Annotated in this window: 58 protein-coding genes and 3 pseudogenes; 34 read left to right on the top strand and 27 right to left on the bottom strand. The window is 42.0% G+C overall.

Annotation, left to right across the window (positions count from 1 at the left end):
* Positions 1-119 precede the first annotated feature (119 nt).
* Entirely contained in the window at positions 120-2,129 is a 2,010-nt protein-coding gene (locus V7783_RS17925) for an alpha-amylase (protein ID WP_335679879.1), read from the top strand.
* 184 nt (positions 2,130-2,313) lie between these two features.
* On the opposite strand, the gene V7783_RS17920 is transcribed toward V7783_RS17925, so the two are convergent.
* Together V7783_RS17920 and srmB are read right to left on the bottom strand one after the other, a co-directional pair.
* Positions 2,314-2,637 (bottom strand): BON domain-containing protein, encoded by a 324-nt coding sequence (locus V7783_RS17920; protein ID WP_192542597.1) that lies wholly within the window; start codon positions 2,635-2,637, stop codon positions 2,314-2,316.
* 355 nt (positions 2,638-2,992) lie between these two features.
* The gene (srmB, locus tag V7783_RS17915; RefSeq protein ID WP_064666361.1) at positions 2,993-4,225 is read right to left on the bottom strand and encodes an ATP-dependent RNA helicase SrmB; all 1,233 of its coding nucleotides are present in this window, start codon (positions 4,223-4,225) and stop codon (positions 2,993-2,995) included.
* Positions 4,226-4,301: 76 nt separating this feature from the next.
* Between srmB and V7783_RS17910 the strand changes: the two genes are divergently transcribed.
* On the top strand, positions 4,302-5,000 hold the full coding sequence (locus tag V7783_RS17910) for a tRNA1(Val) (adenine(37)-N6)-methyltransferase (protein ID WP_283710230.1): 699 nt from the start codon (positions 4,302-4,304) through the stop codon (positions 4,998-5,000).
* 43 nt (positions 5,001-5,043) lie between these two features.
* Here the strand turns inward: V7783_RS17910 and V7783_RS17905 are convergent, their stop codons facing one another.
* Positions 5,044-6,924: an AMP-binding protein gene (locus V7783_RS17905; protein WP_192542599.1), complete on the bottom strand. Its 1,881-nt coding sequence runs from the start codon at positions 6,922-6,924 to the stop codon at positions 5,044-5,046.
* Between the two features lie 191 nt (positions 6,925-7,115).
* On the opposite strand from V7783_RS17905, the gene V7783_RS17900 reads away from it, so the two are divergent.
* Positions 7,116-7,589, top strand: coding sequence for a VOC family protein (locus V7783_RS17900; RefSeq protein ID WP_192542600.1), 474 nt, complete (start codon positions 7,116-7,118; stop codon positions 7,587-7,589).
* 299 nt (positions 7,590-7,888) lie between these two features.
* On the opposite strand, the gene V7783_RS17895 is transcribed toward V7783_RS17900, so the two are convergent.
* The 4 genes and pseudogenes from V7783_RS17895 to V7783_RS17885 form a co-directional block, all read right to left on the bottom strand.
* On the bottom strand, positions 7,889-8,344 hold the full coding sequence (locus tag V7783_RS17895) for a PaaI family thioesterase (RefSeq protein ID WP_008464865.1): 456 nt from the start codon (positions 8,342-8,344) through the stop codon (positions 7,889-7,891).
* Positions 8,345-8,371: 27 nt separating this feature from the next.
* Positions 8,372-8,647, bottom strand: a complete 276-nt coding sequence (locus V7783_RS21215) for a GNAT family N-acetyltransferase (protein ID WP_442961393.1) — start codon at positions 8,645-8,647, stop codon at positions 8,372-8,374.
* Between the two features lie 229 nt (positions 8,648-8,876).
* Positions 8,877-9,302 (bottom strand): annotated as a pseudogene (locus V7783_RS17890) (transposase); the annotation flags it as partial.
* 180 nt (positions 9,303-9,482) lie between these two features.
* Positions 9,483-10,415, bottom strand: a pseudogene (locus V7783_RS17885) (zinc-dependent alcohol dehydrogenase family protein); the annotation flags it as partial.
* A 68-nt stretch (positions 10,416-10,483) separates the two neighbouring features.
* Here V7783_RS17885 and V7783_RS17880 point away from each other — a divergent pair.
* Positions 10,484-11,458, top strand: coding sequence for a transposase (locus V7783_RS17880; RefSeq protein WP_193039213.1), 975 nt, complete (start codon positions 10,484-10,486; stop codon positions 11,456-11,458).
* Between the two features lie 201 nt (positions 11,459-11,659).
* On the opposite strand, the gene V7783_RS17875 is transcribed toward V7783_RS17880, so the two are convergent.
* A complete protein-coding gene (locus V7783_RS17875) occupies positions 11,660-12,664 on the bottom strand; it encodes a LysR family transcriptional regulator (protein WP_335679877.1) in 1,005 nt (334 codons plus the stop codon).
* Between the two features lie 39 nt (positions 12,665-12,703).
* Here V7783_RS17875 and V7783_RS17870 point away from each other — a divergent pair, with 39 nt between their 5' ends.
* The 4 genes and pseudogenes from V7783_RS17870 (at position 12,704) to V7783_RS17855 (ending at position 16,521) form a co-directional block, all read left to right on the top strand.
* On the top strand, positions 12,704-14,113 hold the full coding sequence (locus tag V7783_RS17870) for an amidohydrolase family protein (protein WP_335679876.1): 1,410 nt from the start codon (positions 12,704-12,706) through the stop codon (positions 14,111-14,113).
* 13 nt (positions 14,114-14,126) lie between these two features.
* On the top strand, positions 14,127-14,603 hold the full coding sequence (locus V7783_RS17865) for a DMT family transporter (protein ID WP_149983436.1): 477 nt from the start codon (positions 14,127-14,129) through the stop codon (positions 14,601-14,603).
* A 17-nt stretch (positions 14,604-14,620) separates the two neighbouring features.
* Positions 14,621-15,531, top strand: a pseudogene (locus V7783_RS17860) (SMP-30/gluconolactonase/LRE family protein).
* A gap of 495 nt (positions 15,532-16,026) precedes the next feature.
* Entirely contained in the window at positions 16,027-16,521 is a 495-nt protein-coding gene (locus V7783_RS17855; RefSeq protein ID WP_335679875.1) for a YceI family protein, read from the top strand.
* Positions 16,522-16,877: 356 nt separating this feature from the next.
* Here the strand turns inward: V7783_RS17855 and V7783_RS17850 are convergent, their stop codons facing one another.
* The 5 genes from V7783_RS17850 to V7783_RS17830 all read right to left on the bottom strand — a co-directional run bounded on the left by V7783_RS17850 (position 16,878) and on the right by V7783_RS17830 (position 19,203).
* Entirely contained in the window at positions 16,878-17,129 is a 252-nt protein-coding gene (locus V7783_RS17850; RefSeq protein WP_157586710.1) for a hypothetical protein, read from the bottom strand.
* A 13-nt stretch (positions 17,130-17,142) separates the two neighbouring features.
* Complete coding sequence (locus tag V7783_RS17845; RefSeq protein ID WP_064666369.1) at positions 17,143-17,523, bottom strand: hypothetical protein; 381 nt, start codon at positions 17,521-17,523, stop codon at positions 17,143-17,145.
* Positions 17,520-17,888: a hypothetical protein gene (locus V7783_RS17840; protein WP_335679874.1), complete on the bottom strand. Its 369-nt coding sequence runs from the start codon at positions 17,886-17,888 to the stop codon at positions 17,520-17,522. The genes V7783_RS17845 and V7783_RS17840 overlap by 4 nt, the downstream gene beginning before the upstream one ends.
* 85 nt (positions 17,889-17,973) lie before the next feature.
* A complete protein-coding gene (locus V7783_RS17835) occupies positions 17,974-18,864 on the bottom strand; it encodes a dienelactone hydrolase family protein (protein WP_335679873.1) in 891 nt (296 codons plus the stop codon).
* A 120-nt stretch (positions 18,865-18,984) separates the two neighbouring features.
* Positions 18,985-19,203 carry a hypothetical protein gene (locus V7783_RS17830; RefSeq protein ID WP_064666371.1) on the bottom strand — a complete coding sequence of 73 codons (219 nt, stop codon included), beginning with the start codon at positions 19,201-19,203 and terminating at the stop codon, positions 18,985-18,987.
* 212 nt (positions 19,204-19,415) lie between these two features.
* On the opposite strand from V7783_RS17830, the gene V7783_RS17825 reads away from it, so the two are divergent.
* From V7783_RS17825 to V7783_RS17810, 4 genes are all read left to right on the top strand, one after another.
* Positions 19,416-20,279, top strand: a complete 864-nt coding sequence (locus V7783_RS17825) for a PA4780 family RIO1-like protein kinase (RefSeq protein ID WP_335679872.1) — start codon at positions 19,416-19,418, stop codon at positions 20,277-20,279.
* A gap of 118 nt (positions 20,280-20,397) precedes the next feature.
* Positions 20,398-20,730, top strand: a complete 333-nt coding sequence (locus V7783_RS17820) for a PBPRA1643 family SWIM/SEC-C metal-binding motif protein (RefSeq protein ID WP_064666373.1) — start codon at positions 20,398-20,400, stop codon at positions 20,728-20,730.
* A gap of 199 nt (positions 20,731-20,929) precedes the next feature.
* Positions 20,930-21,823, top strand: coding sequence for a GGDEF domain-containing protein (locus V7783_RS17815; protein WP_335679871.1), 894 nt, complete (start codon positions 20,930-20,932; stop codon positions 21,821-21,823).
* 193 nt (positions 21,824-22,016) lie between these two features.
* Positions 22,017-22,601 carry a YqaA family protein gene (locus V7783_RS17810; RefSeq protein WP_335679870.1) on the top strand — a complete coding sequence of 195 codons (585 nt, stop codon included), beginning with the start codon at positions 22,017-22,019 and terminating at the stop codon, positions 22,599-22,601.
* A 37-nt stretch (positions 22,602-22,638) separates the two neighbouring features.
* Here V7783_RS17810 and V7783_RS17805 read toward each other — a convergent pair whose 3' ends face one another.
* Positions 22,639-24,609, bottom strand: coding sequence for a phytase (locus V7783_RS17805; protein ID WP_335679869.1), 1,971 nt, complete (start codon positions 24,607-24,609; stop codon positions 22,639-22,641).
* A gap of 230 nt (positions 24,610-24,839) precedes the next feature.
* Positions 24,840-26,006, bottom strand: coding sequence for a hypothetical protein (locus V7783_RS17800; RefSeq protein WP_335679868.1), 1,167 nt, complete (start codon positions 26,004-26,006; stop codon positions 24,840-24,842).
* A 130-nt stretch (positions 26,007-26,136) separates the two neighbouring features.
* Here V7783_RS17800 and V7783_RS17795 point away from each other — a divergent pair, with 130 nt between their 5' ends.
* Positions 26,137-26,601, top strand: a complete 465-nt coding sequence (locus V7783_RS17795) for a MarR family winged helix-turn-helix transcriptional regulator (RefSeq protein ID WP_335679867.1) — start codon at positions 26,137-26,139, stop codon at positions 26,599-26,601.
* A gap of 87 nt (positions 26,602-26,688) precedes the next feature.
* The gene (locus V7783_RS17790) at positions 26,689-27,426 is read left to right on the top strand and encodes an RIO1 family regulatory kinase/ATPase domain-containing protein (protein ID WP_335679866.1); all 738 of its coding nucleotides are present in this window, start codon (positions 26,689-26,691) and stop codon (positions 27,424-27,426) included.
* A gap of 39 nt (positions 27,427-27,465) precedes the next feature.
* On the opposite strand, the gene V7783_RS17785 is transcribed toward V7783_RS17790, so the two are convergent.
* The 7 genes from V7783_RS17785 to V7783_RS17755 form a co-directional block, all read right to left on the bottom strand.
* A complete protein-coding gene (locus V7783_RS17785) occupies positions 27,466-28,878 on the bottom strand; it encodes a family 43 glycosylhydrolase (protein ID WP_335679865.1) in 1,413 nt (470 codons plus the stop codon).
* A gap of 230 nt (positions 28,879-29,108) precedes the next feature.
* Positions 29,109-29,579 (bottom strand): hypothetical protein, encoded by a 471-nt coding sequence (locus V7783_RS17780; protein WP_335679864.1) that lies wholly within the window; start codon positions 29,577-29,579, stop codon positions 29,109-29,111.
* Positions 29,579-30,721 (bottom strand): PepSY-associated TM helix domain-containing protein, encoded by a 1,143-nt coding sequence (locus V7783_RS17775; protein WP_335679863.1) that lies wholly within the window; start codon positions 30,719-30,721, stop codon positions 29,579-29,581. The genes V7783_RS17780 and V7783_RS17775 overlap by 1 nt, the downstream gene beginning before the upstream one ends.
* 207 nt (positions 30,722-30,928) lie before the next feature.
* The gene (locus V7783_RS17770) at positions 30,929-31,765 is read right to left on the bottom strand and encodes a mechanosensitive ion channel family protein (protein ID WP_335679862.1); all 837 of its coding nucleotides are present in this window, start codon (positions 31,763-31,765) and stop codon (positions 30,929-30,931) included.
* A 40-nt stretch (positions 31,766-31,805) separates the two neighbouring features.
* Positions 31,806-32,513, bottom strand: coding sequence for an LrgB family protein (locus V7783_RS17765; protein WP_335679861.1), 708 nt, complete (start codon positions 32,511-32,513; stop codon positions 31,806-31,808).
* Positions 32,506-32,892, bottom strand: coding sequence for a CidA/LrgA family protein (locus tag V7783_RS17760; RefSeq protein ID WP_335679860.1), 387 nt, complete (start codon positions 32,890-32,892; stop codon positions 32,506-32,508). Before V7783_RS17760 ends, V7783_RS17765 begins: the two co-directional genes overlap by 8 nt.
* 106 nt (positions 32,893-32,998) lie before the next feature.
* On the bottom strand, positions 32,999-33,790 hold the full coding sequence (locus V7783_RS17755; protein WP_335679859.1) for a crotonase/enoyl-CoA hydratase family protein: 792 nt from the start codon (positions 33,788-33,790) through the stop codon (positions 32,999-33,001).
* A gap of 301 nt (positions 33,791-34,091) precedes the next feature.
* Here V7783_RS17755 and V7783_RS17750 point away from each other — a divergent pair, with 301 nt between their 5' ends.
* The 5 genes from V7783_RS17750 to V7783_RS17730 all read left to right on the top strand — a co-directional run bounded on the left by V7783_RS17750 (position 34,092) and on the right by V7783_RS17730 (position 40,157).
* A complete protein-coding gene (locus V7783_RS17750; protein ID WP_335679858.1) occupies positions 34,092-35,258 on the top strand; it encodes an efflux RND transporter periplasmic adaptor subunit in 1,167 nt (388 codons plus the stop codon).
* An 11-nt stretch (positions 35,259-35,269) separates the two neighbouring features.
* Entirely contained in the window at positions 35,270-38,386 is a 3,117-nt protein-coding gene (locus V7783_RS17745; RefSeq protein ID WP_335679857.1) for an efflux RND transporter permease subunit, read from the top strand.
* Between the two features lie 107 nt (positions 38,387-38,493).
* Positions 38,494-38,814: an HI1450 family dsDNA-mimic protein gene (locus tag V7783_RS17740; RefSeq protein WP_335679856.1), complete on the top strand. Its 321-nt coding sequence runs from the start codon at positions 38,494-38,496 to the stop codon at positions 38,812-38,814.
* A 61-nt stretch (positions 38,815-38,875) separates the two neighbouring features.
* Positions 38,876-39,691 carry a DUF481 domain-containing protein gene (locus V7783_RS17735; RefSeq protein ID WP_335679855.1) on the top strand — a complete coding sequence of 272 codons (816 nt, stop codon included), beginning with the start codon at positions 38,876-38,878 and terminating at the stop codon, positions 39,689-39,691.
* Between the two features lie 13 nt (positions 39,692-39,704).
* The gene (locus tag V7783_RS17730; RefSeq protein ID WP_335679854.1) at positions 39,705-40,157 is read left to right on the top strand and encodes a hypothetical protein; all 453 of its coding nucleotides are present in this window, start codon (positions 39,705-39,707) and stop codon (positions 40,155-40,157) included.
* Between the two features lie 65 nt (positions 40,158-40,222).
* Here V7783_RS17730 and V7783_RS17725 read toward each other — a convergent pair whose 3' ends face one another.
* Positions 40,223-40,708 (bottom strand): FKBP-type peptidyl-prolyl cis-trans isomerase, encoded by a 486-nt coding sequence (locus tag V7783_RS17725; protein ID WP_335679853.1) that lies wholly within the window; start codon positions 40,706-40,708, stop codon positions 40,223-40,225.
* A 12-nt stretch (positions 40,709-40,720) separates the two neighbouring features.
* Positions 40,721-41,632 carry a tRNA-modifying protein YgfZ gene (gene ygfZ, locus V7783_RS17720; RefSeq protein WP_335679852.1) on the bottom strand — a complete coding sequence of 304 codons (912 nt, stop codon included), beginning with the start codon at positions 41,630-41,632 and terminating at the stop codon, positions 40,721-40,723.
* A 130-nt stretch (positions 41,633-41,762) separates the two neighbouring features.
* Here ygfZ and V7783_RS17715 point away from each other — a divergent pair, with 130 nt between their 5' ends.
* On the top strand, positions 41,763-42,014 hold the full coding sequence (locus tag V7783_RS17715) for an FAD assembly factor SdhE (RefSeq protein WP_054205400.1): 252 nt from the start codon (positions 41,763-41,765) through the stop codon (positions 42,012-42,014).
* A 371-nt stretch (positions 42,015-42,385) separates the two neighbouring features.
* On the opposite strand, the gene nadB is transcribed toward V7783_RS17715, so the two are convergent.
* Positions 42,386-44,011 (bottom strand): L-aspartate oxidase, encoded by a 1,626-nt coding sequence (gene nadB, locus V7783_RS17710; RefSeq protein ID WP_335679851.1) that lies wholly within the window; start codon positions 44,009-44,011, stop codon positions 42,386-42,388.
* 259 nt (positions 44,012-44,270) lie between these two features.
* On the opposite strand from nadB, the gene rpoE reads away from it, so the two are divergent.
* From rpoE to pdxJ, 10 genes are all read left to right on the top strand, one after another.
* Positions 44,271-44,852, top strand: a complete 582-nt coding sequence (rpoE, locus tag V7783_RS17705; RefSeq protein WP_064666393.1) for an RNA polymerase sigma factor RpoE — start codon at positions 44,271-44,273, stop codon at positions 44,850-44,852.
* A 1-nt stretch (position 44,853) separates the two neighbouring features.
* A complete protein-coding gene (locus V7783_RS17700) occupies positions 44,854-45,465 on the top strand; it encodes a sigma-E factor negative regulatory protein (RefSeq protein WP_335679850.1) in 612 nt (203 codons plus the stop codon).
* Positions 45,466-45,469: 4 nt separating this feature from the next.
* On the top strand, positions 45,470-46,426 hold the full coding sequence (locus V7783_RS17695; protein ID WP_335679849.1) for a MucB/RseB C-terminal domain-containing protein: 957 nt from the start codon (positions 45,470-45,472) through the stop codon (positions 46,424-46,426).
* A 12-nt stretch (positions 46,427-46,438) separates the two neighbouring features.
* On the top strand, positions 46,439-46,888 hold the full coding sequence (locus V7783_RS17690) for a SoxR reducing system RseC family protein (RefSeq protein WP_335679848.1): 450 nt from the start codon (positions 46,439-46,441) through the stop codon (positions 46,886-46,888).
* 69 nt (positions 46,889-46,957) lie between these two features.
* Positions 46,958-48,745, top strand: coding sequence for a translation elongation factor 4 (gene lepA, locus V7783_RS17685; RefSeq protein ID WP_335679847.1), 1,788 nt, complete (start codon positions 46,958-46,960; stop codon positions 48,743-48,745).
* A gap of 39 nt (positions 48,746-48,784) precedes the next feature.
* Positions 48,785-49,720, top strand: a complete 936-nt coding sequence (lepB, locus tag V7783_RS17680) for a signal peptidase I (protein ID WP_335679846.1) — start codon at positions 48,785-48,787, stop codon at positions 49,718-49,720.
* A 2-nt stretch (positions 49,721-49,722) separates the two neighbouring features.
* Positions 49,723-50,400 (top strand): ribonuclease III, encoded by a 678-nt coding sequence (gene rnc, locus V7783_RS17675; protein WP_335679845.1) that lies wholly within the window; start codon positions 49,723-49,725, stop codon positions 50,398-50,400.
* Positions 50,390-51,322, top strand: a complete 933-nt coding sequence (era, locus tag V7783_RS17670) for a GTPase Era (RefSeq protein ID WP_335679844.1) — start codon at positions 50,390-50,392, stop codon at positions 51,320-51,322. Before rnc ends, era begins: the two co-directional genes overlap by 11 nt.
* A 17-nt stretch (positions 51,323-51,339) precedes the next feature.
* Positions 51,340-52,032: a DNA repair protein RecO gene (gene recO, locus V7783_RS17665; RefSeq protein WP_335679843.1), complete on the top strand. Its 693-nt coding sequence runs from the start codon at positions 51,340-51,342 to the stop codon at positions 52,030-52,032.
* Between the two features lie 37 nt (positions 52,033-52,069).
* Positions 52,070-52,801: a pyridoxine 5'-phosphate synthase gene (gene pdxJ / locus V7783_RS17660; protein WP_335679842.1), complete on the top strand. Its 732-nt coding sequence runs from the start codon at positions 52,070-52,072 to the stop codon at positions 52,799-52,801.
* A 71-nt stretch (positions 52,802-52,872) separates the two neighbouring features.
* On the opposite strand, the gene V7783_RS17655 is transcribed toward pdxJ, so the two are convergent.
* Both V7783_RS17655 and V7783_RS17650 read right to left on the bottom strand, forming a co-directional pair.
* Complete coding sequence (locus tag V7783_RS17655; protein WP_064666403.1) at positions 52,873-53,064, bottom strand: hypothetical protein; 192 nt, start codon at positions 53,062-53,064, stop codon at positions 52,873-52,875.
* A 57-nt stretch (positions 53,065-53,121) separates the two neighbouring features.
* Entirely contained in the window at positions 53,122-53,295 is a 174-nt protein-coding gene (locus tag V7783_RS17650) for a DUF1328 family protein (RefSeq protein ID WP_016709848.1), read from the bottom strand.
* 522 nt (positions 53,296-53,817) lie between these two features.
* Between V7783_RS17650 and V7783_RS17645 the strand changes: the two genes are divergently transcribed.
* The 4 genes from V7783_RS17645 (at position 53,818) to V7783_RS17630 (ending at position 57,330) form a co-directional block, all read left to right on the top strand.
* Complete coding sequence (locus tag V7783_RS17645; protein WP_335679841.1) at positions 53,818-54,063, top strand: OadG family protein; 246 nt, start codon at positions 53,818-53,820, stop codon at positions 54,061-54,063.
* Positions 54,064-54,073: 10 nt separating this feature from the next.
* The gene (oadA, locus tag V7783_RS17640) at positions 54,074-55,858 is read left to right on the top strand and encodes a sodium-extruding oxaloacetate decarboxylase subunit alpha (RefSeq protein ID WP_335679840.1); all 1,785 of its coding nucleotides are present in this window, start codon (positions 54,074-54,076) and stop codon (positions 55,856-55,858) included.
* An 11-nt stretch (positions 55,859-55,869) separates the two neighbouring features.
* Positions 55,870-57,000 carry a sodium ion-translocating decarboxylase subunit beta gene (locus V7783_RS17635; RefSeq protein ID WP_335679839.1) on the top strand — a complete coding sequence of 377 codons (1,131 nt, stop codon included), beginning with the start codon at positions 55,870-55,872 and terminating at the stop codon, positions 56,998-57,000.
* A 153-nt stretch (positions 57,001-57,153) separates the two neighbouring features.
* The gene (locus V7783_RS17630) at positions 57,154-57,330 is read left to right on the top strand and encodes a hypothetical protein (protein ID WP_335679838.1); all 177 of its coding nucleotides are present in this window, start codon (positions 57,154-57,156) and stop codon (positions 57,328-57,330) included.
* The last annotated feature ends 341 nt before the right edge of the window (positions 57,331-57,671 follow it).

Genomic DNA, 57,671 nt, shown 5'->3' with positions numbered 1-57,671 from the left:
TAACGTAATCAATTGTATTTTGATTGCATACGTATTCAATTTTTATTCTGTTAGAACTATTCTATTGTTAATCGCTTGTAAATGTAAAAGCACCTAAATGACAACATAAGGAAAACACAATGGAAATGAAAAAAATAGCAACCACGATAGGGCTAAGCGTTGGCCTAAGTACTGCATCGATTGCAAATGCAGCACCCACCACATTCGTCCATTTATTTGAATGGAATTGGCAAGATGTCGCCCTAGAATGTGAACAATACCTAGGACCTAAAGGCTATGCCGCGGTTCAGGTCTCACCACCCAATGAGCATATCATTGGCAGTCAATGGTGGACGCGTTATCAACCTGTCAGTTACCTGTTACAAAGCCGAGGCGGTAGCCGTGAGCAGTTTATTGATATGGTTAATCGTTGTGATGCCGCTGGCGTTGATATTTATGTAGATACCTTGATCAATCATATGGCGGCAGGCAGTGGAACAGGCACCGCTGGTAATACCTATGGTAATAAACAATACCCAATTTATAGCCCACAAGACTTTCATGCTAGTTGCACTATTAATGACTCTGATTATGGAAACGATCGTTACCGAGTACAAAACTGTGAGCTAGTCGGCTTGGCCGACTTAGACACAGCTGCAACGTATGTTCAAAACACATTAGCGGCTTACATTAATGAATTACAAGCCATTGGTGTTAAGGGATTTCGGTTTGATGCAGCTAAACACGTTGCTGCCAGCGATATTCAAAGTTTAATGGCGAAAATAAATGGTTCGCCAGTAGTGTTTCAAGAAGTGATAGATCAAGGTGGCGAAGCAGTAACAGCTTCAGAATACTTAGCCACTGGTTTAGTCACTGAGTTTAAATACAGCACAGAGCTTGGCAATACCTTTAGAAATGGCTCGCTTGCATGGTTAAGTAATTTTGGTGAAGGCTGGGGATTTATGCCAAGTGCATCAGCTGTGGTATTTGTAGATAATCACGATAATCAACGTGGTCATGGTGGCGCTGGCAATGTAGTTACCTTTGCCGATGGCCGTTTGTACGACTTAGCAAATGTATTTATGTTGGCTTACCCGTATGGTTATCCAAAAGTAATGTCTAGTTATGACTTTCATGGTGATACAGATGCCGGTGGCCCTAGCGTGCCAGTGCATAACAATGGGAACTTAGAATGCTTTGCAAGTAATTGGAAATGTGAACATCGTTGGTCATACATTGCCGGTGGCGTAGATTTTAGAAATAACACGACAGATAACTGGGCAACAACCAATTGGTGGGATAATACACATAACCAAATTGCGTTTGGTCGAGGAAGTTCAGGCCATGTTGCAATTAATAAAGAAGATTCAACACTTAATGCTACAGTACAAACAGATATGGCTCCAGGGCAGTACTGCAATGTGTTAAAGGGAGAATTAGCGAATGATGCAACAAGTTGTACTGGTGAAGTTATAACGGTTAATGCAAATGGCACTATTAACTTAAATGTAGCAGCGTGGGATGCAATGGCTATTCATAAAAATGCCAAGTTAACCTCAATCACCCCCCCCAATCCTAAGAGTGATTGGCAGCGCACTGTGGTATTCATTAGCGCACAAACGCAAAGTGGCCAAGATATGTTTATCCGCGGCGGGATTGACCATGTTTATGCAAACACAAACCTTGGGCGTAACTGCCAAACAAGTAATTTTGAATGTGCGATGCCAATTCGCCACAATAATTTAAAAAATGCCACTACCAGTCCTTGGAAAGCAAACGACAACTACCTAGATTGGTACGGTGTTGAAAGTGGCCAAAGTAGTGAAGCGCAAGGCACGGCAACCGATTGGACCACTAATATTTGGCCCGCAGCTTGGGGAGCAGAAAAAACCGTTGCTAACGATGGCTTTGGTGTTACACCGCTAAATATTTGGGGAGAGCATTATTGGCTGCTCGATGTTGATATGGATTGCAGCAAAGCGGTTAATGGCTGGTTTGAAGTAAAAGCCTTTATTAAAAATGGCCAAGGTTGGGAAGGGGATATAACTCAAGAAAACGCTCCTTACGCCACTACTAATCATCTGGCGCAATGCGGCAAAATTAATATGTTCGAGTTTAGTAATTCAACTGTAGAAATACGCAACTTCTAATTTTATTACAGGAACACCCCAGCTAAATCATAATCATGTGTTTAGCTGGGTTTCACTTTGTAAGTCATGTTCTGGAGATTAGCTTTTTTTGTGTTTTAATACACCTTAGTTGAACTATTAGTAAATCAGTTGCTTTAGTGCTTTAATTCTACAATCTTTAGCCTAGCGCCTCTAACCTAATTTCCTAATCCCTTATCTGCATTTTATTTTCAATAATTGCCACACCTTGAGTATTTTCTAAAAACTTTTGTGCCAACGCGCGTTCAAAGCCGGTTTCTGCTTGGCCGTATAAGGCTACTTTGTTGCCATCAACGTGGACTTGCAGTTGTGATAAGTTGAGGTTTGGATTGCTGCGCAGTTTATTAACAAGTGTTTGCTGTAGCGTTGGTTGAGGGGAAACGCTACTGATCATAATTGTGCTGGTGGCTGCACTGACTTGTGTTGCACAGGCGAGTAAAAATACACAGCAAAGTGATACCAAAGATATGGTTAATTTAAAGCGGTTCATGTTTCCCTCACAACGTTTATTGTATTTGCTTAGTAAATAGTAATCCTACTCTCTCAAAAACTGTTCCAATAACAACTTATTGAAATTAAAAGTTATTAATTTTATAAAAACATGCAGCTGAGAATTTTTTACATTCCACTGGGTAAAAAAGTAAGGTGCTATGTAATCTGCTGCTTCGGAGTCACAGTCGATTACTAAGATTGGGGCTGTTGTGAAGCTTATCAGAGGTATCTCAATGAATTGGCTGGTATGAAAGGTTTAAAAGTTATTAGTATAAGGCAGCACAAAAACTAAAAAGCCGAGCTTAGGTAGTTGCTCGGCTTTGTTAATTATCCAGAATTTAGGTTAATTACTGTTATTTTTTCTTTTTGACTTTCGTTTTTGCTTTTTTACGGGCTTTTATTTTAGCCGGATCTTTAAGCTTTTTGATCGGTAATTTAGCTTCTTTATGTTGTGGCTCAAGACCTTTGATAACACGACGTTTCAGCTTTTGCTCAGTGTAACGCTCAACTTTGGCAACAATTGCAATATCGTGGGCTTCCACTAATGAAATCGCGATGCCTTTTTTACCGGCGCGGCCAGTACGGCCAATACGATGCACATACACATCTGCGGTGCGCGGCATATCAAAGTTAATTACATGGCTGATGTCTGCAACATCAATACCACGGGCGGCAACATCGGTTGCGACTAAAATTTTAGTCCGACCAGAATGGAAGTTTTCCATCGCTTTCATGCGCTTGTCTTGCGGCATTTCACCACGCAGCCATGCCGCTTTAACACCGTTGTTAGTTAACTCACCAATTAAGGTTTCAAGGCGCTCACGGGTTTTTACAAACACAATCGCTTTGCTAACATCTGGGCCATTCAGGGTATTAACGAGTAACTCCAGTTTATGATGATAGTCATCGGCTAAATGGATCCACTGGTGAATTTTGGCTTTTTCTTTACGTGATGACTCAGCTTCAAGCAGTGCAGGGTCATTTAATATTTGCTCTGCAAAACGTTCAACACTGTCGCCTTCAAGAGTGGCTGAGAACAAAAAGCACTGACGACGGTTTTTAGCTTCTTCACAAATGCGCATCATCTCTTTACGAAAGCCCATGTCTAGCATGCGGTCGGCTTCGTCTAAAATAAGCATTTCGACATTTTCAGCGTGGAAGTTTTCGGTTTCTAGGTATTCCATTAATCGCCCTGGCGTGGCAATTAAAATGTCGTTATTTTTTTCAAAAATTTCTTTGTGCGTACCGTAGTTAATACCGCCAGTTACTACGCCTATTTTAAGGTGAGTGCCTTTGGCAAGTAGTTCACACTGTTCATGAATTTGATAAGCTAACTCGCGCGTTGGTGTCATTATTAACACGCGGGCAAAACCAGGTTCACGACGCGGAAAATCAAGTAAGTATTGAATCGCTGGGATCAAAAATGCCGCTGTTTTACCAGTACCTGTTGGTGCAGAGGCTAAAATATCACGCCCTTGTAGCGCTTCAGGAATTGCTTGTTGTTGAATGCTGGTAGGGGTTTCATAACCCATTTTAGCGACGGCTTGTAGTAGCTTGTTATCAATATCAAAATCAGAAAATTGCATAGAGTGTCAAAAATAGAGGACAATTGCCGTTAATTATACGCGCTATCCGCCAGTTGGTGAATGAAAAGGTGAAAAAATGTCAGGCTTTGTGTTTAAACAATTTAAAGTAGCGCAAACCCGCAGCGCGATGAAAGTCTCAACGGATGGGATTTTACTGGGGGCATGGGCTGACTTAGCCACCGCACAGCGGTTGCTTGATATTGGTACGGGAACTGGCTTGTTGGCACTAATGTGCAAGCAACGTAAGTCCAGTATGGCCGTTAGCGCCGTTGAAATTGATGCCAATGCATGTGCTGATGCACAGCAAAATTTTGCTAATAGCCCATGGCCAGATATTAGGTTGATGCAAAAAGCTATTCAGCAAGTAACCAGTGAGATTAAATTTGATGTGCTGATCAGCAACCCACCGTATTTTAACGCCAGTTTAAAAGGGGAGGACTTAGCCCGTAATACCGCACGTCATACAGATAGCTTAAGTTTTAGTGAGTTACTCAGCGCATTTAAAAATTTGAGTCATCGAAATAGTTTTTTGAACGTTATTTTGCCGTGTCCTGAGGCGCAGTTATTTATCGCTCAAGCACAACGACAAGGGCTGTATTTAGTGCGCCATTGTTTGGTGAACACGACGAAAGCAAAAGTGCCGAGTCGCAGCTTAATGTGTTTTGCCTATCAGGCAGAGTCATGCGAGCAAACTAGTTTAACGATTCATGCTGAAGGTGGGCAATATAGCGATGAGTATATTGCCCTATGTAAGGATTTTTATTTAAAGATGTAGTTACTAGGCTATAACGTTGGGTTACAGCCTTGTTTTGATGCGATTAACGATCGTTTAACTGTTGGCTTATTTCGTTAAAAATACTGGCATCATCAATGGTTGATGGGATCTGCAGTTCATCCCCATCAATGAGCTGACGGAGGTTTTTACGTAAAATTTTACCTGAGCGTGTTTTTGGTAAACGTTCAACACTGACGATATTTTTTAAACAGGCGATAGCACCAATTTGATTACGAACGGCGAGGATCAATTGTTGCTCAACGTCAGTGGGGTTACCAATAAAATCGTTTTTTAATACGATCATCGCCATTGGCAATTGCCCTTTGAGTGAGTCATTTACGCCAAATACAGCACACTCTGCTACTGCGGGATGGGCGGCCACAATCTCTTCCATTTCACCGGTTGAAAGCCGATGACCTGCCACATTGATCACATCGTCGGTTCTACCCATAATAAACAGGTAACCGTCGTCATCTAAGTAACCGCCGTCACCCGTTAAATAATACCCAGGATATTCGCTTAAATAGCCTGCTTTATAGCGTTTTGTGTTTTGCCAAATAGTTGGTAAACACCCAGGTGGTAATGGCAATTTGATCACTACCGCGCCTTGTTCGTTTGCTGCACATTGGCTGCCATCGACATTTAGAATTTGTACATCAAAACCTGGAGTGGGGACAGTTGCACTACCGGGCTTTGTATTTAGTTGCTCAATGCCGATAGGGTTGCATGCAATTGCCCAGCCTGTTTCTGTTTGCCACCAATGGTCAAGAACAGGTAACTGAGTGTGTTCGGTTAACCATGCATAGGTTGCGGGATCTAACCGCTCACCAGCTAAAAATAATCGTTTTAAACTCGTGGTATCGTACTTTTTAAAGCCCTCAGCGGTGGGATCTTCTTTTTTGATCGCTCTAAAAGCGGTTGGCGCACTGAATAAAGCGTTTACTTGATACTCTTCAACTACTCGCCAAAATGCGCTGGCATCAGGTGTGCGTACGGGTTTTCCTTCATAAAGTACTGTGGTGCATCGAAACATTAATGGCGCATAGACAATATAAGAATGGCCCACCACCCAGCCAATATCAGACGCAGCCCAAAATACTTCTCCAGGTTGCATGCCATAGACTGTTTCCATACTGTAATGCATAGCAACAGCATGGCCTGCGTTTTCGCGTATTACGCCTTTTGGCGTGCCGGTTGTGCCTGATGTATATAGAATATAAAGCGGGTGATCACCTGCAACGGGAACTACATCGGCGGGTTCAGCTGTTTGCATAGCCTGCTCCCAATCGATGTCCGTAGCATTGAGCTTTGCTGTACTATGTTTGCGTTGATAAATAATACTGTGCGCAACTTTATGCTCGGCAAGCTTTTTTGCATTATCAATAAGTGGTTTGTAAGCAATGACTGAATTCACCTCAACCCCACATGAGGCGCTGAGGATTAATTTGGGTTTAGCATCATCAATGCGTACCGCTAATTCATGGGCGGCAAATCCACCAAATACCACAGAATGAATCGCTCCTAAGCGAGCGCATGCCAACATACCAATAACAGCCTGCGGGATCATTGGCATATAAATGACGACACGATCCCCTTTTACAACACCTAATGATTGCATTACACCGGCAAATTTAGCGACTTCTTGTTGGAGTTGTAAATAGCTATATGTGCACTTACTGTCAGTGACAGGGGAGTCATAAATTAGCGCTGTTTGCTCACCAAACCCAGCTGCAACATGTTGATCTAATGCCAGGTAACAGCTATTGAGTTGGCTATCTGCATACCAATGATAAAGGCCGTCATTATCTTGTGTGTAAGCGTGTTGCGGGGCTTTGAACCAAGGGATGCGTTTTGCTTGTGTTAACCAAAATTCGCCTGGATCGTGAATAAACGACTGATATTGTTGTTGATAGTTGCCTTGCATAGCAGGATCCTGTGTATAAATGTGTGAGAGACCCTACAAAATGTAAGCCCTTTTCTATAAACCCGATATGCGACCATAGTCTGTTAGCCGTTTAGCAGTAATATTCACAGGGTTAAATACTACTGCCGTTAGCTGACATTCTCAGGCTTTATACTACGCTTTTAAAGCAGCTATATATTAGGAGAACAATAATGACAGTTTCAGCAATTCCAAAGGGGTATCATGCAATTACTCCTTACTTGATAATTAACGGTGCAGCAAAAGCAATAGACTATTACTGCAAGGTATTTAACGCGCAGCTTATTATGCAAATGCCTTTACCTGATGGTGGTATTGCCCATGCGGAGATTAAAATTGGTGATTCGCATATTGTGCTTTCAGATATGTGCCCCGAAGTGCATTTTAAAAGCCCCGATGAGCTAGGTGGTACACCGGTTAGTTTAATGCTGTACGTTGCGGATGTGGATGCTGTATTTGCTCAAGCAATTGCAGAAGGTGCAACAGAAGTTCGCCCAGTGCACGACCAATTTTACGGTGATCGAGCAGGTACTTTACAAGACCCATTTGGCCATGTTTGGACAATCGGCACTCATAAGGAAGATCTCAACGATGATGAAATTAGTCAACGTATGGCCGATTTAATAAGCAAAGAAGAAGACGCATAAATTATTAACACGCATAAATTATGGGGCTCATATCTGATCTTACAGTTTAAAATAGGTTTATATTTCATCTGACAGACAGCTATGAGCGATTAGCCTTTTGCGCAAGTCCGCTTCAGACAAGGGGCGAACGTTCTACGCCCAAAGCAGCGACAGCGTTAGCTGTCCGACGGACTTTGTTTGTTAGCCTCGAATTGCTTCAATGCCTCCGCTGCAGGCCTGAAGTAGGCGTTTATATAAGATTGCAATTGGTAACCACTAATCTTCCCCTCAAATAACTGCCTTTTTTCTTTTAAACGGAGTCAAGCTTTCAGAGAGTTAATTGTTTTAATATTCTCACTTCGTTTCGATGTATAGGGCGGTATAGAGTATGTACCCACAACATGTGCTACTAAATCACTCACCCCCTCAGAGTACAGAGAAACCTCCCCAACCACGAGAGTACGGCCGACTTTTATCAGAGAACATTCCGCAATGATTCGCTCATTTGCCGATGGCTTACGTAAGAAGTTGATGTTAAGGCTAGTTGTTACTGCCAATGGCACGATGCCAATTTTACCAAGTATCGCCACATAAAGTGCCACATCAGCCACACTCATTAAAACAGGCCCCGAAACCGTTCCGCCAGGACGTAATTCATCCTGACCTACATGATGAGATACAGTCGCTCTACCGTTGCTCACTGCTTCCACAACGCATTTACTTTGTGGAAACTCCGATTTCATGAAAGCGATAACTTCTTCTTTTGTAGCTGTCATTGAGACTCCTTAAATATTTATTCACGTTTATATGCACCTGGTGAAGCGTTGCTCCAAGACTTCTATACCCCATTTTGAGCCTAGTTTCTCTTCCACCAATGCAAAGCCCTGACTTTCGTAAAGATATCGAGCTGCATTAAGCCCTGAGAAAGCCCATAAGTTGATTTGGACGAAACCCTGAGCATCGGCAAAAGCTAATGCAGAATTGAGAAGCTGTTTACCTAGTCCGAAACCTCTCAAAGAGTCGTCCGCAATGAACCATCGTAAATGTGCTCGATTATGCCCAAGATCTTCACCATCAATGGCAACAGATGGATTTTATCGTCCCGTTTGATCGTCCAAATCTCATTGCTTGGGTTATCTAGCCTTCCAATAAATTCCGCCATGCTACTCGCCACTGAACATGCAAATTCCCGACCAAAATCAGCCACTGTCGTGTAATAATGGGCATGCATCTCCGTAACACGTGCAATCAACCGGCTTTGTTGCGGAATTCAACTTGAGAGCGAATACTAGCAAAATCGTTTGCATTTTAAACGATATACTGAGTTTCGGGCATACCTATCCCTGTTAGCTTGTTGAGTGCTTTGATCATGGCGTATGTCTCCCCAACTTGTGCATTGCAATTTCGAAGCGTGAGTGAAGCGCCTAGTAGTTGTTTTGCGCGATACTTAGCGGTCTCCGACAATGAACGCCTGTGGTAACCATATTTTCGTTTCCACTTTTTGTTCGAACCATAGAGCTTTTGGCAACCAACCGCCAGATTACGTGGATGACCTTTTTCCCAGAAGGCGGCTCCTTCACGTGGAGGGATTAGAGGTATCGCTTTCTTAACCCTAATCGCCCTGTGGCACTCCCTTGTATCGTATGCGCCATCTCTCGAAATTTCCTTGATGGATCGGCGTGTTTGTTTGAGTAAATTTGGGAGTACTTCCGCATCTGTCACGCCTGAAATATTGTACTTGCGCCAGTTAGTGGTTTTGTAGCGAGGCTTCGGCATGTAATCAAAGTCAGTGAATGAATGTCCCTGATCTGATCGTAAGATTCTGATTTAGTTCATTCGATTTCCGCAACAAAGCCCACGCTAATTATTATCAGTCACTGACTGAGTTGAGAGACTAGCGGAAGCCACGAACTGTTAATCAAGTTCGACCACTATTTTACCAATCTGCTGATTTGACTCCAGATAATGATGCGCTGCCACTATCTCTTCAAATTTAAAGCTTCGATCAATGACAGGCTTGAGTGTTCCTTCGGATAAACCCGAGTGGATAAATTGCTTTGCTCTGCGAAAACGCTCGATGTCTTTTATAACTTCAGTAAACACATATCCCCTAACTGTCAGACTTTTACGAAGTGCTATTTTTAAGGGAAAAGGGGTTGTTTCGGGACTTAATGCTCCGTGCACTATTATTGTTCCTTCAGGGCTCATTGCTTCAGCAATTTCAGCTATTTGCGGCCCACAGACAGCATCAAATGCGATTTTTAAATTGTTTTCTCCCAAGATGCTTATCAAGCTATCCAGCAGCGGTTCTTCTTGGGTTGCAATCACATGGGCCGCGCCAGCCTTGAGCACAGCAGCCTTTTTAGCTCCTGTTTGAGTTGTAGCGATAGGGATACCCCCTAGAGCATTCACAATTTGAATCGCAGCCAATCCAACACTGCTCGATGCGGCGGTTATCAGTACTGCATCGCCTTTTTGCACGTTAGCAATTTCGATCAAAGCGCCATAAGCTGTCAGGTACTGCATCCAAGCTGCAGCACCTTCAGCAAAGGTTAGCCCTGCTGGTTTGAGTGCCACATATTCACTTGGTACGACAATCTCTTCTGCGTAGCAGCCGTTCTGAGAAAGCCCCATCTGAGGGACAATACAAACCTCGTCCCCAAGGCGTAAATGATTTACCTCTTCCCCGACTTCAATGACTATCCCGGATGCTTCATAGCCGATTCGCGAAGGGAAGTCAGCCTTTTCTATATAGCTGCCTCGCCTAAACATGGCATCAGCACGATTGAGCCCAACAACTTTGACCGCAATGCGTACATCAGTAGCCTGCAAACTTGGAAATAAAAGGGGTCAAATCTTGACTTCAGACATCAAAGGTCTAGATTTATAGTTTACTATTCATTGAGTGAATTACTATGTCTAGGCCGCTGCGAATAGAGTATGAAAATGCGTTTTATCATGTAATGAATCGAGGGAGAGGGCGCGAAAATATCTTTTTAAGTGATAACGACTTTAAGTATTTTTTACATTGTATTGAGCAAGCAAGTTTTCGCTTTAATATTGAAGTGCATTCATATTGTTTAATGACCAATCATTACCACCTGCTAATCAAAACCCCTGATGCAAATTTAGGCCGAGCCATGAAGCATATTAATGGCCTTTACACCCAATACTTTAATAGAGTACATAACACCGATGGTGCGCTGTTTAGAGGGCGCTACAAAGCGGTGCTGGTGGATGCTGATAACTATTTATTGCATGTTAGTCGGTATATTCATCGTAACCCAATTGAAACGAACATACCGTTGGTAGAAGAGCTTGCTAAGTATAAATGGTCTAGTTATCCAGCTTTCATTAAAAGGGGATCGACGCCTAAATGGCTCGTTCGAGACTTTATATTTTCGCTGCAAGGCAAAAAGCGTAAATATGCTGCTTATAAGCAATTTGTTGAATATGAAAACAATAAAGAAATAAGCGCTTTTTATAGTGCTAAAAAGTTATTGTCGGTTTTGGGTTGTGAGGACTTTATTGAAAACATAAAAGACTATATTGCTAAATCAGATAGCGAAAGAAAGCTTGTTAGTAAAAAACGCTCAGCAGATGATGTTATAGCTTACTTAGCTAAACACTTTAATGTTGAAGTTGATGAGATTATAACGGTTAAAAAGGGGCGAAAAGAGAAAAATTTACCACGCTGGTTTGCTATAAAATTATGCCAAGATTTAACGGGATTAAATTTGCAGGCATTAGCAGATGTTTTTAATGTTAAACACTATTCGGCGATATCAAAAACTGTCGGTAGATTAAATGCATTAATGATTGAAGATAAGAAGGTTGAATTACAATTAGAAAAACTTCGAGATTGTTTGATGTCTGAAGTCAAGATTTGACCCCTTTTGGTTCCTTTTGGTTCTTTGGCATGATGGCTGGGCGAAACGTCCATCTTGAACCGGCTCAATCGATGCGTTAACCCCGTATTTATGATCTACGGGAGAGAGCCATTTACCGCATTAGAAAACTCTGGTTAAGGCTGCACAGAACAATACTGCATCGGAGTCCGATGCAGTAAAAATTACGTCTGCTGCCGTCAATCAGATGGACGAATTATCGTTTCTGATAAGCTCGGTTGCCCAATCGGCAAATGCCCGTACGGCTGGCGATAGAAAACGTTGATGTGGATAGAGCAAATTAACCGGTACGGACGCAGGTTGCCAGTCCGCCAAAACTTCAACGAGTCGGCCTTCTTCTAGGTGTTCAGATACCACCTTCTCAGCAAGCTGCACCAACCCTAACCCTTCAAGACACATTTTTATGTAGAGCCCCGTCTCATTGGCGGCCACGGTCCCACTAACCGGGATTGACATTTTTTCAGAGCCGCTAACAAAGCTCATTTCATTCGCTCGCTTAGCATGCCCTGAAAAATAATGAACGGCTCGGTGGTCAGATAAATCTTCTGGCGTCTGTGGAATCCCTTTCTCTTTAAGATAAGCCGGAGAAGCACATGTCACCCAGCGAAACCGGCCAAGCGGTCGTGCAACGAGGGTTGAGTCATTAAGCTCACCAGTTCGAATAACACAATCTACACCTTCCTGAACAAGATCTACCTGCCGGTCATTAACCCCTATCATTAGATAGATATCCGGATAGCGTCTGTAAAAGTCTTGCAGATTTGGCATGATGACAAAATGGGCGATACCGCCAGGCATATCAACACGTAGGCGTCCTTGTGGTCGTTTAACGGAATCGGTCAGGCTAGACTCTGTATGCTCAATTAATTTAAGTATTTCCAAACACTGAGCCAAATACTGGGCGCCCTCTGTGGTCAAGCTGACGCGCCGTGTTGTTCTGTTCAGCAGGCGCACCTGCAAATATTTTTCAAGACTTTTAATCGTGCTGGTGACTGTCGAGGCCGGTAAGGAAAGCGTTTCCGCTGCATAGATAAAACTCCCAGCCTCCGCCACACGAACAAAAACCTGCATTGCCTGAATACGATCCATATTCTTTTTCCTTGAGCCACAACAGAAGCCACCGGAGGGTGATTGTTCGTGATTGCTGAATAATGAAAACAGTTTAACCATCTTTTTCGAAAGTGTCACCTTACGTATCCTTGCTTCACACTATTTCAACAAGATGAAATGAAAATGACTGATTATACTCGTAACATAGTACAAAACACTGAATCACTGACCACTCGGACGCTTATCCAAGGAGCTACTGTTCTAAGCATGGATAATGATGTCGGTAATTTGGTTAACGCTGATATTCTTATCGAAGGCAGCACCATCAAGGCCATAGGTGAGAACCTTGATGCCAATGACGCCGTCATTATCGATGCGGCTGGCATGATTGCCATGCCGGGGATGGTGGATTCTCATCGTCACTCATGGGAAGGCCAATTACGCCGCATCAACCCTAATGCCACCTGTTTGGAAGATTATAGTAACGCCACGCACTTTTCTTTCGCTAAATACTATCGTCCAGCGGATAATTATATCGGCAACTTGCTGACGGCTCTGGGCTGCATTGACGCGGGTATCACCACCGTCATTGATAATTCCCATAACAGCCGCACCGCTGAACATTCAGATGCCGCCGTTGAGGCCCTACTTGATTCGGGCATTCGCGCCATACATGCCTCGGGTGCGCCCGTTGCTGGTGAATGGGATAAAGCGCACTGGCCAGGTAACTGGCAACGCTTGCAGGAAAAATACTTTACGAATAACCCTGACAGCCTTGTTTCTCTTGGCGTCATGGCTCAGTTGGAGCCAGAGTTATGGGCCGAAGCTCGTCGATTAGGGCTCCCCATTGTGACTGAGTTCTTTGGCTCTTTGATGGCGGATGAGCTTGAACCATTGCATCAGCAAGGCCTTCTTGGCCCAGATAATATTTTCAATCACTGCACGTCATTGCCTGATGAAGGGTGGAGAATCCTGCGTGAAGCGGGTGTTCGAGTAAACGTCTGCCCACGCTCTGATTCACACTATGGCATCGAAGACGGTATGTTCGCTATGCCAGCTGCGCAGCGTCATGGCATTAGCCCAGGACTAAGTGTCGATAATGAAACCTCTTATAGTACTGACATGTTTATGGAAATGCGTGTGGCATTTTATCTACAACGAGTCATGGGCATGCATCAGCAGAAGCACTGTGGTTCTGATCATGATCATATACAGACAACGCTTCCAGCCGCTCAGCTTCTTAAATCCGCCACCGTTGATGGTGCCGCTTGTGCCGGTTTGCAGGACAAAATTGGCAGTTTGACGCCGGGGAAACAAGCAGACCTGATCTTGATTAACGCCAATGACATCAACCTTTACCCGTCCGGTAATGCTTTTGGCACCGTGGTGCATGCAACGGAACGTAGCAACATTGATACCGTGATGATCGCTGGTCGTATCGTCAAACAGAAGGGTCAAGTTTTGGGTGTCGACAGTGAGCGTCTTCGTGCTGCCATTGATGAATCCCTAGAGCATCTGTTTGCTGCGTCTGGCTATCAGCCTGATGTATTTGCTGACGTTTTTCTGCCGTTAGAGCAGGCTAACTAATAGGGGAATACCGATGAGCATGATCTATTACTTAATTGCTTTTGCTGCCGGTCTGGGTATCACGTTGCAAACAACCCTGAACAGTCAGTTGGCAAAAGGGTTGGGGGGAGACTCTGTCACCGCGGCACTGTTTTCTTTCTCGGCTGGCGCGTTCTGCCTTGGTATTTATTCACTGCTGCGAGGTGGGTTATTCTCCTCGCTTGCTGCTATTCCGTCGCAACCATTGTGGACTTTAGTGGGTGGTGTTATCGGTGCATGTGCATTATTTAGTTATGTCGTACTCGCCCCAAAAATTGGTTTTTCAGCCTTGCTCGGGTTGGCTATTGTCGGGCAGCTGCTGTCATCACAGGTCATAGATCACTTTGGTTTGCTGGGCTCTATCCGCCGCTCCGTTTCGGGGCTGAAGCTTGGTGGAATGCTGGTAATGTTAATCGGACTCGCCATTATGTTGTTCGGCGACAAATTATCCGAGCGTTTTCTACACGGATAGAAGTGAACGGCTTGTGGATGTCTGCAAGCATCGGTTCACTATATGTCGCCTTCTGGAGAATTAAAATGTTTTTAATCGTCACTGATGTCAATAATGCGTTGGGAGAATGTCCGCTCTGGTGTGAAAAAACGCGCAGAGTATTCTGGACAGATATTGAGTGTAGTGAGCTGCTTGCCTTTGAAGAAGAAAGCGGTATCGTCAAACGCTGGTCTTTGCCTGAACGTGCTGGGTCGTTTGCACTAACTGGGAAAGCGGATGTTTTGCTGATAGGGCTAGCCTCACAGCTCGCGTTTTATGACCTGAATACGGAGGTGTTAACCCCTGTAGCATCATCACCCGGTATGACGGGACGCGTATCGGGGATGGACGGTGCGACCGCGCTGGCAACTTTGTCTTTAGCTCCATGCTTGAAGGTGACTATGTTCAAAAATGCGGACAATTTCATCGACTGAACGCCACTACTCTGGAAACAGAAACGCTGGCATTATCTGCCGTCGTCATTCCAAACAGTATCTGTTTCAGCCCGGACGGCAGCACCATGTACTACAGCGATTCTATGCAGGGTCAGATTTTCTGCTGCGACTATCCGTCTCTCGATAATCAGCGCATTTTTGTAAAAGTCGAAGGCGGTGGTGTACCAGATGGCTCCTGCATTGATGCGCAAGGCTATCTATGGAACGCCGAATGGGGCGGTAGCCGAGTGGTACGTTACACTAATACCGGAAACGTTGACCGAGTGATCGAGTCTCCCAGTGTTCAAACCACTTGCCCAGTATTAGCGGGACCCAGTTATGAAACGCTTTATTGTACCAGTGCTCGGGTGGGCCTAGATAAACCGACAGGCAGTGATGGTAAGCTTATAAAAGCCGAAACAGTTGTGTCTGCGGGACTTGCTGAAACCAGGTTTGCAGGGCGAATTAGTCGTTAGTTTTTGCCTGTGGTGCCGTTCATAAAGAGCAGGTGTAAACAGCGATTGCACCAGAATATTCCGCGTATGCAAATATCTCCTGATAGCGGATGCGGATTATTCCATGTCTGTTGTAGCAATTAGTGTATTGTCAGATTCGCGCTAAATCATATAGGAACTGCAGTGTTGTTGGCTGCCCTAAATTTCATCCGCTCTGACTACGGCTGACCCCGCAGTTCAAATTATATAAAAACGGTCAATTAATAGACTGGAATAGCCGGCTTTCACTCCATCAGGGATATAAAAGAGAGGTGAAAATGAAAAATATGAGTCATCATATATTTTAATTTAATGAAAAATGACGTTTTATTTTACCTATACTCTAATGCCTTAATTACTATGAACTCAGCATCAAAGAATACAATGCGAACATTTATACATTCGGTCTCAGCTATGTGCGCTGCGCTGTTACTGACAAGTTGTGTGAGTTGAATTGCACAAACTGTTAAATCTGAGTTGATAGCGCTGCAAGCGGGCGAATATCAGCTAGACAGTCAACATGCTGTATTAATATTTAAAATCCAACATTTAGGATTATCAACCTATGTAGGGCGTTTTAATAAATTTGACGCACAACTCAACTTTGATCCTAATAATATGACTGCCGCGTCATTAAACGCAGTGGTGGATATTAGCTCTATTGATATTAATAATGCTGACTTAGCAGAAACCTTACAAAATGACACTTGGTTTAACAGTGAGTGCTTTACGCAAGCATCATTTATTAGCCACAGCGTTACGGTTATATCCGATACCAGTTTTAATTTCTCAGGCGATTTAACGCTTAGAGGCGTTACCAAACCTGTGACGTTTAAAGCCACATTTCACGGTGGAACAGATAACTGGATGACGGGAAAATACACCATTGGTTTTAGTGCGGTAGGTCAAATCAAACGTTCTGACTTTGGAATGGACAGTTATATACCGATTGTTGGGGGTTGGGGAGGCTGACGATATTGGTAAAGCCGTTGCAATGTTGCTGAGTGAAGACAGCGGCTGGATTACGGGACAGCGTATAGAAGCGTCTGGCGGTATGTTTCTTTAATTTACCGCTAATCTTAGTGCTCTGCCGCATTATTTTCATAAGGATTCAAAGCCCTCTTCGTGAGGGCTTTCATCACTACTATAAAGCTCTTAATATATTGTCAGAATTAGTTAAACTCGAGCAGTGTTTACTGGCTCAGACTTGCTTTGACAGTTCAAGTTAAGATTTATTCACATAAATTACAGTGGTTTTTTTAACCTGAATTTTGCTTTAGCTTTTTGCATTAACCCAGCCCTATGATTACAGGCTGGGCAGAAGATAATTAAGGAAAGGTAATTTCAACTGTTGAGGTTTTATTCAATAGTGGTAATAAGGACTTTTCGCGTCTTAAGTCCTTTAACTCTCGTTCTAATTGGCGTTGCTGTGTATTTAACTCTTTGCGCTGCGTTTGCGTGATGTTATTGCTGTTTAACTGCTGATTAATTTCAGAGAGTTGTTGTTTTAGCTCGGTTATACGGTTATCAACTGCTATGCGACGTTGTTGGATTTGTCCTTCATTAAGTTTAATTGCCAAGAGCGCATCTTAACTAGTGGTGCTTTTTACTGCGCGGAGCGCCAAGTATAATCGCCACTTGGCAAATACATACCGATAAGAATGCACTCACGCCCAAGGCGCCCCCAAAATTATTAAAGTAAGGGATTAAATTTTCAAACATTACAGCAAATATAATACTGGATGAAAATAGCGTATAGATACCAAAGCGTTTTGGCGCACTCATGCCAATAAAGGAGCCACCAAAAAAAATGCTGCTGTATAGCTCTGCGTTAAATTCAGTGGGGAGTAAAATAAGATAAGCAAGGATAGATAAAATAGCAGAGGCCCGAATAGCATCAAGACGATGGTGCTTAGCTAAATAAAAGGTCGAGAATGCGCCCAGTAACGCCAATAAGATTGATACTATGCTCATAATACAATCCCTTTAGCTAAGACAAATAAAGCCACGCTGATGAAGGCAATACTGCCTAACTTCCCGCCAAAACCAGTAAACATCTTCGCAGTCAGCACATATAACAAAGCACCAATGAAAGAAATAATGGCAAGTTCCCAATAACTAGTGATCAAACCTTCAGAGCACATACCAGCAAAACTACCTGCATAAATAGCTGCGCAAGGGTGGTTGTCATACTGCTTAGGAAAAGGAATAAAACTACCCACCAGTCCGGTGATACATGACGCGATAACAGCGGGAATGGCAAATTGAGTATGCAAAATAAAACAACTCATACAACCGATAAAAAATGTGACGTACTTTAGGAGAAAAAATTTGCTCATGAGGGCAGCGGTTTCTTTAATGAGTTTAGTAATTGAGAGTGTGGCAGTGCTTAGCTATGTTATGTTACTAAACACTGCGCTGAAGTTATACGAGTTTTTCGTTAAAAAATGCGACCGTGCGTTGCCAAGCAAGCTCAGCATTTTCTTTATCATAGCGTCCGGTTGAATCGTTATGAAAGCCATGATTGGTTTTCGGATACATATGCATTTTATAGTCAACACCGAGGCTTTTTAAGTCACGCTCATAATCGGGCCATGTTGCATTGACGCGCTCATCAAGCTCGGCAAGTTGGATAACTAAGGGGGCTTTAATATTTTTACGCAGTGCTTCGCTGGCAGGAGTGCCGTAAAAGGGCACGCCAGCATTTAACAATGTTGAGTCAACAGCTGCTAAATAATTAACAATGTAGCCGCCAAAACAAAAGCCGACAGCGCCAAGTTTACCGTTACTCTGCGGGTGTGATTTTAAGTAATGTGCAGCAGCGACAAAGTCATTTTGAATTTTTTCTCGATCCATAGAACTTTGCATTGCCCGTCCTTGGTCATCGTTGCCAGGGTAGCCGCCCAGTGGAAATAGCGCATCGGGCGCAAACGCAATAAAGCCTGCTTTAGCTAAACGACGGGCAACATCTTTAATATACGGATTTAAGCCCCGGTTTTCATGGATCACTAAGACCACGGGACGCTTGCCAGTTAACCCTGTAGGCACGACCAAATAACCTTGGCCTTTACCGTGGCCAGCAGGTGAATCAAAGGTTTGGTAAGTGGCTTTAATTGCCTCGTCATTGAACGAGACTTGCTCGGCGAGGGCATAATTTGGTAATAATGCTGATGTTAAAAAGGCCATTGAATAACCAAGCGCGACTAAGCCACCCAGTTTTTTCATAAAGGTACGTCGGTCCATTTTTCCATGGGCGTATTCATCGTACCAATCAAACGCTTCTTGAGGAATGTGATCTGAGTGTGGGTTTTGCATGCCAGCGCCTATATGTTTATGAGAAACTGTTCATAACATAGCTGAGAGAATTTAAAATGTATATTATTGTCTGCTTAGTAACCAATATTGAGCGGGGACAATTTATTTTGCAAAAAATAATTAGCTCACTTCTTGGCCTTGATGCTTTGCGGCTAATTCATCAAGTTCTGCGCAGGTGTAGTCAAATCCTTCGCCATCAAATTGATAGCTTACTTTTACATCAAAACCACCATTAAGTAGTTTTGTTTTTACGCGAGCGATAGGCCAGTGTTTTAATTCGTTTAAAAAACGATTAGCTATTTGAGCCGATTGAAAGTGATAGCGTATTTCTGAATTCATAATAAAGTAAGTATAATTTAGATTATTAACCTCGCAGTTTGTGGATTTAGCTGATTTAGTCAAGTTTTTTGTGCTTTTTACTGTTTGAATAACTCGATTGTGCGGTTATTAGCATTGGTTTTCGTGTGCTTTTGCTTTAACGTAAGGGCCTGTCAAATAAAATAGTTTGCGAGAAGATTAAAAGGTATGCCTAAGTACGGTATAAACGTGTTATGAAAACGCCAAAACAGATTTTACCGTTGATCGAAGACGGTATCGTTGATGAAGTCATCAGCCAGTTAATGAGTGGAAAAGAAGCTTCGGTTTATGTCGTTCGTTGCGGCAATGATATTCGTTGTGCGAAAGTCTATAAAGATGTGCAGCACCGAAGTTTTAAACAAGCTGTAAAATACCAAGAAGGACGCAAAGTACGTAATAGTCGTCGTGGTCGCGCGATGGAGAAAGGTTCTAAGTTTGGCCGTAAAGAACAAGAAAACGTGTGGCAAAATGCAGAAGTGGACGCACTGTTTACATTATCGCGAGTAGGTGTGAAAGTGCCACAGCCTCATGGTTGTTACGATGGTGTGCTGATCATGGATTTAGTCACTGATAATGAAGGCGATGTTGCGCCGCGTTTAAACGATGTTAGTTTAACCGCTGAGCAGGCGATTGAAGATCACGCCACTATGGTGCATTACATTCGTTTAATGTTATGTGCGGGGATTGTGCATGGCGATTTATCTGAATTTAATGTGTTAGTCGACAGCTACGGCCCTGTTGTTATTGATTTACCGCAAGCGGTGAACGCTGCGGCGAATAATAATGCCCAAGAAATGTTTTTACGCGACGTACGCAATATGCGCTTGTATTACGGGCAGTATGCTCCAGAAATACTCGACACCCGTTTTGGTGAAGAGATGTGGGCTTTGTACCAAGCGGGTGAATTAACTCCTGAAACGGTGCTTTACGGTGAGGTTGCTGATGATCATGCTTCAGCTGATGTAGATTCAGTACTTGATGAAATTAAAGCTGCGTTTGAACAAATGCAGGAGAATCAAGAGCGAATAAAGGCCGCACAAGCGCCTGACGAAGATTAGACCTACACTGTAGTCGTGAGATATTAAAGTGGGCGCGCTAACAGCTTAAAACTCTGTTAGACTGCGCAGCCTTTAGCGACTCGCAGTGAGTTGCTTTAAACGACAGTTAGGAACGCCGGTGTCAAAATTTTTCTATCGTGGTAAGCCCGATATCATGGGCAAGCACAATCAAGGTACGTATCAACCTAAACCAAAAGTAAAGCCAGGCAGTGAAGAAAACCCACTGCAATTGTGCGTACCAAGCCATGAACGTGAAAGTGAAATTATCGCTATCTTAACTGCCAATGAGCTGTTCGCAGAGATCACTATTGATAGTGAGCTTGCTGAAAACATCGCGCCATTAGAGATAGTGTTGAATAAACCCGTTACCCAAGTTTTTGCAAAAACGCCACAACGTAACGATCCTTGTCTATGTGGTAGCAATAAAAAATACAAAAAATGTTGTGGCTAAGCTACTACACCCAAATCACCTCAAGATGCAGAATTCAGGGTTTCACAGGGGGTTACTGTTGAGCATTACTATTGCAAGAATAGCAGCCCCTTTTAAGAAGTAACAACGATTTTTGGGTATAACACCGTGCAGCATATGTTCATATGTTTGTGCTAAGGTTAGCCATTATAGATGATAATTTAAGCACTGATAATTGCGTATGGCATACTGTGAAAGTGATTTTAATCAACAACTTGAAAGAAAGTGGTTACAGCGGGCGTTTTCGTCGATGTTTATACTTTCACTGATGTTGATTGTTGTTTTGTATTGTACTTTTTTACCTGATCTTGATGAGCATATATTTTTAAATGGTGTACTCACCGACGCTATAAACTTTTTAATTGTTGTGGCTATTTTCGTGATCGTGCAAAAAGCCAATCTGTCGACGACGGCTTATGTCTACTTAAGTATCGGCTTGACGTTTTGGACCGCAGGATTAACCTTTGATCTACTCGATGAAATTTTAACTCAGCCGTTATTTATCGGTATTTATGTTGAAGATATTTTGCGTACTGCGGGAATGTTGCTTACCTGCTATGGTCTCAAATTAACAATGGCCGACTTACGGAACACTCAGCAATGTTTATCAAAAGAGTTGACCACTGATTACTTAACAAAAATAGCAAATCGACGGTTTTTTTATCAGCACATACAGCAAGTTAATGACCCGCGGTTTACCCTGATTATTATTGATATCGACTTTTTTAAATCAATTAATGATGACTTTGGCCATGATGTGGGTGACAAAGTGCTTACTGAACTTGCTGTGTTATATGGCAACGCACTTAGCCATGAGTGTGTATTTGCACGCCTTGGAGGAGAGGAGTTTGCTGTGTATGTGCCTGATGATAATCAACAATATGCTATCGACCTCAGTCAGCAGTTACTCGCAATTGCACGAACTATTGAGCTGAACAAACAGCGTAATGTAACAGTTAGTATTGGGGTGTCCTTTAAAGGAGCTGATGAGTCGCTCGCTGAAGTACTTAAGCGTGCAGACCAAGCGTTATACAAAGCTAAAAACAGCGGACGAAACAAATATAGCCTTGCTTAATATCTAAGCAATTGATTATAGTAAAATTTACACTCTTGACTGGGGTTTTTACAGCCTTAGTCACATCAGCCCTCCTGTTAATTATCTTTTATAAATAAAAAACTTTATGAAACAATGCGTTAATTTAACAGGTAGGACTGGTATTGAGTTTGCAACGTATCGATAAGATCAACTTCTTTCCCAAGGTATTAGCATGGCTGTTATAAACCGCTTAAAGCAAAAAACACGACAAATGATTGATTCAAAACATATGTTAACCAGCATAACGGCGGCCTCATTTTTAGAATCAACGATCGTCCCAATCCCCCTTGAAGCGGTACTTGTGCCTTTGATGCAGGCGCGTCGTGATAAGCTTTGGCTGATTGCTTTAATGGCTACCATAGGTTGTATAATTGGCGCGTTATTTGGTTATACGCTAGGGTATTATTTGTTTGATGCGGTAGGTGATTGGGTGATCAATAGTTTCTCAACACCTGAGCAATTTGAACAAGTCACAGAGCAAATGCAGCAACAAGGCTTTTGGTTTGTTATGACCCTAGGCATTGTGCCCATTCCATTTCAAATTGCGATGTTAGCTGCTGGTGCAACTAAATATTCGCTGGTGATGTTTTTGATTGCCACCACCATCGCGCGTTCAATCCGTTATTTTGGTTTAGCGCTGGTGGTGTATTTTGCCGGTAATCAAGCTGAGCGAATTATTAAAAAACATAAAACCAAAGCGATGATTGGCTTAACAATATTAGTATTACTCATTTGGTGGTTAACAACTCTGATATAGCCGCTAAAAAGCGGCTATATTGGGTATAACAGCCAGTTTATTGGCTTGAGCCATGTATAAGATCATGTACTTGGCGCCAATCAACCAGTTTAAAGTTTTGTGGTTGTTGTGGCATGCGGTTATAACCGTCTTGTACTATTAACACGCCAAGCGGGTAACCCGGCAGCGATTTGGCGGTAACCGTTAACCCATCGGTTTCTGATACGCCATCAATACCTTGGGCTATATTGGCGATAATATTAAACTTGCTGGTAAATTCAAGGGTAGGGTGATTTTCACCTTGGTTGATCCGATACACTACATAGCTGTTATCACCTTGGCTTGATACCACTAATAAGCGCTCATTTTCACCTTGATAAATTTCCATGCCTTCTACATCATCAATCAACATTTCATTAATTGATTGCAATAAAATCGGCGCTTGTTGTGAATCGGGCTCGGCATCAATAAACCAAATACCGGCATCTTCTTCACCGGCAAAAAGTTCGCCGTTTTTATCATCACTACTACAGCCTTCAGGTTGACTCGGTAGATTAAATTCACGTACCAGTTCGCCTGCAACTTTTTGCTGTTGGTTAGTAATTTTGTACTGCTGATATAGCCCTGATTTATCATTTACAAAGACATAATTACCGGAGTGCGATGAGTACATACATAAGCCATAAATTTCACTTAAATTTGTAGCCACATCGCCTAGCAGTTGTACGTTATTTTGCAGATCGACGGTGAATAAGCTAATGCTATTTTCGCTGCGATTACTGGCTGCTATCAAGGTCTGAGTGGGGTTATCTATATTACTATTTTGACGAACATCAACATTATTAACTCTGCCAACTTCCAGCGCTTGAGTTTGCTCTCCCGCTAAGTTGTATACCATTAGGCCGCGGCGTTTATCGGTGCCTAGCACTAAGCTCTTGCTGGCATCTGTTGGGTGCACCCAAATAGCAGGGTCATCTGCGGCATCGCCAAAGGCAGCAACAGGTGTAGTTTGCATATTTGCATATACGTGTGCTGTTTTTGCCACGGTGTTAGTTGTGTGGCTACTCAGTGGAGCTAGGCTAAGTTGGCTACTGAAGTACGCGCCAGTTTCATCATCATAGATAATGACTTGTGTATCAGCTGGTTTATTCGTCACGGCTACAGAAGCGATACTTTGCTCACCAGCTAACTGCCATTTTTGCTTCAAGTTGTGTTCGGTATGGTATCTATAAAGGCTATTATCGCTGCTGGTGGTAAACCATAAACTGCCATCTGCGCTGGTGGTTAATGCGCCAATACCACTGGCAAGCTCTCCAAATGGCGAAACCATGGCGACAGGGTGTTTAGCTGCGGTTGACTCTGCATTGGCATTCATTTGCCAAATTCCCAGCTCTTCTTCACTGATAAAGAGTTGTTGGCTTGTATCATTTACCGCACAGCCAGATGCTTCATTGACCGCAGCAAACTCTCTTACGGCAATATTAGCGGTTTGCCCTGTGGCAAAGTTATACACTAAGGTTTCTGTCATTAAGCCACGCACATCAGCTACAAACGCTGAGATACTGCCTGTATCATGATTGTTAAATAGGCATACCGCGTCTGGTTGCGCTTGTGGGACGACAATTGCTGGGTGCGCTATTAGTTGCCAATTACCGTTATTGTTTGCAAGGGTGAATAACGCAACCTGGTCATGCTCGTTATCAATACTAGCCACTAAAAAAGTATTATCGGCAATAGTGCGTACTGACAAAGTTTCAAAATTACCCGCTTTAACAACCTCACTGTGATGGCCATTTTTTGAAACGACAATAAGGCCTTGGCTTTCACTTGCCAGTAACCAGGTATCGCCAACAAGCCAAGCGGCTTGTGAGCCTTGAATATTATTTTGTTGCCAAAATGGCGTGCTGCTGAACTGGGGCGCAGTTTGCTCAGAGGAAGAGGAGTGAACATCTTGGCTGCTGCAAGCGCCTAATGTTGCTGTGAGTGTAAATATGCTCAATACATAAGCAAGTGGTTTTAGTGTTGGCACAAATAAAGTCCTAAGTTAGCCAGATATGCGATGCAAGCTAAATAACTTTTATGACAACGCCGTGACAAAACTAAGACTTTCACCACGGGCATTAAATTAATTAATTTTATCTAATGTTACCATAAAGTAGTGTAAATAATTGTTTTAATGTCATTTATGATAAATTCCGTAAGCGGTTATTCGCTCTTTTACCTTTAAACTACAGGCTGAGCTGATTTGACCCTAAGCCATTATTTTTCTGTGATAGTGGTGGTAACTTGTGATTTAAGTTGTGCTAAAGCAACTAGTACAGAGCGCTGCCAAATTGCTTTAAACGCTTTACAAAATAAATATAAAAACAGTAAAGGCATTAAAAATAATTTGATGATCAGCAATGAAACTAAGTTTAAAAATTCAATAAATAAGCCCTCTAAAGAATCAGCCATCTCAGCAATACCACTGCTCACGGTGTCCACGACTTTGCTAATTAAATTACCTGAATTACCGGTAAGTTGGTCATTATAATCATGCAGGAGTTGATGTTGCTGATTTTTTTGCTGATATAGCGCCGCCAACTGGTTGTTAATAGACGCTTGTAGTTGTCTTAAATCTCGCTGTTTTTTAAGCAGGGGCTTGGCTTGTGGCAGCTCTGTTAAGGTAAGTTTTTCGGTTAAACTGCGGGTTGTTTGAATTGCCTCAATTTTCTTATCCAATTCATCAAGTTGTTGTTTATTATCTGCAATAACGGCCTTTAATTGCTGTTGTTGGACAGCAATGAGCTCAAGCTCATCTAGACTCGTTTGTTTTTGACTATTAATTTTTGCGCTTAATTGCGCTGATAATGCAGACGTTGTGTTTGCTTTCGCGCTGAGAGTTTCGACGGTATTTTCAACATATTGATTTTGAGAATTAATCTCTTCATCTAAGAATGCTTGGCTGGCAAGACCGGTTGATAACACCACCAGTGGAATTAAAAACCGCACTAAAATGAGGCTGGCGAGTAATTTACCTGCTAGCTGTTTGCAATACCCAAAGTGATCACAAAGCACATAGCCAATAGCGCTTACGGTAAACAAACTACTAAAAAAGAAGCCTGATGAAATCGTAAATAATATTCGTTGGATAAAGAGTGAGCCTAATGACATACGCATTGCATCGGCAATGTATTCAGCTAAGTCGTTAACAGGATCAAGCAGTTGTGCTGGTGCAATACTGGCTATGCCAATGCCCACTTCAGCCGATTGCAATAATGAAATAATTCCATTAACGCTGCGAGCAGAGGCGTACACGAGTGACGATTGTACTAAGGCTTGATCAAGAAACGCCATTATGTAGCCGTTAAATTGCACTAACCAGCAAAGCACTATGAGTATAAGTATGGCAATATACTTGATAATATCTTGTTGTTTGCGTTGCATGTATTCCTCGTTAACGTCGGTCAGCTTGCTTACGCTACACTAGTTAAGTGTAATTAAGCAATTATGTAAGATTGAATTATTTTAGTAATTAACGGTCTATCAATGACTTTAAATGCTGTGTTGAGAATTTATGAAAGAACCCGCTTCACTTGGACAATGTTGTATTGATGACCTTGATCCTGTTCAGGATCTTGGCCGATTAGTGTCTTATTTACGATCGAATTTAGTAATGCACCTAGATGCCGATCTGATGCCAATGGATTTAACGTCAGCGCAGTACATTGTTGTGGTATTACTTGCTCGCGGTAAGGTGAATACCTTAGCTCAGTTGTGCGAACACATGGTGTATGACCGCGGTGCAATGAGCCGTTTGCTGTCACGTTTAGAGGAAAAGGGCTTAGTTGCTAAGCAACAATCCGCGGAAGATCGCCGCTCTACGTTACTCTGTTTGACCGAAAAAGGTCAACAGCTTTACCCTGAAATTTTGCCTATCGTAAATAATATTTACCGCACAGCTTTAATCGACTTTTCTGACGATGAAAAGGCACAGTTAGCAAGTTTGTTGTTTAGAGCAATTCATAATTTAAAATCGTAAATTGATCTAACAGTTAGATTGCTGTGAATTTTGAGGTTTGATAATATAGTTGCCTAGGCACTTATATTTAATGGAGCTCAGGACGTTATGATCGAAGCGACTTTATTACATCAGCTACAACAGCAATTTCCTGATCATCAATTTACAGTTAATAACTTAAAGGTTATGCACAGGGGTCGTTTTGCTAACGCTATTGTGTACCGTTATACCGACTTGCAGGTTGATTTAGTGATCAAAGATTTTCAACATAGCCCTTGGTGGGTGAGAAAAACCTTTGCACCTTTATCGGTGAATCAAGAATATAAAGGGTTGGCCCGTTTAGCTGGTATACCCGGTGTGAGTGGGCGATTTTTGCGATTATCGCCGATTGCAGTTGCCTATGATTATATTGAAGGCACGCCACTTAAGCAGTTAGTACAGCAAAATAAAGTCTTACCTGTGAGCTTTTTCAAAGACTTTGAGCGACAGGTTGCTTTAATGCATCGTCGCGGGTTGGTGCATCTGGATTTACGTAATTTGGGTAATGTATTATGCAGCCGTGATGGTAAACCGTATATCATCGATTTTCAGTCAACGATACGTTATGCGCGCTTTCCTCGCTGGTTACAACGATTTATGCGTGGTGCAGATATGTCGGGTGTGTATAAAGCATGGGCTAAGTTATCTGAGCAACCGCTACCTGATGCGAAAGCTGATTATTTAAGTAACTTTAACCATGTAAGAAAGCGTTGGATTTTCAGAGGTTACCCGCTACATCGTACTTATGTGTGGGGCTGTGGGGTGGCTACGCAAATTGCTTCAGCGATTATGGAACGGTTTTTATAAAAGCGCGTAAACGCGCTTTATAAAAGTTACTAGGTTGGCTTAAAATTTTGGCCAGCCGTTTGAGTCCCAATTTAATGTGCTGATCAGTAGTTTTGGCACACCGTTGTCACCGCCGTCATAAGCATGGCGAACCATTACATCTGTATTGAGAATATCTTGTCCGCCAGGGCCTGCCCATTGACTGTTACCAGCATCTAAAATACTGCCACCAGCGGAGAGCATGTTGTTGCCATTTTTGTCCAAGTAAGGGCCACGAATATCGCTAGCGCGTCCGTACGCAATACGATAGGTACTATCGGTTCCTGCACAGCACACACCTACAGAAACAAATAAATAGTAATAACCTTGGCGATAAACAATAGTTGGGGCTTCAATCCCGCCAGAGCGACTTGCTAATGAATAGAGCTGGCCAAAGGGTTTCATGGTGATCGGATTAATACGCATTAGTTTGATGCCAGAATTCCATGAGCCGAAAACTAACCATGGTGCACCATCTTTTGCGACGACTAAGTCAGGGTCAATGGCATTGTAGTTATTGCTGTTAGTGGTATTAATCACTAAACCATCATCTCGCCAGCTACCAGCTGACACGCTTGTGGCTGACGTTAAGCCAATCGCTGAAACACGTGAGCCAAAGGTGGATATCGAATAATAAAGCCAGCTACGACCATTGTAGCTTTTAAGCTCCGGTGCCCAGACATCGATACCGTCATGTTCTGGCACGTAGTTAGCCCACCAGTTTAAACCATTGGGGAAAATCGCTGCTGCATCATTCCAGGCAACCCCATCACTTGACCATTTTCCGGCGATGCCAGGGCCAGTTTGAAATACCCACCACGTGCCATTTTCATAACTTATGGTTGGATCATGAGTTACTAAACTGCCTGTTAATGGCCAATGATCTGTTGCGCCATTAGTGGTTGAAGGATCAAAAGGTGCAGACTCTACGTTAGCGAGCTTGTTGAGTTGCCAAAGCTGTGCATCACTTCCATTGTAGGCCCATTGGCTGATGTTAGCGCCATCGTTGCCGTTAAATTCAAACAAATCGAGCGCTTTGCCGCTATTGGCATTAATGAAGCTAACGTAACCACTGCCATTGTCATTGATTTGCCAATGCTGGGTGGCAACACCTGAGTATTCATATTGTGCGACATTAGCGCCATCAGCCGTAGACCAGTCATATACTTCCATGGCTTTACCACTGTTTAGGTTGATCACTGAGTAGTTATTGCCGCCAACGTTAGTAATGATCCAGCGTTGAGTATTATTTTGATTTGCAGCCCACTGACTTATATTTGCGCCATCACTGGTTTGTGCGCTAGTAACTTCGACAAGTTTAGCACTGTATTTTGATTGAATAGTGTAAACACCATTATCAATTGCATAAGCACCATTAGCACAAAAACCAACGGCTATAAATGCAGCGGCTATTCCTTTATTGGAAAATATCATTGTGTCTCCAAATTATTGTGTGTGGATTGTAGTGTTAGCGAAGGAAGATAATTACCACCTCGCCATTTATAATACTTTATTATATTAATACATTTGTAAAGGTTTTGTTTTTGTGATGTTTAATAAAAGTTAAAAAATAGTGATTTAGGCTGATTTTTATAGGCGAAAATTGACGATGAGTAACGTTAAGGGGAGGGGAAGCTTAGGGCAAGGCACCCTAAGCTAGCTGATTATTGTTGTATTAACTGGCTTGGGATTGACCAGTGTTGAACGAGTTCTTTTCCTTGCCAAGTTTGAATGGTAACCCACAGCTTGTCATCTTTGCTGATGGTTGAAGACGCTACTGCATGGGCGTGTTGTCCGTGATTGGTACCGTGCATAATACCTTCATCCCCTTTTGCAAACTCACTCAGCGGCAAAGGTTGTGGACCTATATTTAAATAAGCTTGGCGAATGTTACTGATTTCACCTTGGTTAAACGCTAAAAAGAAATCTTTCACATATTCGTTATGGTGTGAGTAGGGTTGTTCCATATTTAGTGGCATCGGCGCTATTTTAAATTCACCCACTGTTTGCTCTTGCCATAAATCTGGGAATGTTGGGTTTAATGCCTGATAAATATAGATGCAAGGTAACACCAAAATCAGTGCATTAAGTAAATACTTGTTATGTTGCCACCAGGTTTTTTGTAAGCGTGCCATTAGTTAGCCTCCGCAGTATCGTTAATTGTCACAGGGCTTGGTTTTTGTACTTTAACAAGTTTTTTTGAATACATCATAAAGCCGGTGATTGACATACCACTTAAAATTACGCCAAATAGGAACCAAATTATTTTGGTCCAGATACCACCAATTGTGCCGTAATGTAATGGATCTGCAATATGTGACAGAGTTTGTAACGTGCTCATGGTTTCTGGGCTTTTACTCGTTGCGATTTCACCTGTCCACGGGTTCACTGATGTCGAATATGAATAGCCATCATAAAAAATAGTATCACCGGCACCCATGATGCTATACATACCGCGGTTATGCTCAGGAAGCATGATGTATGTAGGAGTAAACTCACTAAACTGGTTTTTAGTAATCGTAATTGCACTGTCTAAATCAATTGCTGTTGCAGTACTTGCACTTGGTAATTGGGCTTCACTAACTATTGGCGGATGTTCTTCAATATCAATTTCGTTATGCCACATAAGAGCTTGAGCTAAATACCACAGCCCAGTTAAACTCATAATCGCCATAAACCAAATAGACCAAACACCGCCCATTGTATGTAAATCTTTTAATAACGTTTTACTGCCTTGATTAAAGCGGATTTTAGGTTGAATGAAAGCACGCCAAAAGCTTTTATAAATTATTAAGCCAGTTACTAAGGCACCCAAAGTCACAAATGCCATGGCACTGACAAGATAGTAGCCAACGCTATAGCCTTCTTGCCATGGAAAATATAACCAGCTGTGTAAAGTACGCATAAACTCGATGAATGAAGTGGTTTGATAGACCGCTTGTACTTCACCTGTGTATTGATTTACATAGGCTGTAGCATATGGTTTATCAGTATCAGTAAAAATAATTGCATTGACTAAATAAGGCTCGTAACTAACAACACTCATTACATCAGCAGTTGGATATTTGCTTGTTAAGCTGTCAATAAGCGTTTGCTTAGATTGTTCAGGTAAGTTATCAGGATTACTTGCACGCGCTTGCGAATTGGTTAGCCACGTTAATTCGTGGCTGATCACCGAAATAGTGCCTGTTACACAAATAAAACAGAATAAAACCCACACTGGTAGCGAGAACCAGCCATGTAATTGAAACCAAAATCGCTTACTTAGTTTTGCCATCATTAACCTTTATGGAAATAACACTCGTTATCGTTAGTGTTGTGTTTGAGTCATTGTACTATTAATTTATAGCCAATTTCAATTTATCAATTAAGGCTTTAAAACCAGTGACAACAAAGGGAGGGAATTGAATGGTAATCTGTTTAGTACAGTGACTGCTGGTGTAACAATAAGAGAGCCTGAGCCCTCTTATTGTTACTTGTTTATTTAGCTATCAAGCTCTTGCTTATTAATAGTAATAACGCGTTGCGGAAATGGGATTTCAATATCCGCGCCTTGAATAGCACTATAAACCCCGCCGTTAATGGCAAGTTTAGTTTCGATAATCTTAGTAGTGGGCACCCAGTAGCGGTAACTGATAGTCACGCCACTATCAGCAAAGCGTTCAATACCAACTTGTGCAAGAGGCTCATCAGCAACTAATTCATGCACTTTTAAAACCTCTTCTATGAGTTCTATGGCATGCTGTGCATTGGCATTGTAGGCAATATCAATCTCACCTTTGACGAGCGAATAGTTAAACGAGTTATGCAATATTTCGCCAACGATATGTTTATTGGGAATGGTTATTTCTACTTTTTCTTCGTTAATCAAAATGGTGTAGCCCAGTTCGATGGTTTTGACTTGTCCACTGACGTTTTTAACTTCAATAGTATCGCCGACAATAAATGGTCGAGTAGCAATAATGGCAAGACCAGCGCCATAGTTTGATAGCATGCCTTGCAGTGCTAAACCAGCACCAAGCGATGCAGCACCAATTGCAGCGACGAATGGGGTAACGCTCACGCCTATTTTCCCCAGCGCGATAATTACGAACATGATGATCAGCAATACTTTCACTACATTACTGACAAAGTTGGTGAGGGTGATATCGATATTATTGCGTGCCATTAATGCGGCGACCATTTTCGATATTTTTTGTGCTACCCATAAACCAAAAATCAAAATGAGTAATGCGCCGACTAGCTGCATACTGTATTTAACAAGGTACTCGCTGATCATGGTGTAATATTTTTCGACTTGTTGTATTTCTGAACTGATCATCACATGGCCATAAATAATTTGCTTGAAGTATTACTGCGTATCATAGCAGAGCTTGACTTAAAAATGGATAAAGTAACGGCACGATTAACGCTGTTAGTAATGCGCTTAATGCCATCGCCACAGACGCAAATGCGCCAATGCGTGGATGCTCAACAAGTGCAGCAGCAGTGCCAATGGCATGAAACGCCGTACCAATTGCTACACCTTGTGCCTGATGATTATAAACTCCCACTAAGCGTAAAATAAGTAAGGCGAATAAAGCACCTAGTAAGCCGATAAAAATCACCATCGCTGCTGCTAATGAAGCAATGCCACCAAGCGAATCGGTAACGAGTAGTGTGATAGGCGTGGTAACTGATAACGCAGCAACTGAAGCAGCCAATTGTGGTTCAACCGAAAATGCCCAGCTAAGTAGTGTGGCAATAAAAGTGGCATTGATAATACCTAAAGTACAGCTGCCGACGATTAGTAAAAAGTTTTTTCGGACATGCACAAATTGTTGATACAACGGCAGTGCCAAAGCAACAATTGCAGGCTCTAACAAGCTACTTAATAGCTGACTATGTGTGGCAAATTGCTTATAGGGAAGTTTTAAACTGATTAATACAAAGCCAATCAATGCAATCGTAATAAAAACAGGATTAGTTAATGCTTTACATAAAGGGTTGGTGATCGATGCATTGAGTTTTTTGAGCCCCAGAAACACCGAAATAATAACAGGAATACTTAACCACCAAAGCTCAATCATGTTCAACCCGACCTTTAAAAGTGCAAATCAGCGTGGCAATCAGTAATAAGCTAGTTAATGGCACTAAAATGATCACGGCACTTAAAAACTGCCATTGTTGAGCAATGATGCCAAGATGTTCAATAAAGCCGACCCCTGCGGGAATGAAAAACAGCGGCATAAAATTTAATAAAGGTTTAGCACAAGGTGCCAGATGATGTTCTTTAACAACCTTAGTTAACAATAAAGTAAGCAGTATGAGCATGGCTAATAAAGGAGCTGGAAAACTGCCTTGCAGCCAATACATAATTATTTTTGCAACCGCTAAGCAGCCCAAAATTAACGAGCTACTAAGCAAATAGGGGAACAGTTTTTTTAGCACAGTGGTTTGCGTATCCATTGATTATTTACTTACTGGGAGGTACTAAACTTCATCATGTATTGTGAATTTACGCTATGCGACTTATTGCTAACCAGTCACTGCACAAAGTGACTGCGCAATTATGTTACCAGCGTTTACTGTTTTGATACTCAATGTTATCCGCGCCCTTGGCTTTAGCGATGGCTTTTTTGGTATTGCTATTAACGAGTAGACGAATTTGGCTGATTGTTTCCTTGGCTAAAATTTGTCTTCTTGAGGAGTTAAAACTTTGTTGCGTCACTCGCTTGATTGCCGCCAATGTATCTGGCGAACGAGCTAATAAAGTGTCTATCATAGCTAAGCAGTGCTGTTTAGGGTCGTCACTTACTTGCGTTACTAACCCCAATTGCAACGCTTTATCGGCACTAATAGGCTCGGCATGACTGGCAAGCCACATCGCATCATCACGCTTTATTAAGCTAGGCAAAATAACGTTCGCCCCCATATCCGGACACAGTCCCCAACGTGCTTCCATAATAGCGAGTTTGGCATCAGGGTGAACAATACGGTAATCAGCGCCGAGGGCTATCTGTAGCCCGCCACCAAAGCAGTTACCTTGGATCACCGCAAATACCGGCACACTCAAAGATTGCCAGCCAAGCACAACGTGTTGAGCTAAATTACAGTTTCCAGGCAGCCATTTAAACAGCAGTTTTATTATATTAATCGGGTTTTTCATCACTGCAGTAACATCTAACCCAGCGCAAAAGTGCTCCCCCTCACCTTGAATAATAACGGCACGGATGCTGGCATCTTTTTTTATTTGCTTAATAATTGTTGTTAGTTGTTTGAACATGACAAAGTTTAACGCGTTTTGTTTATCTTTTCGGGATAATGTCACGAAGGCAATAGATTGTTGTTTTTCAAAGTTTATCATGTCAACTCCTCTGACCTGTTTGAGATCAGCTTACGAGTTAATTGAATTGATGTAAAGCACGGCTTTTTAATTGAAAAATAAGCCCTATAAGCGAATGTTATTGTTAATTTGGCGCACAAATGATTACAAAGTGGTGTATATTTTTAGCTGAACTAATTGTTATCTTATCGATCAATATAGCTACTGAACGCAACGTTGCGTTTAAGCACCTTTTGCAAATAACCATAAAGGTAGGATGCGCAAACTACCAAGGAGAACAACCATGCTAAAACGGTTCACGCCTAGCATTTTAGGATCTTACATGTCACTCGCAATTAAAGGCGTTGTGGGTACAACATTGATTGCATCGTTAGCTGGTTGCTCAGATAACAACGCGACAAAACAAGTGGCTCCTGCTCCGGCGGTTTCTGTATTTAATGTGGTGACTCAAGAAGTGGGTGATTACCGAGAGTTCGTTGCTCGTACACAAGCCTATCAGGAAGTAAAAATTCGCGCTCGTGTTGAGGGTGAGTTGATCGAACGCCATTTTGAAGAAGGTTCATATGTTGAGAAAGGGCAATTATTATTAAAAATAGACCCCAGCGAGTACCAATCATCTGTCGCAGAAATTGAAGCGGATTTAAAAAGTAAACTTGCTGGCCAAGATGGCGCATCCCGAGATTTAAAGCGTGGTAAAGAAGTTGCCTCACAGGGATTTATATCACAATCTGATTTAGATAAATTAACCACTAAGTATGATCAAGCAGCTGCGGCTGTGACTTCAGCAAGAGCAAGCCTTGAAAAAGCCAAACTAAATTTGAGTTATACCGAAATAAAAGCGCCGTTCGCAGGACGTATAGGTAAGGTCAATTATGACGTGGGTAATATTGTTGGGCCTGCATCAAATGAATTGGCTGAATTGACGGATGTTGATCCAATTTATGTCAACTTCCAAGTAGAAGAAGCTGATTACATTAGTTACCGTCAAAAACATGAAGGCAGTGATAGTAATCCGCAAAATGTGCCTATTGATTTATCATTGCGATTGCCTAATAACTCAAGCTTTGAATCAAAGGGGACGCTTGATTTTGCGGATACGAAAATTAATCGCAGTACCGGCACCGTTGAATTAAGAGCAACCTTTGCGAATCAAAAAAGTATTGTTGTTCCCGGCTTGTTTGTAACATTAATTGTTGAAAGTAAAGATAAAAAACAACAAGCACTGATCCCACAAGCCGCTGTACAAGAAAACCAACAAGGTAAGTTTGTACTTGTGGTGGGAGCTGATAATAAAGTTGCAACGCGTATTGTTAAGTTAGGGCGTCGGATCAACGCAATGTGGGTCGTTGAATCAGGCCTTGAACAAGGTGAGCAAGTAATTGTTGAAGGCCTGCAAAAAGTGCGTCAAGGCGCTGAAGTCAAACCGGTCGAAAAACAGGTTGATCACAGCACTGGCACAATCTCAAACAAAACAGACGCAGCGAGCTAAAGGGAACGCACATGATCAGCAAAACGTTTATCGCGCGGCCAAAGTTTGCCTTAGTGATTTCCATTGTGATCACCCTAGCGGGTCTGATCTCAATGGCGCTACTACCGGTGAATATGTACCCAGAAATAACGCCCCCGCAAGTACAAATCACAGCCAGTTATCCAGGTGCTAGCGCGCAAATTGTAGAAGAATCCGTGATTCGACCCATTGAAGAGCAAGTCAATGGTGTTGAAGATATGATGTATATCGAATCCAGCTCAACCAATAATGGCACTGCGAATATCACAGTGTACTTTAAAGTGGGCACAGATACCGACATTGCACAAGTAAATGTACAAAATCGAGTCGCCCTTGCTGAGCCTGGTTTACCTAATGAGGTAACACGCCAAGGCGTTTCGGTTAAGAAAAAGTCCAGCTCAATGTTACTCGGTATTAATTTGTACTCGAATCAACAAAATATCGATGCAATATTTTTAAGTAACTACGCAACTAACTATCTTACTGAGCCACTTGGACGCATACCCGGTGTTGCTTCTGCTGAAGTAATGGGTGAGAAAACCTATTCCATGCGGTTATGGTTACGGCCCGACAAAATGGCGGCTTTAGGGCTGACTGTAGGCGAAGTTCAAGCTGCGTTACAAGAGCAAAATACGATAGTGGCTGCGGGTAAACTCGGTGCAGCACCCAGCCTACCTAGCCAGCAGTTTGAGTATTCAATTCAAGCAAAAGGGCGCTTAAAAACTCCAGAAGAGTTTGGCCAAACCATTATTCGCGCAAATAAAGACGGTAACTTCGTACGTTTAAATGATATTGCCCGGATTGAACTTGGCTCTGCCGATTACAGTACCACTGCAAAGTTAAATCAACAAGATACGGCATTTATCGTTATTTACCAATTAACCGATGCTAATGCCACGCAAGTCGCAACTGACGTGAAAGCAACCATGGCTGAGCTTGCCAAACAGCTGCCAGATGGTGTGGAGTATTCAATTCCTTATGATACGACTGAGTTTATCAATCGCTCTATTGAAGAGGTTGTTATAACGCTATTTCAAGCGGTTGGTTTGGTTGTGTTAGTGGTATTTTTGTTCTTACAAAACTGGCGAGCGACCCTTATTCCAACCATTGCAATCCCTGTATCACTTGTCGGTACGTTTGCGTTTATGATGGCAATGGGCTATTCAATTAACTTAATCACCTTATTTGGTCTAGTGCTTGCTATTGGTATTGTTGTTGATGACGCGATTATTGTCATAGAGAATGTTGAACGGATCCTCAAAGAAGAAAAGTTACCAATTAAAGAAGCGGTAACGAAAGCTATGGAGCAAGTGACAGGGCCCATTATTGCAACCACGCTGGTGTTGTTAGCTGTATTTGTACCGGTCGGTTTTATGCCCGGCATAACCGGTGAGCTTTATAAGCAGTTTTCAGTAACTATCTCGTTTGCGGTACTTATCTCGTCAGTTAATGCATTAACTTTAAGCCCTGCTTTATGTGCGTTATTACTAAATGAAAAAGCCATGAAACCAATTAAGTGGTTGGCACCTATTGAAAGTGGTATCACTAAATCAACCTCAGTTTACAGTAAAATAATTCACTTTATTTTAAAGCGTTCTGCACGGATGGCCATATTTGCATTAGTTATTTTTGTTGCGGCTGGTTGGCTCGCTAAAAGCGTGCCAACGGGCTTTGTACCAGCAGAAGATCAAGGCTTTGTATTTGTGGATGTACAATTACCTGATGCTGCGGCTGCAGGACGTACGCAGGATGTGATGCATAAAATAGGTGAAATTGTAAAACAAGAGCCAGCGGCAACTGATTTTATTGCGGTATCGGGGTTTTCCTTATTAGGTGGTGCTGGTTCAAATAATGCGCTCGGAATTGTTATTTTAAAAGATTGGGAAGAACGAACCGCACCAGATCTTGGCTTAAAGTCAGTGATAGGGCGTTTGATGGGGCAATTGTGGGCGATGCCTGATGCACAGATTATGGTGTTCAACCCACCACCTATTCCTGGGCTAGGTGCAAGTGCAGGGTTTGAATTTCGCTTACAAGACAGCGAAGGTCGCGATCCGACTGAGCTGGCGCAAGTACTTAATGGCTTAGTTTATGAAGCGAATCAACACCCAAGTCTAAGTAATGTATACAGTACGTTTAGAGCGAATGTACCGCAGTACTTTTTAGAGATAGACCGAAATAAAGCAAAAGCTCAAGGAGTGGCGTTAAGTGATATATTCTTAACCCTACAAGCGCAACTAGGTTCACTGTATATTAATGACTTTAATCAGTTTAGCCGTACTTATAAAGTCATCATGCAGGCTGAGAGCGAGTTCCGTAAAAATCCTGCCGATTTACAGCATTACTTTGTTCGTAATGACGAAGGAGACATGGTACCACTGACTACGCTTGCTAAACTTGAACCAATTCTTGGGCCAACAACCCTGAATCACTTTAACTTGTATCGCAGTGCCAGTATCAGTGGTCAAGCTGCCGCTGGGTTTTCAAGTGGCGATGCAATTGCAGCAATGCAAGAGCTTGCCGAACAACTTCCTAATGGTTATATCTTTGAATGGGCAGGGCAATCTAAGCAAGAGATTGAAGCGGGGAATATGGCACCAATCTTATTTGGTTTAGCGGTTATCTTTGTTTACTTATTCTTAGTGGCGCAATATGAAAGTTGGACTATTCCTTTTTCTGTTATTGCAGCAATTCCGTTGGCGATGTTTGGGGCTATGTTAGCGCTCTACGTATTAGGTATGGAAAATAATATTTATGCGCAGGTTGGTTTAGTACTGCTAATTGGTATGTCGACCAAGACCGCTATTTTGATTGTCGAATTTGCAATGGAAGAACGCCTGGCAGGAAAAACCATATTCGATGCTGCATTGAGTGCCGCTAAAATGAGGTTTCGTGCGGTGTTAATGACGGCACTGTCATTTGTACTTGGTGTATTACCATTAGTATTTGCTACTGGTGCCGGAGCTGGAAGCCGTGTATCACTGGGTGTCACAGTACTTGCTGGTATGTTGGCCGCGACGATATTTGGCACTTTACTGGTACCGTTATTTTATAGTTTAGTGCAATCAATGCGTGAAAAAGTTAAAGGCACCGCGACAACGCAACAGTAAAATAAGCGTTGTGTAAAAAAAGTCAGGGAAACCTGGCTTTTTTTTGGCAAAAATTTGCTGAGGTTTGATACTATATCTCGCATTAGCATCATGAAAGGTTTATGGCGATGACAGGACCCCGTTTATACAGCGAAGAAGAAGTAACACATCAAGCTTACGATATCTTTTTAGAGTTAGCCCCAGACAACCTCAGTGAGCAAGATGTTGAAGACTTTAATCAACACCGCGAAGAGCTTGGTTTTATTGAAGAAGGTGAGCCTGATGAGCAATGGCATGACTTTGTTGCATTGGAAATAGAGCCGGAATTATTTATTCAGGTTTTGGTGGGCCTTGAATTTGATAATCAAGATATTTTATTTGCTAAGATTTTGATTAGTCGTGATAAAGATGCTCCGTTTTGCCATATTCTGTGGAAAGATAGCGAATAATATCGATGCCGTACTTGTGTGAAAGTAGCCGTATTTTTAACCTCAGTAAAGTGAGTGTACAGTGATCAGAATATTACTGTTATTGAGCTGCTTGCTGAGTTTAAAAGCCTGGGCTGTAGACCCTTTTGAAGATTTTCATGAGTATGGTCAACTCTCAGATGAAGAGATACATAAAATCCATCAGGGTGAACTTTTATACGGTGATACGGAGTTTGGCTTTATTGTTAGCCGCGGTAATACCAATTCGACCAGTTTAAAGTTCAAAGGTAATTTATACCAAGATCTCGAGAAATGGCGCAATCAATTCAAAATAGACAGCTTATATAAACGCGACCGTAATGAAACCACAGGCAATGATGAAGTTTCGGCAAATCGTATTTTCCTCTCAGCCCAGGGTAACTATAAGGTTGGGGTAAAAAATGCGTCGTTCTTTATGTATGGCGATTACGAAGAAGATGAATTCAGTGGTCTTGATTTCAAAAGTACACTGGCAGCAGGCTATGGTAATCGTTTATATCAAGGAGTAAAGAACCAAGTTGATTTTGATATAGGGCCTGGTTTATATCGCTCTGTGGCCGAACATGATGCCGAGCTTGAAGAGGATGAAGATAAAACTAAAACCGGTTATTTATTACGGTTAGCGCTACAGTGGGAGCGTACGGTATCGACACGTACTCGTTTTAATCAAGATTTAAGTATTGAGCAATCTTTATCTGGGTTAAACTCACGGTTAAAGTCAGAGACCTCCTTGATAAGCCAAGTTATGGGCTCAGTATCACTAAAGTTTGCCTATTTGTATCGTTATAATTCCAAGCCGGAAGACGACAAGTTAAAGTTTGATTCAGAACTAAGTGCGACATTAGTTTATAGTTTTTAATCTAGAGAGTGTTATGTATCAACATAAGCAGTTTGCCTTGTTTATTTTTGTTATTTTAAGCTGGATTGCCAGCTTTGTTGGGTTAGCCTGGTACTTGATTGGTGCAGATATGCCGTTAATGGTGTTTGCAGCAATTTTACTGCTGGTGGGCTTCTTATTTCATGGTTTAACAATTAAAGTTGATGACAGCCAGATCAGTTGGGGTTTTGGCCCGGGGGTATTTGGCGATAAGTTACAACTAGCCGATATTATTGAAGCGAAAGCCGTAGAAAATTCTTTTCGCCATGGTATTGGACTGCGCATTACCCATGATGGCTGGATTTACACAGTGTCTGGGTTTAGTGCTGTGCAGTTAACTTTAAAAGATGGCAGCCAATATCGTTTAGGAACTAATGATCAAGATGGTTTGTTAGCGGCATTGGCAGGTAAGATAAGTGAGCCGCTAGAAGAGCTTACAACCGTATAATTAAATTATAGATATAAAAAAAAGCGCCGTAGCGCTTTTTTTTATATCGGTAATACTTGTCAATATTAGTGGTCGTGACCACAGCCGCCAGCACCATGTACATGGCCGTGCTCTAATTCGTCAGGCGTTGCATCACGCACTTCAAGTATTTCTACATCAAAGTTTAAAGTAGTCCCTGCAAGCGGATTATTACCATCAACAATCACTTCATCTTCTTGAATATCAATGATCATAACTGATTGGTCACCGTCATCGGTTGAAGCACGAAATTGCATGCCGACTTCAATTTCCATTCCTTCAAACATTGACTTTGGTACTGCTTGCATTAACTCATCATGACGTTCGCCATAACCTTGCTCAGGTGGTACTGTCACACTTAATGTGTCGCCAGCTTCTTTGCCTTGTAGAGCATCTTCTAGGCCTTGAATTAAGTAACCGGTACCAACGATAAAGATGAGTGGCTCACCATCAAATGAGTTATCGATAGAGTTTTTGTCATTATCCATTACTGAATAATGCATTTTTACCACTTTATTTGCTGCAATGATCATAGTCACTCCTGTTTATTCGTCTTCGAGAGAGTAGGGTAGAGGAAGAATTGATAGCTCTACCGTTGGGGCATGTTTTGCACGCAGCAACTGACTAGGTTCACTGTCGTTTGGCAACACAACAAGGCCAAATAAGGTTTTACTTTGTTGATTGTAGGCTTGGCTGATTAATTTTCCAGCGCGGCGCCAGTTTTCACCCATTTGGGTTTCAAGCTCTGGCTCTGCGAGCTCTCCATCACTGTGTCCTGATACGATATACATAGCGCGTTTGTTTTTACCAAGGTACTTCATGCGAGCAACCGTTTCTTGGCCTGTGTAACAGCCTTTACGAAAGCTTATTCCGCCAATTGCTTGCAGGTTAACCATTTGTGGTACGTATTCACCTAGTGCCGCTTCATTGAGCTCAGGCTCACCCGCTAAAATACTATGTTGGTGCCACAGTGCGTCATTTTCAAGGGCAATTACATCATCTGGCAGTGAGAAATCCGCATTAACCATCAACAGAATACGGTTATCTGCTAATTTAAGGGCTTTACCATGACTAAAATCAGCAGCGCTCTCTTGCGCATTAAACTGAATGTTTAATGCTGCTAAGGTTGCCGTTAAATCATCGCCAATTAAGCCAATTAACTTGCTGCTATCAGTGTCAATTTCAACTTTTGAAAATACCGCATATTTTTTTAATTCAGTGAGGGATTGTGCTACTTCAACGGCTGATGCCGCTAAATAGTAACTATCTTGATAAGCAAACAGTTTGGCAACACTCCATAGTTTGCCTTTGGCGTTACAGTGTCCCGCCCACAAAAAATTTGTTTGACTAAGCTTATTAATATCTTGGGTAATTTGGCCATGAAGGTAGGCGAGTTTATCAACACCGCTTATGCGGATCAGCTGATGTGATAAAGGGCATGCGTGTACTGTTGACATAAAAACCTGCGTGACAAGAAATCTAGGCGCATATAATACCGTAGTTAGCGCTGCTGGTATAGGTGCATAAATAGCTGTTTATTCAGGTGCAATTTGTTAAACTGCAAAGCAACTAAGTGCGAGGTAAAAAATGACTGAAATTCACAATAAAGCGCGTATTCGCTGGGCTTGTCGTCGCGGCATGTTAGAACTAGATGTGTTATTTATGCCATTTGTAGATGAGGCATTTGATTCGTTATCTGTACAGCAGCAAGCGGTATTGCAACGTTTGTTAGAAGCAGATGATCCTGATTTATTTGCATGGTTTATGGGTCACCAAGAGTGCAAAGATCCTGAGCTTAAGCAAATGGTGCAGTTGATTTTAGACCGAGTTCGTGTATAGGTTTACCATTGACAATAACATCGCAGACCACAAGCCTTTTGTGGTCTACTTTAGCTTGTTTGCAGTGTGTTTCAGCCTTTTTTTAACGACCCTTTATGCGCAAATTATTTGTTTGATCAGTTGTGCAGTATGCGGTTTTATAAGTTGGCAATGGTACAAAAAATCTCACCCTCAGCAAGGCGTATTTATTTTAGCGCCCCCGCAATGTCGTTTTGAAAACAATACGTTAAAAATAAATGGTCAGATTAGTAATCGAAGCCGCGTTTACCAGCGCAGTGTTTGGCTATATATTGACGGATTTGCAAACTCCCACTGGCTTATAATTAACGCCAGCGGGGTTGATGAGCAAAGCTTTATCAGATTGAAGCGTGCTACTTTGGCTGCTCGTCGTGAGCAAAAGGAGTCAAAATAGTGGGCGTTGGGTTGTCATTTAACTGTGGGTAGTCAATGGTGTAATGTAAACCTCGGCTTTCTTTACGCTCCATCGCACTGCGAATAATAAGCTCAGCAACTTGCACTAAATTTCGAAGTTCAAGTAAATTATTGCTAACTCGGAAGTTAGCATAATAATCACGAATTTCTTGCTGCAGTAATTCAACTCGGTGTAATGCGCGCTCTAAGCGCTTAGTTGAGCGGACAATGCCAACATAATCCCACATAAACAGCCGTAACTCATGCCAGTTATGGGTGATCACCACTTCCTCATCTGAGTTAGTCACGCGGCTTTCATCCCATACCGGTAACTCTTTTAAGGCTGGGCTGTGTTGTATTTTAGCTAAAATATCTTTTGCTGCAGCATGCGCAAATACGATGCATTCAAGCAGCGAATTACTAGCCATACGGTTTGCGCCATGCAGGCCTGTATAAGCAACTTCACCAATAGCATATAAGTTATCTAAATCGGTTTTACCATTAAAGTCAGTCATCACACCGCCACACGTATAGTGCGCAGCAGGGACCACCGGAATGGGATCTTTTGTGATATCAAGACCGACACTTAAGCATTTTGCATAAATGGTAGGAAAGTGCTCAATGATAAAATCTTTATCTTTATGACTAATATCTAAATACACACAATTTGCACCTAAGCGCTTCATTTCAAAGTCGATAGCGCGTGCAACAATATCTCGCGGGGCAAGTTCTTCACGCTCGTCAAAGTCTTTCATAAAGCGTGTGCCATCTGGGCGTTTTAAATATGCACCTTCACCACGCATTGCCTCCGTGATTAAGAAGTTTTGTAGCTCTGGGTGATATAAGCTGGTTGGATGAAATTGATTAAATTCCATATTTGCCACGCGACATCCCGCACGCCAGGCCATAGCTATGCCGTCACCACTGGATACATCTGGGTTTGAAGTATATAAATAGACTTTACTAGCACCACCGGTGGCCAAGGCAAAAAACTTAGCTGAAATAGTTTCAACTCGTTTAGCACAGCGATTCCACATATAGATACCATGAATGTGTTTGCCTGTTTGCGCTAACTTTTTATCCCCGATTAAATCAATGGCATTATATTGCTCTAGTAAAGTGATATTGGCATGAGCTTGCACTTGGCTTATCAACGTTGTTTGTACCGCTCGCCCTGTAGCATCAGCTGCGTGTAAAATACGACGATGACTATGGCCACCTTCACGGGTCAAATGAAAGCGCTCTTTACCTTTACTATCAAACTCCATATCAAAAGGCACGCCTTGCTCGATTAGCCATTGTAGGCAATCTGGGGCATTACTTGCAGTATAATGAACGGCATTTCGATCGCATAAACCACCGCCAGCATCTAAGGTGTCTTGCACATGTGATTCAATGCTGTCATTCTTTTTATCGAACACGGCGGCAATGCCGCCTTGCGCATACAGGGTGGAACCTTCCGTTAATTCACCTTTACTGATCACGGTAACGTTGCAGTGATTAGCTAAAGAAAGTGCTAATGAGAGGCCGGCAGCGCCGCTACCAATTATAGCGACATCCGCGATGTGGTGTTTATTTTGGTTCATGTCCGTGGTCTTTGCGGTTACAATGCCCGATACTCGTTTATAAATAGTAATGAGCAAATAATATTATGATAGGCGTATATGTATCATATTTGGCGCGACACTATTAGTGATTTTAATCGTTTGCGCGCTAATTTATGGTCTATTTTATAAAAAAATAATATTAAACCGAACTTTTCATTCATACAGTAGTCAGAGTATTTGTAAACAATGGCAGGATATGAATGACAAGCAATAATCAGACAGAGGAGTACCGGCTCGAATGAGCGAGCAGGATTTGGATTTAGCGCTAGTAAAAAGGGTCCAGCAAGGCGATAAAAATGCCTTCAATCTTTTAGTAAAGAAGTATCAGAATAAAATAGCCGGTTTGATTTCACGTTATGTTTCAAATCAAGGCGATATTGCTGATGTTGCACAAGAAGCTTTTATTAAAGCGTACCGCGCACTTCCAAACTTTAGAGGGGACAGTGCCTTTTATACTTGGTTATACCGTATCGCCGTTAATTGTGCTAAAAATTACTTAGTGGCTCAGGGCCGCAAACCGCCAGCAAATGATATAGATGCTGACGACGCCGAGTTTTATGATGGCGCGGATGCAATGCGTTCAAATGCATCACCTGAGAACCTGTTATTAAGCGAAGAAGTTCGCGCAGTGATTTTTAACACCATTGATAGTTTGCCTGAAGATCTTAAAACTGCGATCACCCTACGAGAAATCGAGGGGATGAGCTATGAAGAAATAGCCGTGGTGATGGATTGCCCAGTCGGGACGGTACGTTCGCGTATTTTCCGTGCCCGTGAAGCAATTGATAACAAATTAAACCCATTAATAGGCGAGTCTTAATATGACAAAAGCACACGTTAACAAGTTGGATAATCAGCATCTATCCGCATTACTTGACGGCGAACAATCATTAACTGATGAAGTTATTGCGCAACACGATGCAGCAACTTTAGGACGTTATGCGCTAATCGGTGATGTAATGCGTGCTGAGTCTGAAGATGCCTTTGTCTTTGATATTAGTGATAGTGTGGCAAAAGCGCTCGAAAGTGAGCCTGTCTACGCTGATTTTACTCAAAAAGAGTCTCAGTCTGCAGCCATCGCGGCAACAAGCAGCGACAACGTCGTAGCATTTAATTGGCGTAAACCTGTGGCACAACTTGCTATTGCAGCGAGTGTTGCGATGTTTGCAATCGTTGGTATTCAGACCTTACCACAAGGTGAGAATTCTCCAAATAATGAAATTCCAATGTTACAAACAACACCTGTTACTGGTATGGCTTCACCGGTGAGTTACTCATCAGAACCGGCTTTACAAAATGCAGAGCAAGGTTTGCGTGAGTTGCAGCAACAGCGTATTGGCGCATTAGTTTTAGAGCATCAACGTCAAGCACGTGTTGCATATTCATTAGAAAAAGCTCACACTGAGGCGCAAGCCGAAGAGGAAAAAAACTAATTAAATGAAAGTAATTACTTTTATTTTGTCGTTGGTATTAATGGCTCCTGCCTTTGCTAACGACGAAAACCCTGCAAAACAGCTATTGTTGAAAATGGCTGACGCCGTACATAACCGTAACTTTGACGCATCATTTGTGGTCGTCAAAGGAAAATCAATGGAACCATACCGTTGGTTACATGCCAAACAAGGTAATACCGAACTTGAACATTTGAGTTTACTCAATGGTGCAGGCCTTGAAATGGTTCGTATCGATAGCCAGGTCACCTATTTTGAACCCCAGTCTGAGCCTTATTCAATTGATACTGATTCTATCGCGGGTCCAATCCCTGAAGTATTGTTTAAAGATATTGAAAGGTTAAGCCAGCATTATGATTTTGTCTTAGGTGGCAAAGGCCGTATTGCTGGACGTGCTGCGCAACTTGTTCGTATCGAATCAAAAGACGAATATAAATTTAATTACTGGCTATGGCTAGATGCAGAATCATCACTCTTACTTAAGTCTGCATACGTTAACCAAGCCGGTGAGATGCTAGAACAGTTACAACTAACTCATATTAGTGTTACCGAAGAGCCTGCGGCAATATTACTTGAAATGCTGAACCGTGAGTTTCCAACGCCATTACCTGCGACGGCAATTTCTCAAAGTGAAACAAATACAAGTAGTAATAACTGGCAAATAGGGTGGTTACCTGGTGGTTTTAGCTTACTTAAATCAGACCGACATAAATTGGATTTGAATAATGAGCTCACTGATTATTATCTCTATTCAGACGGCTTTGTAGAAGTTTCTATTTTTGTACAACGTCCATTGCCAGGTCGCAGACCAAGTGGTGCCTTGTCATCTGGCGCAACGACAGTGTATGTGCATAATAGTGGTAGCTTTGATGTGTCGGTAGTCGGGAATATCCCAGCAACGACAGCTAAAGCAATTGCTGAGTCGGTTGCAAGACCTTTGTAATATAAGCTGATAATGATAGAACAAACTCTTACAGTGGTGTCGATTGAAGGCACCACTGCGCATTTAGAAGCCCAACAAAAACAAGCGTGTGCAGGTTGTAATGGCCGTTGTGGCTCACAAGTTTTTAGCAAGCTATTTGGCACGGCTAAAAAAACCTTTCCCTATCGATTTGAAGTTCCTGTAGCGGTTGGACAAAAAGTGACCCTGTCGCTTGATGACAGTCATATGGTAAAGCATGCTTTTGCTGTGTATATGTTGCCTTTGGTGTTAAGTTTAGTCTTTGCGTTAACGACCGCAGAGGTTTTTTCTGCGCCTGAGTGGTTGCAAATTATTGCCGCTATAGGCGGTGGTTTTGCTGGCTTCGCGATTGCTAAGAGCCGAGTGAAAAGCCTTCGACATGATGTAAAAGTAATAAAAATTCACCCAATTAGCCTTCCTTTAACTCAAATAGATGGTGATTGAAGCCAATTAAATGTAAAATTGCGGCTTTATACACTTAGTCCATTAAAATAGAAGTTTAGAATCCAGTTTATGAAGCATATCCGTAATTTTTCGATCATCGCCCATATTGACCACGGTAAATCGACCCTTTCAGATCGTTTGATCCAAGTTTGTGGTGGTTTAACAGACCGCGAAATGCAAAAGCAAGTATTGGATTCAATGGATATTGAGCGCGAGCGTGGTATCACCATCAAAGCGCAAAGTGTAACGCTAAATTATAAAGCCAATGATGGCGAGACTTACCAACTTAACTTTATCGACACCCCGGGACACGTTGACTTTACTTATGAAGTATCGCGTTCACTAGCTGCCTGTGAAGGTGCATTATTGGTTGTTGATGCTGGCCAAGGTGTTGAAGCGCAAACATTGGCAAATTGCTACACCGCAATTGAAATGGATTTAGAAGTTATCCCGGTACTGAATAAAATCGATTTACCGCAAGCAGATCCACTTCGCGTAGCCGAAGAAATTGAAGATATTATTGGTATTGACGCCTTAGATGCCGTGCAATGTAGCGCTAAAACAGGCGTGGGTATTGCTGAAGTACTTGAAATGATTGTCAAGGATGTGCCACCACCAGTAGGTGAAAAGGACCAACCGTTACAAGCACTGATTATTGATTCGTGGTTTGACCCGTATCAGGGCGTTGTATCACTTGTGCGTATTAAGCACGGTGAACTACGCACTGGCGATAAAATAAAAATTATGTCGAACGAGCATATCCATACTGCCGATCAGGTGGGTATTTTCACACCAAAACAAACTAACACAGGGGTTTTAAGAACCGGTGAAGTAGGTTTTGTGATTGCAGGCATTAAAGAAATTCATGGTGCACCGGTGGGTGACACCATCACCCATCAGAAAAACCCAGCGCCAGAGCGCTTACCAGGCTTTCAAAAAATTAAGCCACAGGTTTATGCGGGTATGTTCCCAATTGCCTCTGATGAGTATGAATCATTTCGTGATGCACTGAATAAATTAAGCTTAAACGATGCGTCGTTATTCTTTGAACCAGAGAATTCAACAGCGCTAGGTTTTGGTTTTCGTTGTGGCTTCTTAGGCATGCTACACATGGAGATCATTCAAGAACGTTTAGAGCGTGAATACGACATCGACTTAATTACGACAGCACCAACGGTAATTTACGAAGTTGTGACTAAAGAAGGCACTACACAGATTGATAACCCATCTGATTTACCTGCGGTAAACGATATTTTAGAAATTCGTGAGCCAATGGTTGAGGCCAATATCCTTGTCCCACAAGAATATTTAGGCAGTGTCATTACCTTGTGTATCGAAAAACGTGGTATGCAAACCAAAATGAGTTATCACGGCAAGCAAGTAGCTGTGACTTACGAACTGCCGATGGCTGAAGTGGTGATGGACTTCTTTGATAAGTTAAAATCAACCAGTCGTGGCTTTGCTTCACTTGATTATAACTTTAAGTATTTTCAAACATCTGACATGGTTCGCGTAGATATTTTAATTAATGGTGAACGTGTTGATGCTCTTGCGATTATTGTCCACAGAGACAGCGCACAATCACGTGGCCGTCAATTAGCTGATGCATTGAAGGAATTAATTCCTCGTCAAATGTTCGATATTGCGATTCAAGCTGCAATAGGCCAACATGTTATTGCTCGTACTACTGTAAAGCAGTTACGTAAAAACGTAATAGCCAAGTGTTATGGTGGTGATGTGAGTCGTAAGAAAAAGCTTCTTCAAAAGCAAAAAGATGGTAAAAAACGAATGAAACAACTCGGAAACGTTGAAGTGCCGCAAGAAGCATTTTTAGCAATTCTTAAAGTTGGTAAATAAATTTCGTAATCCAATTACGTAAGATAAAGGATGTAATGCATGGCAGGTTATTTTTCAATATTTTTAGTGTTGCTAACCCTTGGTTCGGGCTTAATTTGGTTAATTGACCATTTTATGTTTGCACCAAAAAGGCAGCAACGCTTAGCTCTGGCGCAGAGTTCTGCAGGCGGCGAGCTAGATGAAGAAACTGTTGCATTGATCGCACCTGAACCGACTATCACGGAAACAGCTAAATCTATATTCCCAATGATAGCGGCAATTACTATTTTTAGATCGTTTTTATTTGAACCGTTTCAAATTCCATCAGGTTCAATGATGCCGACTTTATTAGTAGGTGACTTTATCTTAGTGCAAAAATATTCGTACGGTATCAAAGACCCGGTTTGGCGCACCCAATTAGTCGATGTTGCTGAGCCTGAACGCGGTGATATTGTGGTATTTAAATACCCTTTAGATGAGCGTGTAGATTACATTAAGCGTGCTATCGGCTTGCCTGGTGATAAAATTGTTTATCGTGACAAGCGTTTATATATTCAGCCAAATTGTGCAGAAGGAGAAGCACAACAAGGTGATTTACTATGTAATGAATTTAATAAAATTGATATGGAAATCATCAACCGTGATGAATTTAAACAAGGCTCTATGGATTTAGTGCGTTTAAATGAAAATTTAACTACGCTAAAACATGATATTTTAATAAACCCTGAAGCGCTGGAAATGAAAGGGCGTTACTATCAACAACCGGGTACACGTTCTGATGAATGGGTAGTACCGGCTGATCATTATTTTATGATGGGTGACAACCGCGATAACAGCCAAGATAGTCGCGTATGGGGCTTTGTGCCAAAAGAAAACTTGGTGGGTAAAGCTGTCTTTATATGGATGAGTTTTGAATTTGAGAATGGCCCAGACGACATTTTACCAGGCTGGGTTCCAACTGGTGTTCGTTTTGAACGCCTAGGTAATATTCAGTAACAATGAAAAAAAATGTAACAGAGTTATATAGCAAAATAGGGTATACCTTTATTGATCAAGTATTGCTTGAGCAGGCGATGACGCATCGCAGTCATAAAGGTCAACACAATGAGCGCTTAGAGTTTTTAGGTGATTCAATTTTAAGTTTCGTTATTGCGAATGCTTTATACAGTAAGTTCCCTAAAGCACGCGAAGGTGACTTGAGCCGCATGCGCTCGACACTGGTGCGTGGGCAAACCTTAGCCGAGTTTGGCTTAGAGTTTGGTTTAGGTGATTACCTGCGCTTAGGGCCAGGTGAGCTTAAAAGCGGTGGCTTTAGACGTGAGTCAACCCTAGCCGATGCCGTTGAAGCAATCATAGGTGCTGTATTTTTAGACTCAGGTATCGATGTGTGTGGTGAGTTGATTTTAGCTTGGTATGAAACGCGTTTAGACGCTATATCACCTGGGCTGAATCAAAAAGATCCAAAAACACTATTGCAAGAGTACTTACAAGCCCGCAAATTACCTTTGCCAGGCTATACTGTAGTGGATACTAAAGGTCAGGCGCACAATCAAACGTTCACGGTAGAATGTATTGTTGAAGGTATGGATAGCATTATCTCAGTGGGCAGCTCTCGTCGTAAAGCTGAACAAAAAGCTGCTGAAAAAGCATTAAAGATACTTAAAAATGAATCTTGATACATTGATCCAACCTCACAACGGTGATGTTGATACCTTTTGCGGCATGGTCGCTATTGTTGGCCGCCCAAATGTCGGTAAATCTACCTTGCTTAATGAAATCATTGAGCAAAAAGTCAGTATTACTTCGCGTAAACCACAAACAACACGTCACCGTATTATGGGTATTCATACGGTCGACAAACACCAAGCAGTATATGTTGATACTCCTGGTTTGCATGTTGAAGAAAAACGCGCCATCAATCGGTTAATGAACCGTGCAGCATCTAGTTCATTGGGTGATGTTGAGCTGGTCATTTTTGTTGTTGAAGGCACTCACTGGAATGCCGACGATGAAATGGTACTTAATAAAGTAAAGCAAAATGGTAAACCGGTTCTATTAGTGATCAATAAAATTGATCAAGTAAAGGACCGTGATCTGGTCCTGCCACATATGAAGTGGTTAGGTGAGAAGTTTGACTTTGTGGGTATTATGCCTGTCTCGGCTACACAAGGTAAAAATATCGACCTTATCAAAGATGAAGTGACAAAACGCTTACCACCGTGTGAATTTTACTTCCCAGAAGATTATGTGACTGACCGTTCAATGCGCTTTATGGCGGCTGAAGTTATTCGTGAAAAGCTGATGCGTTTTATGGGTGAAGAATTGCCGTATTCTGTGACTGTTGAAATTGAACAGTTCAAATGGCAAGACAATGGTATTTGGCATATTAATGGCCTGATTTTAGTTGAGCGCGAAACGCAAAAACGCATGGTTATTGGTAATAAAGGCGAAAAGCTTAAAGTGATAGGCCGAGAAGCCCGTAAAGATCTCGAAGAAATGCTTGATAACAAAGTATTCTTAGAGCTTTGGGTAAAGGTTAAATCAGGTTGGGCTGACGACGAGCGTGCACTACGCAGCTTAGGCTATGGTGAAGATTAATAGCCTAAGTAATATTTATGGATAGCGACTTCTACACAGCATACTTATTACACCGACGTCCATTTAGTGACTCACAAGTAATGCTTGATATGCTAGTAGAGGGCGTTGGCCAGTTACGTATGTTGGCCCGAGTCAGTGGCCGCCAAGCAACCAAGCATAAAGCCCAGTTACAACCTTTCCAAACGCTATTGGTTAATTACACCGGTAAGCACGATCTCAAATACATTCAACGTTTTGAACTACACGGTACGCAATCACCATTAGTAGGAGATCAGCTTTATTGTGGCTTTTACCTCAATGAGTTGACCAATCGTATTGTGCCAATTAATGAACCCATTGATCATGTTTATCAACTGTATAAAACTCATCTGCAACAACTTAACCAACACCCTAATTTACAAGCTGTATTACGCTCTTATGAATTTCAATTATTGGAATTGTTAGGTTATGGCGTTGATTTTAGTTTTGATGCCGCCGGAGAACCGATAGCTCAAGAACAAACCTATAGCTATTTTGCTGAATACGGGTTTGTTGCACAAGAGCAAATCGGCAGTGGTTTTTCTGGTGCCCAGTTAAATGCAATTGCAGCCCATGACTTTAGCGCACCGGATGTGTTATATATGGCAAAACAATTAAGTCGTCATTTAATGAAGCCTTTACTAGGTAAAAAACCATTAAAAAGTCGCGAGCTTTTTAAACCGCAATCTTAGTACGGTATTTGTAACCGTTATTTTTACAGGTAAAAAAATGAAAGATATTCTTTTGGGTATAAACGTTGATCATATCGCTACTTTACGCCAAGCTCGCGGTACCAGCTACCCCGATCCAGCGCATGCCGCAAGTGTTGCCGAGCATGCTGGTGCAGATGGCATTACCATTCATTTACGTGAAGACAGACGTCATATCCAAGATCGCGATGTATATGTGATGGCTAAAACAATCCAAACACGTATGAACCTCGAAATTGCCGTTACCGATGAAATGTTAGCGATTGCACTCGAAGTAAAGCCTGCGTATGTGTGTTTAGTGCCTGAAAAACGCGAAGAGCTCACCACTGAAGGCGGTTTGGATGTGGTCGGTAACTTCGATAAAATTAAAGTCGCAACAGCGATGCTTGCAGAGGCAGGTATTAAGGTCTCGTTATTTATCGATGCCGACAAAGCACAACTCGATGCGGCAAAAGCATGTAATGCCCCTTATGTTGAAATACACACTGGCGCGTATGCTGATGCAGAAACCGATGCCGAACTTGAAAAACAACTTGAGCATATACGCCAAGGTGTAAAGTATGCAGCCAGCTTAGGTTTAATAGTAAACGCAGGGCACGGTCTGCATTATCATAATGTTAAACCGATTGCGGCGATGGAAGAGATTTATGAACTTAATATTGGCCACGCAATTATAGCGCGCGCTGCGATTGATGGTTTAGATAAAGCCGTACGTGACATGAAGCGCTTAATGCTTGAAGCCAGAGCATAATTTTACAGTGATAATACAGACAATAAAAAACGACTCAAGAGAGTCGTTTTTTATTACTGTTAATATAAATATTAACAGTTAGTTTCTTCGGCGTTCACGCCTTCTTTAACTTCTTCACAGGCGTCTTCTACTTTGTTTTGCACATCAGTCACTGCTTCATCAATGCGTTCGCCTGCTTCTTCTGCGTGATTGTCTTCACAACCCATGATAAAAAAACTAGCGAAAAGGGCGATAACGGCTGTTTTTACTGTAGTCGATTTCATAATGTAATTCCTTGTAAAATGTAATGTTTTATTAATTTTGTTAGACCTTAATTGGGATCACTTAGGGACGTTGCCACGCAATGCACCTGAAATAAGTGAAATAACTAACAATACTATAAAGATAAAAAAGATAATCTTAGCAATTCCTGCTGCGGCACCTGCGATGCCACCAAAACCTAACACTGCAGCAATAAGTGCAATAACTAAAAATGTAATTGTCCAGCGTAACATTGTCGTCTCCTTGGTTTGTCAAATTGTTCGAAGTAAGTAATGCTAGTTGCGTGCCAGAATATTAACTTAATTAATATCAGTGTGTTATGTGTTTTGTGAGTATTTCTCTTTTTTAGGTGTGGGAATTTTTTACTGCTTTACATGTAAGTTATTCCTGCCACTGTAAAAATCAACATTGAGCAATTAAATTCTTGGTAAGACCATTTTAACCTTTGTTGTACGAAGGCCAGCAAAACGATGGATAGCTGCTTATAATAAGTAGCTATTACCGAGTTTGGTAAACCTGTACTTATAATCTATAGCTATATTCACTATTTTTATCGTCTATATCTCGTAAAATTATAGCAAAATGTAGTGTGTTAACTTTGCTGAGGGTATGTTAGATTTATATTAATTGGTTTTACCAATTTACAAGGTGTTGGACTTGGTCTGTTTCTTTGTTATGATTGGTGCATAATTATTTAAATAAAGTGGTTTTTTACCTAGCAATGAGGTTGGGTAAAGAGAATCAAGGGGAGCAGCATGGATATAGGTCAGTTACTAGCTACAGCAGCAAACTTAATGATCACCGGTATGGTAGGCGTTTTCGTTTTTCTTTCGTTGTTGATTTCAGCAATTACCATCATGTCTAAATTAGCGAGCCGTTTTGAACAGCCGGTTATAGCGCCTGTGCGCACACCGTCAATCAAAGCACCAGGTGTGCCAAGTGCGCACATTGCGGCGATCAGTGCAGCTATCGCTCAGTACAAAAATAAACAAAAACTATAAGGGGTGACTTGTGGCTAAATTAAAATTAACCGAATTAGTACTTAGAGACGCGCATCAATCATTATTAGCAACGCGTATGCGTTTAGATGACATGCTACCAATTGCCGAAAAACTAGATGATGCAGGCTACTGGTCAATTGAGTCATGGGGTGGAGCGACGTTTGATTCATGTATTCGTTATTTAGGTGAAGATCCTTGGGAGCGTATTCGCGCCCTTAAAAAAGCCATGCCAAATACTAAACAACAAATGCTACTTCGTGGTCAAAACTTACTAGGCTATCGTCATTATGCTGATGACGTGGTGGAAAAATTTGTTGAGCGCGCACATCAAAACGGTGTAGATGTATTTCGTATTTTTGATGCGATGAATGATGTTCGCAACCTTGAAACTGCTATTAAAGCGGCTATTAAAGTGGGCGCACACGCGCAGGGTACAATTTCATATACAGTGAGCCCAGTGCATACGCTTGATATGTGGCTTACGCTTGCTAAGCAACTTGAAGATTTAGGTTGTCACTCAATTTGTATCAAAGACATGGCTGGTTTATTAAAACCCTATGATGCAGAAGAATTAATCAAAGCATTAAAAGAAACGGTTTCTATTCCAATTGCTATGCAGTGCCATGCAACAACCGGTCTAAGCACCGCGACATATCAAAAAGCAATTGACGCAGGCATAGATATGCTTGATACCGCCATTTCATCAATGAGTATGACTTACGGGCACAGTGCTACGGAAACAATTGTCTCGATTGTTGAAGGTACAGAGCGTGATACCGAACTTGATTTAAATCAGCTTGAAGAAATCGCGGCTTATTTCCGTGATGTTCGTAAAAAATATGCCGCTTTTGAAGGTAGCTTAAAAGGTGTTGATGGTCGTATTTTATTAGCGCAAGTGCCAGGGGGCATGCTTACAAATATGGAAAACCAGCTGAAAGAGCAAGGCGCTGCGGATAAATTGAATGAAGTATTACTTGAGATCCCACGTGTTCGTGAAGATTTAGGCTACCTACCTTTAGTTACACCAACATCACAAATTGTCGGCACTCAAGCAGTATTAAATGTATTAACTGGTGAGCGCTATAAAACTATTACGAAAGAAACAGCTGGCGTACTTAAAGGCGAATATGGCCTAACACCTGCGCCAATGAACAAAGAATTGCAAGAGCGTGTGCTTGATGGCGCAGAAGTGATCACTTGCCGTCCTGCCGATTTATTAAAGCCAGAGCTTGAATCGCTACAAGCTGAGTTATTAAAAGAAGCGCAAGAGCAAGGTCTAGAGCTTGCTGATGAACAAATCGATGATGTTTTAACGTATGCGTTATTCCCACAAATTGGTTTGAAGTTCATTAAAAATCGTAATAACCCAGATGCCTTTGAAGCTGCACCAAGTACTGAATCAGCTAATAAAGAGCAGCCTGCTAGCAATAAACCAAGTAACAACAATACCGTTAAAGCTGAGCAATACAGCGTAAAAGTTGACGGTAAAGTTTATGACGTTGTTGTAGCCCAAGGCGGAGAGCTTAAAGAAGTAACACTTAAAGATAGCGAACTTATTCCGCAATCTGCATCGGTTGCATCGGGTGAAACACTCAACGCGCCACTTGCAGGTAACATCTTTAAAATTAAGGTTAAAGCAGGGCAAACGGTCAATGAAGGCGATGTTGTGATCATCATGGAAGCGATGAAAATGGAAACTGAAATCCGCGCAACTCACACCGGTTCCATCGCTGAAATTCTTGTTGCTGAAGGTGATTCAGTGGCAACGGGCGACGCTATGATTGCACTAGCTTAGGAGAGCAGAGGATGGATGCATTATTAAACCTCTGGCAAGCAACTGGTATTGCTAATTTTACATTCCCTGCGCTTATTATGATCGCAGTGGGGTGTTTATTGTTGTATCTCGCCATTGCCCGCAACTTTGAGCCATTATTATTATTACCTATTGGCTTTGGTGCAATATTAACTAATATCCCCGTAGCGGGCTTATCAGACCCAGGTGGTTTACTGTATTACGTTTATCATATCGGTATCGATACTGGCGTGTTTCCGCTGTTGATATTTATGGGCGTAGGTGCTCTTACTGATTTTAGTGCCTTAATAGCAAATCCTCGTATGTTATTACTGGGCGCAGCGGCGCAATTTGGTATTTTTGCAACCTTGTTTGGCGCAATTTTACTAAACTATGTGCCAGGCTTTGAGTTTACTCTGCAAGACGCGTCGGCTATTGCGATTATTGGCGGCGCTGATGGACCTACAGCAATATTCTTAGCGTCTAAATTAGCCCCTGATTTATTGGGTGCTATTGCGGTTGCTGCCTATTCTTATATGGCATTGGTGCCAATTATTCAGCCGCCGATCATGCGTGCGTTAACCACACCAGAAGAACGTAAAATTCAAATGCCGCAGTTACGCACAGTATCTAAAAAGGAAAAAATCATTTTTCCGCTGATGGTACTTACGTTAACAATGCTATTTTTACCCGCTGCGACACCGTTAGTAGGGATGTTCTGCCTAGGGAACTTAATGCGTGAATCAGGCGTAGTTGATCGTTTAAGTAACAGTGCGCAAAACGAGATCATTAATATCACCACTATCTTTTTAGGACTCGCAGTAGGCTCAAAACTGGCTGCTGATAAGTTCCTAACGGTAGAGACGCTTGGTATTTTAGTGCTCGGCGCCTTGGCTTTTGCAATCGGTACTGCTTCAGGCGTATTCATGGCAAAAGGTATGAACAAGTTTTCTAAATCCCCTATCAACCCGTTAGTAGGTGCTGCAGGTGTATCAGCTGTACCAATGGCTGCACGAGTAGTTAATAAGGTGGGCCTTGAAAGTAACCCACATAACTTCTTGTTAATGCACGCAATGGGACCAAACGTAGCAGGAGTACTGGGAAGTGCTGTCGCTGCGGGTATTTTATTAGCACTGGTAGGCTAAACAAATCATGAAGCCATACCCAGCGAGCTGAGTATGGTGAGGTAATTTTTTACTTCCAACCGACTGCGCAGTATTTACTGCGCTTTTTTTTGCTCGCTTTTTAGGTATACTCGAATTTCGTCTTACTAATAATCTGATTTTAAAAGGAATGATATGAATATATTCGTGATTTTAATATCCTTGTTTGTCGCACTTGTCATTCTCATTCCACTACTTGAAAAGTACCAGTCAAAAATGGGCTTAGACGGCGCAACAAAATACGCCAAATATATCTGGCCATTAGTGATGATTTCATTGGTAGTGCAATTAATTTATGTGTTGGTGAGGTAGAGTATAGCCGTCAGCCGTCAGCCGTCAGTTTTAGGGTTTGGGGCAGCTAGGAGCGGTAAGCTGTAAGTTTTAAGCTGCTCGGCGTTAAAATAGGCTATGTAGGTTGCGGTTGAGCACCGCGAAAGCCAACGAAAAAATACCCTCTCAGTCTGCATCAAAAAACCTGCATTATCGCGTGTTTTCATTTCTTCTATTTATTTTTATAAATGGCTGACAGCTCGACAAAAAACCGTTGCTACTTACATAACAACGGTTTTATATTTTCTGACCGCTGACCGCTGACCGCTGACCGCTGACCGCTGACCGCTGACCGCTGACCGCTGACCGCTGACCGCTGACCG

Source organism: Pseudoalteromonas sp. (assembly GCF_036960685.1).
Taxonomy (GTDB): Bacteria; Pseudomonadota; Gammaproteobacteria; order Enterobacterales; family Alteromonadaceae; genus Pseudoalteromonas.
This window is presented reverse-complemented; position numbering and strand designations above follow the sequence as displayed.

What these genes read in the sequence shown, in the direction of transcription:
- V7783_RS17925 (WP_335679879.1), top strand. Translation starts at nt 120, where the DNA reads ATGGAAATGAAAAAAATAGCAACCACGATAGGGCTAAGCGTTGGCCTA.
- V7783_RS17845 (WP_064666369.1), bottom strand. Translation starts at nt 17,523, where the DNA reads ATGAGCATAGTATCAATCTTATTGGCGTTACTGGGCGCATTCTCGACC.
- V7783_RS17910 (WP_283710230.1), top strand. Translation starts at nt 4,302, where the DNA reads ATGTCAGGCTTTGTGTTTAAACAATTTAAAGTAGCGCAAACCCGCAGC.
- V7783_RS17840 (WP_335679874.1), bottom strand. Translation starts at nt 17,888, where the DNA reads ATGAGCAAATTTTTTCTCCTAAAGTACGTCACATTTTTTATCGGTTGT.
- V7783_RS17830 (WP_064666371.1), bottom strand. Translation starts at nt 19,203, where the DNA reads ATGAATTCAGAAATACGCTATCACTTTCAATCGGCTCAAATAGCTAAT.
- V7783_RS17865 (WP_149983436.1), top strand. Translation starts at nt 14,127, where the DNA reads ATGAGCATGATCTATTACTTAATTGCTTTTGCTGCCGGTCTGGGTATC.
- nadB (WP_335679851.1), bottom strand. Translation starts at nt 44,011, where the DNA reads ATGAACCAAAATAAACACCACATCGCGGATGTCGCTATAATTGGTAGC.
- V7783_RS17655 (WP_064666403.1), bottom strand. Translation starts at nt 53,064, where the DNA reads ATGAAATCGACTACAGTAAAAACAGCCGTTATCGCCCTTTTCGCTAGT.
- recO (WP_335679843.1), top strand. Translation starts at nt 51,340, where the DNA reads ATGGATAGCGACTTCTACACAGCATACTTATTACACCGACGTCCATTT.
- V7783_RS17790 (WP_335679866.1), top strand. Translation starts at nt 26,689, where the DNA reads ATGATCGAAGCGACTTTATTACATCAGCTACAACAGCAATTTCCTGAT.
- V7783_RS17770 (WP_335679862.1), bottom strand. Translation starts at nt 31,765, where the DNA reads ATGATCAGTTCAGAAATACAACAAGTCGAAAAATATTACACCATGATC.
- srmB (WP_064666361.1), bottom strand. Translation starts at nt 4,225, where the DNA reads ATGCAATTTTCTGATTTTGATATTGATAACAAGCTACTACAAGCCGTC.
- V7783_RS17905 (WP_192542599.1), bottom strand. Translation starts at nt 6,924, where the DNA reads ATGCAAGGCAACTATCAACAACAATATCAGTCGTTTATTCACGATCCA.
- V7783_RS17785 (WP_335679865.1), bottom strand. Translation starts at nt 28,878, where the DNA reads ATGATATTTTCCAATAAAGGAATAGCCGCTGCATTTATAGCCGTTGGT.
- V7783_RS17795 (WP_335679867.1), top strand. Translation starts at nt 26,137, where the DNA reads ATGAAAGAACCCGCTTCACTTGGACAATGTTGTATTGATGACCTTGAT.
- V7783_RS17650 (WP_016709848.1), bottom strand. Translation starts at nt 53,295, where the DNA reads ATGTTACGCTGGACAATTACATTTTTAGTTATTGCACTTATTGCTGCA.
- V7783_RS17760 (WP_335679860.1), bottom strand. Translation starts at nt 32,892, where the DNA reads ATGGATACGCAAACCACTGTGCTAAAAAAACTGTTCCCCTATTTGCTT.
- V7783_RS17750 (WP_335679858.1), top strand. Translation starts at nt 34,092, where the DNA reads ATGTCACTCGCAATTAAAGGCGTTGTGGGTACAACATTGATTGCATCG.
- V7783_RS17730 (WP_335679854.1), top strand. Translation starts at nt 39,705, where the DNA reads ATGTATCAACATAAGCAGTTTGCCTTGTTTATTTTTGTTATTTTAAGC.
- V7783_RS17810 (WP_335679870.1), top strand. Translation starts at nt 22,017, where the DNA reads ATGGCTGTTATAAACCGCTTAAAGCAAAAAACACGACAAATGATTGAT.
- V7783_RS17880 (WP_193039213.1), top strand. Translation starts at nt 10,484, where the DNA reads ATGTCTAGGCCGCTGCGAATAGAGTATGAAAATGCGTTTTATCATGTA.
- era (WP_335679844.1), top strand. Translation starts at nt 50,390, where the DNA reads ATGAATCTTGATACATTGATCCAACCTCACAACGGTGATGTTGATACC.
- V7783_RS17645 (WP_335679841.1), top strand. Translation starts at nt 53,818, where the DNA reads ATGGATATAGGTCAGTTACTAGCTACAGCAGCAAACTTAATGATCACC.
- V7783_RS17815 (WP_335679871.1), top strand. Translation starts at nt 20,930, where the DNA reads ATGGCATACTGTGAAAGTGATTTTAATCAACAACTTGAAAGAAAGTGG.
- V7783_RS17700 (WP_335679850.1), top strand. Translation starts at nt 44,854, where the DNA reads ATGACAAAAGCACACGTTAACAAGTTGGATAATCAGCATCTATCCGCA.
- V7783_RS17745 (WP_335679857.1), top strand. Translation starts at nt 35,270, where the DNA reads ATGATCAGCAAAACGTTTATCGCGCGGCCAAAGTTTGCCTTAGTGATT.
- V7783_RS17635 (WP_335679839.1), top strand. Translation starts at nt 55,870, where the DNA reads ATGGATGCATTATTAAACCTCTGGCAAGCAACTGGTATTGCTAATTTT.
- V7783_RS17755 (WP_335679859.1), bottom strand. Translation starts at nt 33,790, where the DNA reads ATGATAAACTTTGAAAAACAACAATCTATTGCCTTCGTGACATTATCC.
- V7783_RS17900 (WP_192542600.1), top strand. Translation starts at nt 7,116, where the DNA reads ATGACAGTTTCAGCAATTCCAAAGGGGTATCATGCAATTACTCCTTAC.
- V7783_RS17690 (WP_335679848.1), top strand. Translation starts at nt 46,439, where the DNA reads ATGATAGAACAAACTCTTACAGTGGTGTCGATTGAAGGCACCACTGCG.
- V7783_RS17715 (WP_054205400.1), top strand. Translation starts at nt 41,763, where the DNA reads ATGACTGAAATTCACAATAAAGCGCGTATTCGCTGGGCTTGTCGTCGC.
- V7783_RS17835 (WP_335679873.1), bottom strand. Translation starts at nt 18,864, where the DNA reads ATGCAAAACCCACACTCAGATCACATTCCTCAAGAAGCGTTTGATTGG.
- lepB (WP_335679846.1), top strand. Translation starts at nt 48,785, where the DNA reads ATGGCAGGTTATTTTTCAATATTTTTAGTGTTGCTAACCCTTGGTTCG.
- rnc (WP_335679845.1), top strand. Translation starts at nt 49,723, where the DNA reads ATGAAAAAAAATGTAACAGAGTTATATAGCAAAATAGGGTATACCTTT.
- lepA (WP_335679847.1), top strand. Translation starts at nt 46,958, where the DNA reads ATGAAGCATATCCGTAATTTTTCGATCATCGCCCATATTGACCACGGT.
- V7783_RS17870 (WP_335679876.1), top strand. Translation starts at nt 12,704, where the DNA reads ATGAAAATGACTGATTATACTCGTAACATAGTACAAAACACTGAATCA.
- V7783_RS17740 (WP_335679856.1), top strand. Translation starts at nt 38,494, where the DNA reads ATGACAGGACCCCGTTTATACAGCGAAGAAGAAGTAACACATCAAGCT.
- V7783_RS17630 (WP_335679838.1), top strand. Translation starts at nt 57,154, where the DNA reads ATGAATATATTCGTGATTTTAATATCCTTGTTTGTCGCACTTGTCATT.
- rpoE (WP_064666393.1), top strand. Translation starts at nt 44,271, where the DNA reads ATGAGCGAGCAGGATTTGGATTTAGCGCTAGTAAAAAGGGTCCAGCAA.
- V7783_RS17695 (WP_335679849.1), top strand. Translation starts at nt 45,470, where the DNA reads ATGAAAGTAATTACTTTTATTTTGTCGTTGGTATTAATGGCTCCTGCC.
- V7783_RS17765 (WP_335679861.1), bottom strand. Translation starts at nt 32,513, where the DNA reads ATGATTGAGCTTTGGTGGTTAAGTATTCCTGTTATTATTTCGGTGTTT.
- V7783_RS17725 (WP_335679853.1), bottom strand. Translation starts at nt 40,708, where the DNA reads ATGATCATTGCAGCAAATAAAGTGGTAAAAATGCATTATTCAGTAATG.
- V7783_RS17895 (WP_008464865.1), bottom strand. Translation starts at nt 8,344, where the DNA reads ATGACAGCTACAAAAGAAGAAGTTATCGCTTTCATGAAATCGGAGTTT.
- V7783_RS17920 (WP_192542597.1), bottom strand. Translation starts at nt 2,637, where the DNA reads ATGAACCGCTTTAAATTAACCATATCTTTGGTATCACTTTGCTGTGTA.
- V7783_RS17780 (WP_335679864.1), bottom strand. Translation starts at nt 29,579, where the DNA reads ATGGCACGCTTACAAAAAACCTGGTGGCAACATAACAAGTATTTACTT.
- V7783_RS17775 (WP_335679863.1), bottom strand. Translation starts at nt 30,721, where the DNA reads ATGGCAAAACTAAGTAAGCGATTTTGGTTTCAATTACATGGCTGGTTC.
- V7783_RS17825 (WP_335679872.1), top strand. Translation starts at nt 19,416, where the DNA reads ATGAAAACGCCAAAACAGATTTTACCGTTGATCGAAGACGGTATCGTT.
- V7783_RS17800 (WP_335679868.1), bottom strand. Translation starts at nt 26,006, where the DNA reads ATGCAACGCAAACAACAAGATATTATCAAGTATATTGCCATACTTATA.
- pdxJ (WP_335679842.1), top strand. Translation starts at nt 52,070, where the DNA reads ATGAAAGATATTCTTTTGGGTATAAACGTTGATCATATCGCTACTTTA.
- ygfZ (WP_335679852.1), bottom strand. Translation starts at nt 41,632, where the DNA reads ATGTCAACAGTACACGCATGCCCTTTATCACATCAGCTGATCCGCATA.